Annotated in this window: 47 protein-coding genes (1 of these 47 only partly in view); 29 read left to right on the forward strand and 18 right to left on the reverse strand. The window is 44.7% G+C overall.

The features are described 5' to 3' along the window. A protein-coding gene (locus ACHKAR_RS09735; RefSeq protein ID WP_395417258.1) for a YdcF family protein crosses the window boundary here: on the forward strand, window positions 1-582 show its 3' portion. Its footprint begins 186 nt before the window's first position; 582 of the gene's 768 nt are visible here — the last part of the coding sequence; the start codon falls outside the window, past its left edge; it ends in the stop codon at window positions 580-582. A gap of 63 nt (window positions 583-645) precedes the next feature. On the opposite strand, the gene ACHKAR_RS09740 is transcribed toward ACHKAR_RS09735, so the two are convergent. After that, window positions 646-960, reverse strand: a complete 315-nt coding sequence (locus tag ACHKAR_RS09740) for a hypothetical protein (protein ID WP_395417259.1) — start codon at window positions 958-960, stop codon at window positions 646-648. A 68-nt stretch (window positions 961-1028) separates the two neighbouring features. On the opposite strand from ACHKAR_RS09740, the gene hisS reads away from it, so the two are divergent. The 4 genes from hisS to ACHKAR_RS09760 are packed head-to-tail and all read left to right on the forward strand — an operon-like array spanning window position 1029 to window position 5396. Beyond that, window positions 1029-2393, forward strand: a complete 1365-nt coding sequence (hisS, locus tag ACHKAR_RS09745) for a histidine--tRNA ligase (RefSeq protein WP_395417260.1) — start codon at window positions 1029-1031, stop codon at window positions 2391-2393. 40 nt (window positions 2394-2433) lie between these two features. Beyond that, window positions 2434-4047 carry a T9SS type B sorting domain-containing protein gene (locus ACHKAR_RS09750; RefSeq protein ID WP_395417261.1) on the forward strand — a complete coding sequence of 538 codons (1614 nt, stop codon included), beginning with the start codon at window positions 2434-2436 and terminating at the stop codon, window positions 4045-4047. A 12-nt stretch (window positions 4048-4059) separates the two neighbouring features. Beyond that, window positions 4060-4392 (forward strand): YbaB/EbfC family nucleoid-associated protein, encoded by a 333-nt coding sequence (locus tag ACHKAR_RS09755; protein WP_395417262.1) that lies wholly within the window; start codon window positions 4060-4062, stop codon window positions 4390-4392. Beyond that, entirely contained in the window at window positions 4392-5396 is a 1005-nt protein-coding gene (locus ACHKAR_RS09760) for a glycosyltransferase family 2 protein (RefSeq protein WP_395417263.1), read from the forward strand. Before ACHKAR_RS09755 ends, ACHKAR_RS09760 begins: the two co-directional genes overlap by 1 nt. On the opposite strand, the gene ACHKAR_RS09765 is transcribed toward ACHKAR_RS09760, so the two are convergent. After that, window positions 5380-5589 carry a PspC domain-containing protein gene (locus ACHKAR_RS09765; RefSeq protein WP_159579147.1) on the reverse strand — a complete coding sequence of 70 codons (210 nt, stop codon included), beginning with the start codon at window positions 5587-5589 and terminating at the stop codon, window positions 5380-5382. The genes ACHKAR_RS09760 and ACHKAR_RS09765 overlap by 17 nt on opposite strands. Window positions 5590-5739: 150 nt before the next feature. On the opposite strand from ACHKAR_RS09765, the gene ACHKAR_RS09770 reads away from it, so the two are divergent. Both ACHKAR_RS09770 and ACHKAR_RS09775 read left to right on the forward strand, forming a co-directional pair. Further along, a complete protein-coding gene (locus ACHKAR_RS09770) occupies window positions 5740-7530 on the forward strand; it encodes a hypothetical protein (protein ID WP_395417264.1) in 1791 nt (596 codons plus the stop codon). A gap of 105 nt (window positions 7531-7635) precedes the next feature. Then, a complete protein-coding gene (locus tag ACHKAR_RS09775; RefSeq protein WP_159579143.1) occupies window positions 7636-8613 on the forward strand; it encodes a pyruvate dehydrogenase complex E1 component subunit beta in 978 nt (325 codons plus the stop codon). Window positions 8614-8692: 79 nt separating this feature from the next. Here the strand turns inward: ACHKAR_RS09775 and ffh are convergent, their stop codons facing one another. After that, window positions 8693-10012 carry a signal recognition particle protein gene (gene ffh, locus ACHKAR_RS09780; RefSeq protein WP_159579141.1) on the reverse strand — a complete coding sequence of 440 codons (1320 nt, stop codon included), beginning with the start codon at window positions 10010-10012 and terminating at the stop codon, window positions 8693-8695. A gap of 123 nt (window positions 10013-10135) precedes the next feature. Here ffh and ACHKAR_RS09785 point away from each other — a divergent pair, with 123 nt between their 5' ends. Then, window positions 10136-10615: a hypothetical protein gene (locus ACHKAR_RS09785; RefSeq protein ID WP_395417265.1), complete on the forward strand. Its 480-nt coding sequence runs from the start codon at window positions 10136-10138 to the stop codon at window positions 10613-10615. 136 nt (window positions 10616-10751) lie between these two features. On the opposite strand, the gene ACHKAR_RS09790 is transcribed toward ACHKAR_RS09785, so the two are convergent. From ACHKAR_RS09790 to ACHKAR_RS09820, 7 genes are all read right to left on the reverse strand, one after another. Next, window positions 10752-10874, reverse strand: coding sequence for a hypothetical protein (locus ACHKAR_RS09790; RefSeq protein ID WP_395417266.1), 123 nt, complete (start codon window positions 10872-10874; stop codon window positions 10752-10754). Further along, entirely contained in the window at window positions 10864-11337 is a 474-nt protein-coding gene (locus tag ACHKAR_RS09795) for a pyrophosphohydrolase domain-containing protein (RefSeq protein WP_395417267.1), read from the reverse strand. The genes ACHKAR_RS09790 and ACHKAR_RS09795 overlap by 11 nt, the downstream gene beginning before the upstream one ends. Then, on the reverse strand, window positions 11337-11441 hold the full coding sequence (locus ACHKAR_RS09800; protein ID WP_395417268.1) for a MetS family NSS transporter small subunit: 105 nt from the start codon (window positions 11439-11441) through the stop codon (window positions 11337-11339). Before ACHKAR_RS09800 ends, ACHKAR_RS09795 begins: the two co-directional genes overlap by 1 nt. After that, window positions 11438-12943: a sodium-dependent transporter gene (locus ACHKAR_RS09805; protein ID WP_395417269.1), complete on the reverse strand. Its 1506-nt coding sequence runs from the start codon at window positions 12941-12943 to the stop codon at window positions 11438-11440. Before ACHKAR_RS09805 ends, ACHKAR_RS09800 begins: the two co-directional genes overlap by 4 nt. Then, on the reverse strand, window positions 12940-14916 hold the full coding sequence (locus tag ACHKAR_RS09810; protein ID WP_159579131.1) for an OPT family oligopeptide transporter: 1977 nt from the start codon (window positions 14914-14916) through the stop codon (window positions 12940-12942). The genes ACHKAR_RS09805 and ACHKAR_RS09810 overlap by 4 nt, the downstream gene beginning before the upstream one ends. Before the next feature lie 146 nt (window positions 14917-15062). After that, the gene (locus ACHKAR_RS09815) at window positions 15063-15974 is read right to left on the reverse strand and encodes a DUF4097 family beta strand repeat-containing protein (RefSeq protein WP_395417270.1); all 912 of its coding nucleotides are present in this window, start codon (window positions 15972-15974) and stop codon (window positions 15063-15065) included. Between the two features lie 50 nt (window positions 15975-16024). After that, complete coding sequence (locus tag ACHKAR_RS09820) at window positions 16025-18091, reverse strand: carboxy terminal-processing peptidase (RefSeq protein WP_395417271.1); 2067 nt, start codon at window positions 18089-18091, stop codon at window positions 16025-16027. Between the two features lie 358 nt (window positions 18092-18449). On the opposite strand from ACHKAR_RS09820, the gene can reads away from it, so the two are divergent. Next, window positions 18450-19082 (forward strand): carbonate dehydratase, encoded by a 633-nt coding sequence (gene can / locus ACHKAR_RS09825; RefSeq protein WP_395417272.1) that lies wholly within the window; start codon window positions 18450-18452, stop codon window positions 19080-19082. Between the two features lie 87 nt (window positions 19083-19169). On the opposite strand, the gene ACHKAR_RS09830 is transcribed toward can, so the two are convergent. Beyond that, window positions 19170-20132, reverse strand: coding sequence for an ROK family protein (locus tag ACHKAR_RS09830; protein ID WP_395417273.1), 963 nt, complete (start codon window positions 20130-20132; stop codon window positions 19170-19172). 173 nt (window positions 20133-20305) lie between these two features. Between ACHKAR_RS09830 and ACHKAR_RS09835 the strand changes: the two genes are divergently transcribed. From ACHKAR_RS09835 to trxA, 6 genes are all read left to right on the forward strand, one after another. Next, the gene (locus ACHKAR_RS09835; RefSeq protein ID WP_395417274.1) at window positions 20306-20560 is read left to right on the forward strand and encodes a hypothetical protein; all 255 of its coding nucleotides are present in this window, start codon (window positions 20306-20308) and stop codon (window positions 20558-20560) included. After that, entirely contained in the window at window positions 20557-20814 is a 258-nt protein-coding gene (locus ACHKAR_RS09840; RefSeq protein ID WP_395417275.1) for a hypothetical protein, read from the forward strand. Before ACHKAR_RS09835 ends, ACHKAR_RS09840 begins: the two co-directional genes overlap by 4 nt. Beyond that, window positions 20811-21197, forward strand: a complete 387-nt coding sequence (locus tag ACHKAR_RS09845; protein WP_395417276.1) for a gamma-glutamylcyclotransferase family protein — start codon at window positions 20811-20813, stop codon at window positions 21195-21197. Before ACHKAR_RS09840 ends, ACHKAR_RS09845 begins: the two co-directional genes overlap by 4 nt. An 86-nt stretch (window positions 21198-21283) precedes the next feature. Continuing rightward, window positions 21284-21709: a VOC family protein gene (locus tag ACHKAR_RS09850; protein ID WP_159579115.1), complete on the forward strand. Its 426-nt coding sequence runs from the start codon at window positions 21284-21286 to the stop codon at window positions 21707-21709. Between the two features lie 70 nt (window positions 21710-21779). After that, on the forward strand, window positions 21780-22127 hold the full coding sequence (locus tag ACHKAR_RS09855; protein ID WP_395417277.1) for a C2 domain-containing protein: 348 nt from the start codon (window positions 21780-21782) through the stop codon (window positions 22125-22127). 43 nt (window positions 22128-22170) lie between these two features. After that, a complete protein-coding gene (trxA, locus tag ACHKAR_RS09860; RefSeq protein WP_159579111.1) occupies window positions 22171-22467 on the forward strand; it encodes a thioredoxin in 297 nt (98 codons plus the stop codon). Here the strand turns inward: trxA and ACHKAR_RS09865 are convergent, their stop codons facing one another. Further along, complete coding sequence (locus ACHKAR_RS09865) at window positions 22468-24525, reverse strand: penicillin acylase family protein (protein ID WP_395417278.1); 2058 nt, start codon at window positions 24523-24525, stop codon at window positions 22468-22470. It abuts the gene before it with no gap. A gap of 21 nt (window positions 24526-24546) precedes the next feature. Between ACHKAR_RS09865 and ACHKAR_RS09870 the strand changes: the two genes are divergently transcribed. After that, window positions 24547-25320, forward strand: a complete 774-nt coding sequence (locus ACHKAR_RS09870) for a patatin-like phospholipase family protein (protein WP_395417279.1) — start codon at window positions 24547-24549, stop codon at window positions 25318-25320. 43 nt (window positions 25321-25363) lie between these two features. Continuing rightward, window positions 25364-25894, forward strand: coding sequence for an inorganic diphosphatase (locus ACHKAR_RS09875; protein ID WP_185155802.1), 531 nt, complete (start codon window positions 25364-25366; stop codon window positions 25892-25894). Here the strand turns inward: ACHKAR_RS09875 and ACHKAR_RS09880 are convergent. Next, window positions 25891-26217 carry a hypothetical protein gene (locus ACHKAR_RS09880; protein WP_395417280.1) on the reverse strand — a complete coding sequence of 109 codons (327 nt, stop codon included), beginning with the start codon at window positions 26215-26217 and terminating at the stop codon, window positions 25891-25893. The two genes, ACHKAR_RS09875 and ACHKAR_RS09880, sit on opposite strands and share 4 nt — an antisense overlap. Continuing rightward, the gene (locus ACHKAR_RS09885) at window positions 26214-26765 is read right to left on the reverse strand and encodes an RNA polymerase sigma factor (RefSeq protein ID WP_395417281.1); all 552 of its coding nucleotides are present in this window, start codon (window positions 26763-26765) and stop codon (window positions 26214-26216) included. Before ACHKAR_RS09885 ends, ACHKAR_RS09880 begins: the two co-directional genes overlap by 4 nt. A 142-nt stretch (window positions 26766-26907) precedes the next feature. Here ACHKAR_RS09885 and ACHKAR_RS09890 point away from each other — a divergent pair, with 142 nt between their 5' ends. Then, a complete protein-coding gene (locus tag ACHKAR_RS09890) occupies window positions 26908-27264 on the forward strand; it encodes a DUF6249 domain-containing protein (protein WP_395417282.1) in 357 nt (118 codons plus the stop codon). A gap of 7 nt (window positions 27265-27271) precedes the next feature. Beyond that, on the forward strand, window positions 27272-29707 hold the full coding sequence (locus ACHKAR_RS09895; RefSeq protein WP_395417283.1) for an ABC transporter permease: 2436 nt from the start codon (window positions 27272-27274) through the stop codon (window positions 29705-29707). Here the strand turns inward: ACHKAR_RS09895 and ACHKAR_RS09900 are convergent, their stop codons facing one another. After that, window positions 29708-30031: a DUF2614 family zinc ribbon-containing protein gene (locus ACHKAR_RS09900; RefSeq protein ID WP_395417284.1), complete on the reverse strand. Its 324-nt coding sequence runs from the start codon at window positions 30029-30031 to the stop codon at window positions 29708-29710. It lies immediately after the preceding gene. A gap of 55 nt (window positions 30032-30086) precedes the next feature. On the opposite strand from ACHKAR_RS09900, the gene ACHKAR_RS09905 reads away from it, so the two are divergent. From ACHKAR_RS09905 to ACHKAR_RS09915, 3 genes are all read left to right on the forward strand, one after another. Then, window positions 30087-31037, forward strand: a complete 951-nt coding sequence (locus tag ACHKAR_RS09905; protein ID WP_395417285.1) for a hypothetical protein — start codon at window positions 30087-30089, stop codon at window positions 31035-31037. A gap of 168 nt (window positions 31038-31205) precedes the next feature. After that, window positions 31206-31661: a GNAT family N-acetyltransferase gene (locus ACHKAR_RS09910; RefSeq protein ID WP_395417286.1), complete on the forward strand. Its 456-nt coding sequence runs from the start codon at window positions 31206-31208 to the stop codon at window positions 31659-31661. A gap of 120 nt (window positions 31662-31781) precedes the next feature. Further along, window positions 31782-32645 carry a protein-glutamine glutaminase family protein gene (locus ACHKAR_RS09915; protein ID WP_395417287.1) on the forward strand — a complete coding sequence of 288 codons (864 nt, stop codon included), beginning with the start codon at window positions 31782-31784 and terminating at the stop codon, window positions 32643-32645. Window positions 32646-32651: 6 nt separating this feature from the next. Here the strand turns inward: ACHKAR_RS09915 and ACHKAR_RS09920 are convergent, their stop codons facing one another. Next, window positions 32652-33647 carry a hypothetical protein gene (locus tag ACHKAR_RS09920; protein ID WP_395417288.1) on the reverse strand — a complete coding sequence of 332 codons (996 nt, stop codon included), beginning with the start codon at window positions 33645-33647 and terminating at the stop codon, window positions 32652-32654. A gap of 141 nt (window positions 33648-33788) precedes the next feature. On the opposite strand from ACHKAR_RS09920, the gene ACHKAR_RS09925 reads away from it, so the two are divergent. From ACHKAR_RS09925 to ACHKAR_RS09950, 6 genes are all read left to right on the forward strand, one after another. Next, window positions 33789-35975, forward strand: coding sequence for a B12-binding domain-containing radical SAM protein (locus ACHKAR_RS09925; protein WP_395417289.1), 2187 nt, complete (start codon window positions 33789-33791; stop codon window positions 35973-35975). Between the two features lie 235 nt (window positions 35976-36210). Next, complete coding sequence (locus tag ACHKAR_RS09930; RefSeq protein WP_395417290.1) at window positions 36211-37131, forward strand: hypothetical protein; 921 nt, start codon at window positions 36211-36213, stop codon at window positions 37129-37131. 112 nt (window positions 37132-37243) lie between these two features. Beyond that, the gene (locus tag ACHKAR_RS09935) at window positions 37244-38302 is read left to right on the forward strand and encodes a hypothetical protein (RefSeq protein ID WP_395417291.1); all 1059 of its coding nucleotides are present in this window, start codon (window positions 37244-37246) and stop codon (window positions 38300-38302) included. Window positions 38303-38510: 208 nt separating this feature from the next. Then, on the forward strand, window positions 38511-39734 hold the full coding sequence (locus ACHKAR_RS09940) for a hypothetical protein (RefSeq protein WP_395417292.1): 1224 nt from the start codon (window positions 38511-38513) through the stop codon (window positions 39732-39734). A gap of 521 nt (window positions 39735-40255) precedes the next feature. After that, window positions 40256-41002 carry a CPBP family intramembrane glutamic endopeptidase gene (locus ACHKAR_RS09945; protein WP_395417293.1) on the forward strand — a complete coding sequence of 249 codons (747 nt, stop codon included), beginning with the start codon at window positions 40256-40258 and terminating at the stop codon, window positions 41000-41002. A gap of 72 nt (window positions 41003-41074) precedes the next feature. Then, window positions 41075-41746, forward strand: a complete 672-nt coding sequence (locus tag ACHKAR_RS09950; protein ID WP_395417294.1) for a helix-turn-helix transcriptional regulator — start codon at window positions 41075-41077, stop codon at window positions 41744-41746. A 20-nt stretch (window positions 41747-41766) separates the two neighbouring features. On the opposite strand, the gene ACHKAR_RS09955 is transcribed toward ACHKAR_RS09950, so the two are convergent. Together ACHKAR_RS09955 and ACHKAR_RS09960 are read right to left on the reverse strand one after the other, a co-directional pair. Further along, window positions 41767-42978, reverse strand: coding sequence for a hypothetical protein (locus ACHKAR_RS09955; protein WP_395417295.1), 1212 nt, complete (start codon window positions 42976-42978; stop codon window positions 41767-41769). Then, a complete protein-coding gene (locus ACHKAR_RS09960) occupies window positions 42975-43457 on the reverse strand; it encodes a T9SS type A sorting domain-containing protein (protein ID WP_395417296.1) in 483 nt (160 codons plus the stop codon). The genes ACHKAR_RS09955 and ACHKAR_RS09960 overlap by 4 nt, the downstream gene beginning before the upstream one ends. Window positions 43458-43927: 470 nt before the next feature. Between ACHKAR_RS09960 and ACHKAR_RS09965 the strand changes: the two genes are divergently transcribed. Further along, window positions 43928-44524 carry a hypothetical protein gene (locus ACHKAR_RS09965; protein ID WP_395417297.1) on the forward strand — a complete coding sequence of 199 codons (597 nt, stop codon included), beginning with the start codon at window positions 43928-43930 and terminating at the stop codon, window positions 44522-44524. Window positions 44525-44657: the final 133 nt, after the last annotated feature.

Genomic DNA, 44657 nt, shown 5'->3' on the forward strand with positions numbered 1-44657 from the left:
GAGTATGCAGCCATTCCAAAAGACCAACTCCCCTATGTGGAAACGGCGGTAGTATTGGGAGGCATGCTTGAACCAGGCAAGGAACCTATAGATCAATATCATTTCAATGGAAGTGCAGACAGGATCAATGAAGCCTTGATTCTGTTTAAGGAAGGTATCGTACAAAAACTCATTCTCTCGGGAGGATCAGGTTCTCTAATGGATCAGACGCTACGCGAAGCACATTTTCTTGGTGCCTACAGCCAAACACTCATAGAAGCTCATGATGATCAGATATTTATGGAAGCAAACTCCAGAAATACCTATGAAAATGCAGTAGAAACGGCCAGAATATTAGACTCACTGGGTTTAAAAGAACAGAAAGTGCTTTTGATCACCTCCGCTTCGCATATGGCGCGGGCACTTAGGTGCTTCAAAAAGCAAGGAATCATAGCCATTCCTTTTCCGGTAGATTTCAGAGGACAGCAAGGCAATTGGAGTCCATTTTGGATACTTCCCTCCCACACGGCCCTGGAGGCCTGGAACATCCTGATCAAGGAATGGGTGGGATTATTGACTTATCGCCTGACTGGATATGCATAAAATAGCCCGTTCCGATAAAATCGGAGCGGGCTATTTTTTATGACACAGATAATTAAGGGACGATTAGTCCTCTTTCTTATCCTTAGTATCTTTTTTCTTAGCTGGGGCTTTCTTAGGCTTTGCTTCTTTTGCTTCAGCTTTAGGTGCAGCAGCTTTTTTCTCTTTTGCAGGAGCTTCAGCTTTCACTTCAGGAGCTTCCTCTTTCTTCGCTTCTGCCTTTTTTGCAGGTTTTGGAGCGGCTTCAAAGCTTTTCTTAATCTCCTCTATGTCCACATTCTTGATGGTAGGCATAGCATTAAGTTGCTTGATTTTGCTCACGCGATTTTTAGCTCTTGATTTATTTCTCTTACCCTTTCTTTCTAATCTTGTAACGGCCATTGTCTGATCATTTCTTTTTAACGAGGTGCAAATTTAGAGGATTAGTTAGTTTTGTCCAAAATAAATCTATGGCAACTTCAAAACCATCCATACCCAAAGGAACACGCGATTTCGGACCACTTCAATCAGCAAGGAGGTCCTATATTATAGAAATCATCAAGAAAAACTTTGGAAAGTACGGCTTCAATCAGATCGAAACACCTGCTATGGAGCAGCTCTCTGTGCTCACAGGCAAGTACGGAGATGAAGGTGATCAGCTATTATTTAAGATACTAAATTCGGGTGACTACCTGAAGAAAACGAGCGTAGAGGATTACACGAAAGGCAGTCCTCACATGCTCAATCAGATTTCAGAGAAAGGACTGAGGTACGATCTTACTGTACCCTTTGCCCGGTTCGTGGTGCAAAATCAGCATGACATCACTTTCCCCTTCAAGCGCTTTCAGATACAGCCTGTTTGGCGTGCCGACAGACCCCAAAAAGGCCGATACCGTGAGTTTTACCAATGTGATGCGGACATAGTAGGTTCAGACTCTCTTTGGAATGAAGCTGAACTCACCCTGCTCATCCATGATGTATACAGAGAATTGAAATACGATGGATTTGTATTGAAAATCAATCACCGAGAGCTCTTGAATGAGCTGGCGAGATATGTCGGCCTGGCAGGTCAAGAAATGCCATTTTGCATCACCATCGACAAACTGGATAAAATTGGCTCTGACAAAGTTCAGGATGAGCTCCTGGCCCTGGGTGCAAATGACACAAAGCTTCGCTCCGTTATTGATCTGTTTGAGCAAAGTGCAGATAACACCACCAAAATCGAGTTATTCAAGAAGCTGATAGGTGAAAACAAAGGCACCACTGAGTTGCTCGCATATTTTGATTACCTGACCCGCACAGGCACCAAAAATTTAAAAATAGACCTGGACCTTAGCCTGGCAAGGGGCCTCACCTATTACACCGGAATCATCTTTGAAGTGAAGGCCACGGATGTGCAGATAGGAAGCATCACCGGTGGTGGGCGGTATGATAACCTTACGGGTGTTTTTGGACTGGAGGGAATCTCCGGAGTAGGCATTTCCTTTGGTCTGGACAGGATCTATGACGTATTGGAAGAAAAGAATCTTTTCCCGGAGTCTCTGACCAAATCAGCAGATGTACTCATCGCTCACTTTGATCAGGAATGCTTCCTACACGGCATTGGGCTACTCAATCAACTCAGAAGCGCTGGCATCAGGGCAGAGATTTTTCCCGATGCGGCTAAGATCAAGAAGCAGTTTAACTATGCCGACAAAAACGCCATCCCCTACGTGCTGGTGGTGGGTACAGAGGAAATAGACAAAAAAGAATATACCTTCAAAAACATGAGGGACGGTAATCAGGAGATGCTTTCGATAGAAAGTGTGGTAGCAAGACTTGAGTCGAAAATTTAATCAGGACTCCCTCGTTAGTTTAAATATTAGTAATGACTATTTGAGAGTACTCCTATTCATACTGAACTTCATCTGCTTTGCCGGCATAGGGCAGCATACAAGTAATTTTGGAAGATTTTCTATTGCTTACCCTCAGGGGTGTGCGCCTGTTACCATTCACATCAGTGAGCATGACAACCTGGGCACGATCAGCAGACAGTATTTTTATGAAGAGGGGGCAATAGAAACCACTGATACCTTTCATACCTATACTGAACCGGGAAGATACGAAGTGGTTCAATTTCTGGGAGAGGACATCCAGCCCAAAACAGATACCCTGATATTTGAAGTACTGGAGGCCATCCCTCCGGCGCTCAGTATTTTTCAGTGTTCAGAAACCGAGATTACCGTTGGATTCTCTGACGAATACTACGACTATTACCGGGTATGGTTCTCAGAAACAGATTCGGTCACCTACGTACCTGGTGATGGGCTACCCACCTATGATTATGGTCAATCAAACGGAATGATTCAGGCAGTAGGCTATTTTAACAATGCTTTTGCCTCTTGTCCGGATATAAGCCAGTCGTTTAATCTTCAAAGTCTTCAACCCCTCAACATCAACTCCGCTGAGATTACAGAGGCATGCCTCGATGACCTCTATCTGCAGCTCTCACTTTGGCCAAGCCCAGACCCACTCACCCTCTACTCGGTAGAGTTGCAAACAAATGGAGCCACTTTTGAAACCATCCATCAGGGTAAGTTAACTACCTCCACTCCCTCTTTTCACCTGGGCACTGACCTGCAGATCGATGAATTCTGCACCCGGATTAATATATTCAACCCCTGCACTGAGACCATTTTATTTACGCAGGAAAGCTGCGATTCGGCTGGATCTACAACGAAAAACCTACTTGAGTCCTACGCCACCTATAGCGGTGATGACATTTTGATTCACATTGATTCCTCTTCTTCCAAAGAAGTTGAAATCAAAAGAAAATATGGAGATGGCGCCTTCTCATTGGTGGCCACCACCCAGGGAGACTACACCGACGATGTGCCTCCCGGCGCACGCCCCTTCCAATACCGTCTGATTCAGCAGGACAGCTGTGGTAATGCCATTGACTCCATTGTCGTAGCACCTCCACACATCAAACTCACGGACCGTAGCTACTCCGAAAACCGCATACAAATAAGTCTCAGTCCGCCCCAAAATGCTTTGGGTAGCTACACTCAATCCCTCCTGTTTTACAATGACGACAGTAGTAAGGTTCTGGAGACCAATTTCGACACTAACATTCTCTTACCCGGTGGCCTGGGGACCAGCGTTCACCTCCGGGTTAGGTACAGCTACGATAACGACCTATTTATCCTATCCAATGCTTTGACAGAAGCTTATGAAATTACGGTGTTTATCCCTTCAGGATTTACCCCAAATGGGGATGGACTCAATGACTATTTGGAGCTTTTTGGGCTCCCTACCAGTGATTTTGACATAATCATCTATGACCGGTGGGGTGCCCCCATTCATCAGTCTAATACTAATCCTGTATGGCATGGAGAAATAGGCAAACACGATGCTGATGAGGGAACTTACCTTTACCGGCTCACCTTCCGACTGGAAAACGGTGAACTTAAAACTCAAGTTGGTACTTTTACACTTTTAAGGAATTAACACATCAGTGCTATGTTAGATATGATGAAAATGATGGGCAAACTAAAGGAGGTTCAGGAAAATATGAAAGCAGCCCAGGCCGGATTGAAAAACATCACTGCATCTGCAGAATCTGGTGCCGGTATGGTAAAGGCCACTATAAATGGAAATAAAGAGGTCACAGCCCTGGAGATCGATGAGTCCATTATCTCCAAAGAAGACGCTGACATGATGAAGGATTTGATCATCGCTGCCATCAACAAGGCAATAGTGGAAGTGGACGCTGCATCGAAAGAGCATATGAAGAAAGCCACAGAAGGAATGATTCCAAACATCCCCGGATTCGACCTAAATAACATGATTTAATGTGCAAAGTTGCTGTTGTCATCCTGAACTATAACGGCCGGGATCACCTGCTCCACTTTTTACCAACGCTCATAGCGCATTCGCCTGATGCTGAAGTCATTGTAGCTGACAATTGCTCTACAGACGACTCTCTGGCAGTGCTTCAGCAGTTTCCCTCAGTTCGCACCATACTCCTGGACCAAAACTATGGTTATGCCGGGGGCTATAACGAAGCCCTCAAGCAGGTTAATGCCGATTACTACCTTTTGGTCAACTCTGATGTGGAGGTCTCTCCAAACTGGATCGCTCCACTCACTCATTACCTGGATGAAAACAAAGATTACGCAGCTGTTCAGCCGAAAATCCTCGATTTTAATCAAAAAGATTATTTCGAATACGCAGGAGCAGCAGGAGGATTTATCGATCTGCTGGGATATCCCTATTGCAGGGGGCGTGTTTTCAATACATTGGAGCAAGATACGGGTCAGTATGACTCCAACGCTGACATTTTCTGGGCAAGCGGCGCATGCTTTATGATTAGGTCTGAGGTGTTCAAACAAGCCGGCGGATTCGATGCTGATTTTTTCGCGCACATGGAAGAGATTGACCTTTGTTGGCGGGTCAAAAGTCTGGGATTGAAAATTGCTTTTGTCCCAAACAGTGTGATCTACCATGTGGGGGGAGGTACATTGAACAAAACTAGCCCCCGCAAAACCTACCTCAATTTCAGAAACGGGATCAGCCTTTTGATAAAGAATTTACCTATCCCAATGCTGTTAGTGGCGCTTCCTGTAAGGCTGATTCTTGACTGGATGGCCGCTTTTCTCTTCTGGAAGAATGAGTCCTTTTCACATTTCGCAGCGGTATTTAAAGCTCATGCAGGCGCTATGAGGGCTTTTCCCAGTCAAATCAAACTAACCATCCGATCAGGCACACGGCTGAAAAATCAGAAAAAAGCAATTCTCCCCGTTGCTTACTACGTTCTGAGAAAAAGAAACTATGAAGCGATCAATAATACCAAATAGAATTGTCCCTTCTACGCAGCATTTTGCGGAAATTCATAATAAATGCTAACGCCAAATAAAGAATAACAGGCGACCCGAAAGTCAAAAATGAAGCATAAATAAAGAACAATCTTATGCCTGATGTAGGGATTCTTAGCTTCTCCCCCAACCTTGTACAAACACCAAACGCGTATTTTTCAAAAAAATCTTGCATAAATCATATTCAATATAGCAACAAAGATAACAAAAGGCCCTTAGATTTGTTGAAATTGAGTTACTAAGAAAGTTTAAATTTCCGTATTATTGCAGTTCAATAATCGGAATTGACCATTATTACAATTGAAAATTCAAAAAAATGATCCACATGAGAAAATTTAACTTTGCTATGGCGTTTGTCGCCGGAGCAATCATTTTTTCTGGTTGTACGCTCGGCAAGATGATCAAGCTAGCTGCAAACCAGGATTTGCAGGTAACCCCTAATCCACTTGAAGTTCATGGTGGTGCGGTTCCGTTCCAGATGTCAGCGGTTTTACCTCCAAAAATGCTCCCTACAGGAAAAGTTTACACCATAAACACTATCTATCAGTACGGTGATCAGGAAATAGCTGTTGGATCTATAGAGTTCAAAGCTGAAGACTTCCCTAACAGTAGTTCTTCTACTTCTCGCAAGAGCGGTGATTTCTCTATCCCTTATCAGGATGGAATGAATCCTGGAACACTCTACGTAGAAGGTGTGGCTAAAGATCCAAGATCAGGAAAGTCAAAGACTTCTCCAAGAATGGCTGTAGCCCAAGGTTTGGTAATGACCAGTTCTTTTGCGAAGCCTGTAACTTTCAGCTCTTATGCTGACCATGGTTACAACGACAAAGAAGAGCTTGTGCCGACAAAAGTGGATTTCTTTTTCGCTCAGGGTGTAGCGACACTTAATCCTTCTTTGAGCTTTGATGGTAGCTCAAACCGTTCAAAAAGTAACGACCTTGCTGCTTTCATCGCAGAGAAAAACGTTACCAGAACTGTAACAATCACTGGTACTCACTCTCCAGAAGGTACTGAAAGAATCAACAGTGGTCTTTCTGAAAACAGAGCTAAGGCAATCGAAAGCTTCTACAGAAAGCAAATGAAGCGTTATGACTACAAAGGCATGGCGGATTCAATCAAATTCATCCTTAAGCCTGTGGTTGAAGACTGGTCTGGTTTGAAAGTGGCCTTGGTATCTTACACAGGTATCTCTGACGATCAAAAAGCAGCCATCTCAAGAATCATCAACGGAAATGGTTCTTTCGAAGAGAAAGAAAAAGAATTGCAGAAACTTCCTGCATACAAAACTCTTTTGGACAAAGTTTACCCAGGTTTGAGAACTGCTAAGACTGAAATCCTTACAGTGAAGCCTAAAAAATCCAATGCTCAAATCGCTGTATTGGCTAAGCAAATTGCCAATGGAAGCATTTCTGCTGATACCCTCACTACTTCTGAGCTATTGTTTGCGGCTACCCTCACTCCTTCTTTGGATGAGAAAGCTGCCATCTACAAAGCTGCTACCAAAAGTGGTGCATGGGAAGCACATAACAACTTGGGTGCTGTATACCTGGAGCAAGCTGCAAAAGCAGAAGGTGCTGACAAAACCAAATTGGTGCAGGATGCTATCACTCAGCTTGAAATTGCAAAAAACAAAAGCAAGTCTGCAAAAGTATCAGCTAACATGGCTGCTGCTTACGTGATGCAAGGCGAATATGCTCAGGCATTGACCTCTATAGGTGATGCTGAGGCTGCTTCTCCTTCTAATACTACAGCTAGCAACATCAAAGGAATGAAAGGTGCTATTCAAGTAATGAATGGTCAGTACGAAGAAGCTAATGCTTCATTTGCTTCTTCTGCAAAGAGCGCTACCGTAACTTTCGATTCAGGTCTTTCACAACTTCTAAGTGGAAACTACGATGGAGCGAAGAGCACATTGGGTGACATAGCTACCAACGAAAAACTTGGTGCAGAAGCTAATTACCTGATCGCTGTAGCATCAGCCAGACAAAACAACGCCGCTGACGTGGCTAGTAGTCTTAAAGCTGCAGTGTCTAAAGATCCTGCATTGAAAGACAAAGCACTTAACGATCTTGAATTCACCAATTACGCTGACGCAGTTGCTCAGGCAGTGAAGTAAGAATTCTGAAATTTATATTTGAAAGCTCTCCATTTTGGAGAGCTTTTTTTATTTATATCGAGCTAATATTTTAATTTAGCAGCTTTCTTAATCAACAATCAAATCATGCGAGAAATACAATTCAGACAAGCGCTTGGCGAAGCAATGAGTGAAGAAATGAGAAGGGACCCTAAGGTCTTCCTTATGGGTGAAGAAGTTGCAGAGTACAATGGTGCTTATAAGGTAAGCCAGGGTATGCTCGATGAGTTCGGACCAGATCGTGTGATTGATACGCCTATTGCGGAGCTTGGTTTTGCTGGAGTGGGTGTTGGGGCAGCCATGAACGGCCTCAGACCGATCATTGAATTCATGACTTTCAATTTCTCTTTGGTGGCCATTGACCAGATCATCAACGGAGCGGCGAAAATAAAGTCTATGTCCGGGGGTCAGTTTGACTCCCCTATCGTATTCAGAGGCCCAACCGGAAACGCCGGACAACTCAGCTCTCAGCACTCTCAAAACTTTGAAAACTGGTATGCCAATACTCCGGGACTGAAAGTGGTCGTGCCTTCTAACCCTTACGATGCTAAGGGCTTACTCAAAGCTTCCATCAGAGACGACAATCCTATTATCTTCATGGAATCTGAGCTGATGTACGGAGACAAAGGTGAAGTGCCGGAAGAGGAATATCTATTAAACCTTGGAGAGGCCCATACCGTGAAATCAGGAACTGACGTAACACTCGTCTCCTTTGGTAAAATGATGAAAGTGGCTATTGAAGCTGCAGATTTGATGGCCAAGGAAGGTGTGAGTGTAGAAGTCATTGACCTGAGAACGGTAAGACCCATCGATTATAAGGCAATAGTAGAATCAGTAAAGAAAACCAACAGACTGGTAATTGTGGAAGAAGCATGGCCATTGGCCTCTATTTCTGCAGACATTAGTCATCATGTGCAAAGACACGCCTTTGACTATCTGGATGCACCTATCCATCGAGTGAATAGCATGGACCTTCCTCTGCCGTATGCACCTACGCTCATCGAGGAAATACTTCCTAACGTTAAACGAACTTTGGACGCCATTAATGCGGTTTCATACAGATAATTCATAGATACCAAATAATAAAAAAGGGATCAAGTGTACACTTGATCCCTTTTTTATATCCGGCCAAAATTACCGTGACTTACGACATCAAATTGGACAAAGCCTTTGCTCCCCCCATCTTGTTCATGGTTTTCATCATTTTACGCATCTGCTCAAATTGCTTCAGCAATTGATTTACCTGATTTACTGAAGTACCACTTCCATTGGCAATTCGCTGCCTGCGGCTCCCATTGATAAGGTTTGGATTCTCACGCTCCAATGGAGTCATAGAACGTATGATGGCCTCTATAGGCTTTAATGAGTCATCATCTATATCAATGTCCTTGATGGCCTTGCCCACACCTGGCACCATGCCGAGTAGGTCCTTGATGTTACCCATCTTTTTGATCTGCTCCATCTGAGAGAGAAAATCATCAAATCCAAACTGGTTCTTCTTGATTTTCTTATTGATTCGTCGGGCTTCTTCCTCATCAAAAGTCTGTTGCGCCTTTTCCACCAGGGAGAGCACATCACCCATGCCCAGGATTCTCTTGGCCATACGGTCAGGGTGAAACAGATCGATGGCATCCATCTTCTCCCCAGTACTAATATACTTAATGGGTTTGCTGACCTCTTTCCTTACGGAAAGCGCCGCTCCACCCCTTGTATCTCCATCCAGCTTGGTGAGTACCACTCCATCAAAATCAAGTCGCTGATTGAACGCTGCTGCTGTATTCACAGCATCCTGTCCAGTCATGGCATCCACCACGAAAAGTGTCTCAGAGGGCTGTATTTCTTTCTTAATGCCTGCTATTTCATCCATCATGGCTTCATCTACCGCCAATCTACCCGCTGTATCAATGATCAATGACTTCTTGCCATGCTCCTTTGCGTATTTCACAGCATTCTTAGCAATCTTCAAAGGATTCTTCTCATCGGGCTCCGTGTACACTTCCACCCCTATTTGCTCGCCCAGCACCTTTAGCTGATCAATGGCAGCCGGTCTGTACACATCACATGCGGCCAGTAACACTGTTCTTCCCTGCTTCTTAAACTGATTAGCGAGCTTCCCACTAAAAGTGGTCTTACCTGACCCCTGTAGACCTGATATAAGAATAATATTGGGATTGCCTGTCAGGTTGATCGGCACATTGGTCTCTCCCATCAGTATGGTAAGCTCCTCCGCCACGATCTTAGTCAGCAATTGACCTGGAGATACAGCTATCAACACATCACGCCCAAGGGCCTTTTCCTTAATGGAATCGGTCACTTCCTTAGCTACCTTATAATTAACGTCAGCATCGATAAGTGCTCTTCTGATCTCCTTAACGGTAGCAGCAACATTGATCTCCGTAATATTACCCTGCCCCTTAAGCGTCTTAAAGGCTCTATCTAACTTAACACTAAGATTATCAAACATTATCTTCCAATTTTATCTAACCGCAAAGCTAATAAACATCTGTTTATCGTAACCCATAGACGCCATATTCAGTATTATACTTTACGTAGTACCTTGTAATACACAATAACAAAATATATAAACATGAAAAAGCTAAGCCTAACCATTTTCGCACTACTATTGATAGCATTCACCTACCAGGCAGAGGCTCAAAGCAAAGTAGTCGCCAAAGACCTTATCGGATCGTGGAAACTGGTCATCGATGTAGATGAAGAGTTTGAAGAAGCCAAAAGAGAAGTCGATGAAGAGGACTCATTCCTTGGGAAAATCATCCTCAATTCGGTCTCTGGCATTGTTTCTGGTATACTTGAAGAAATTGACATCTACATGGAATTTAAGCCGGGAGGTGAAGTAAAAGTAATAGTAGAGGCATTCGACGAGCGGGAGATTGAATATTCAGAATGGCAAATAGACAAAAAAGGTCGCTTGTATATTTCTGACACTGAAAACTTCTCCACAGGAGATTCTGATTACTGGTTAATGGAAAAAGGTGTTTTGATCCTGTTCGAAGACGATAACGAGCGCAGTGATAACGTCTACTTAGTGAATATGGATAGCAATTAAATACCACTTTAAGGGTATTGCCACCCTAACAAATTCTGTTTTATTTTGAAACTATTATTAGTTTTTAAAGTTTCTTGAACTAATTTTACAAAATAACTCAGGATTTGTTATGAAAAACAAAACAGCTATAAAACTTTTATCCTCCATCACTGCCTATCTGATCCTTATGTTCGGTCTCGGTTGTGACGAAAAGATCATACGTAATTTCTTTGATCTGCAGAGTAGTCTGGTTTCGACCATATCCTTTGTCATCCCTCACTTATAATTTTTTTGAGATTGGCGGGGGAATAGTTAATTGACTTCAAGGTTTTATTGTCCTCCTTACGGTAAACCAAAAACTTACCCTCCTTCTCTACAAAGTAAGCCGCTGTTCCTTTTTCATTTTGATAGTAATCTACGGTTTGCTGCGCCTCTTCCTGAGACACGCACGCCTTGCTCATATTGGAGCGCTGTACCTCATTGAATAGGGTAACAAATTTATCTCCCAAACCAAACTCCAGTACCGCTCCTGAAAGCACGTACTGAATATCACAGAGTGCATCTGCCACTTCCACGATATCCTTATCCAGGATAGCTTGTTGCAGTTCATTAAGCTCCTCCTGAATGAGAGACACCCTGAGAGCGCATCGCTCGGCGGAGGGAATCTGAGGTGTATCCAACACCGGGTGTTTAAACGTTTTATGAAATTCTGAAACCTGATTTAAAGAATCTATTTTATCCATTATTTATCTTTTTCGTTTTTTAGTGCTTTAATCAAAAAGAACACAAAGCCGCCTACCACCACTCCGACAATCAAAATCATACTCACTATCGCAGAACCACTCATACTGTTACTTTACAAAATCGGTGATACAAAAATTTATTAATCACAATCCCCATCAAAATTACCGTGCCCCACTGCGTAACGATAGAGGCGTTACTATATACATCCATCCAGTTCCAACTGCCCTGGGCATCAAACCATGGGAATGTGCTATACCCCTGTGACATCCACCAATAAATGAGAAATACACCCAGCAGGATATTGACATAGATAGCATATTTGAAATAGGCATTTGAAATGGTAAAGTCAGAATCCTTGTCGATCAGCTCTTTTTTGAATTTGACAGGATCATATAAGGCTGTGGCCACGGATATGAAGATTCCACTCACTATAAGACCAAGTCCCCATACCCAATCCTGATTGCTGAAGAAGTCCAGTGAATAGGCCGATGGTAACCCAAAGACAGTAAATGCCACCAGAAGTATCACTGCAATCATACCTTCAGATATACCAATGGTTGAGAGATTACTCTTGAGGAGCTCGAGCATAGGCAGAAACGAGCTAAAGGCAGCCAATGTAAGCGCCAAAAAGAAAATGAAAGTCATAAAGCCACCACCTGGTATGGTAGCGAACAGCTTCGGTATGATCGTAAAAGTGAGTGCCTGACTACCTGACTGCAGAAAAGCGGTAGCCTCCTGATCACTCGCAGAAAGTGCGAATACAGCAGGCAGTATGGCTATGCCAGCCAGTATAGAAGCGGTATTGTTTCCAAAGGCTCCGATGAACGTGTTCAAGGTCACGTCCTCTTTGGCACGGGTATAGGATGAAATAGTAATCATCAAACCCCAACCTGCTCCGGTAGACCATGCCGACTGTGATAGGGCCTCAATCCAGATGGTAGGATTACTGAAATTATCCCATTTGATCGCAAACATATACTCCAGGCCTTTTGTACCATTTTCCATGGTGAGTGCCGAGGCGGCTACAATCACCAGCAGCACAAACAAACTGGGAATCAGGATACGATTGGCCTTCTCCAGCCCATTCTTCACCCCTTTGCGCACCACTATCACACCCAGAACAATCACCAGTATATACAACCCGATGGTCACCATGCTGCCATTGGAAAGGGAATCCCACTGGTCCAGCAAGTAATTAGGATTGCTTGCTAATTTATCCGTAAGGGTATTTCCCATAAAGCCATCGTATAAATTGATCACCGAGATGGACAGGTATTCAATGGACCAGGCGGTCACTACTGAGTAATAGAAAGCTATCCCAAGCGTGCATATGGTAATGAAAAACCCCATCCAGGTAAGCCTTTTGCCAGCCAGCTTACCAAAAGAGCCAATTACCCCACTTTTATACTTTTTACCGATGGAAAACTCGGCCAACAGTAAAGGAATGGACCATACAAAAAGGAAAAGAATCCAGAGTAATATGAAGCTACCCCCATACTGCCCCGCCAAACGGGGGAAACGCCACAAATTACCTGCGCCAATGGCCATTCCCAGTGAAGCGAGAATGATCCCCCATCGATTGCTAAACTCCTCGCCCTTGCTCATAATTTGTCTTTGGAAGCTTTCACCACAGATCTATACAAATAGACAAGAATCAGAAACAGCAAGCCGGGTCCAAGCAGGCTCCCACCGAATGTGCCGTCACTCAGTTCCAAATCAAGACCGAAAGTAGCGATGAGTGCAATCATAATGCCCATTAGCGCCTCTCCGGTGATTAAACCAGAGGCAATCAGCAAGCCAGCATTGGAAGCCCTGTCGGCGCTCTCTGAGGATATGTTATTTCTTTTAAAACTCCTATCCAGCATCCAGGCAATCACCCCACCAACAAAAATGGAAGAGTCCAGCTCAAAGGGAAGATAAAGTCCAACAGCAACCGCCAAAACAGGCATTCTGAAGTTGGAACCAATTTTCTTAAGGTATTGATCAGCGATTATGATGAGGGCACCGATACCCCCACCCACTGAAATAATGGTCCAGGGAAGCTTACCTCCAAAAATTCCGGTAGCCACGCTCATCATCAGGGTGGCTTGTGGAGCAGCCAATGGATTAGGATGTTCGGCTGTAGGGTTTCCAATTCCCTTGGAAGCGAGTAGCAGATTCAATACCGGAGCGATCAACAGGGCCCCGGCTACCACTCCTATCATTTGCATCACCTGTTGATTTCTAGGTGTAGCACCCAACACATATCCGGCCTTAAGGTCCTGCATGTTATCTCCGGCGATGGCCGCCGCACAACATACCACAGCTCCAACCAAAATTGCTCCGGCTGCTCCCCTTGAAGGATCAGAAGAGCCCATGAGCAAAAGTAGCAGCAAAGCAGTACTTAAAATGGTGGCGATAGTGACCCCTGAAATGGGATTATTGGAACTCCCAACGAGTCCGGCCATGTAACCCGCTACAGCCGAAAACAGGAAGCCCGCAAGTACCATTATCAAGGCCATGAAAAGCGTAACAGGCACGTCCTGAATAATAGTGAGGTAAATGAAGAAAACAGGAACGATCATGATTCCAATGCCCATTAGTACCCAGGACATTGGAGTATCCAGTTCTGTTCTTAAAGTCTCTGAGACATTCTGAGCGCCTGCCTTAAAGGCCTTCACTCCAGAGGTGAAAGCTGTGGTAAGCGCACTCTTTAGGCTAATGAGCGCCCACAAACCACCCACGATCATAGCTCCCACTCCAAGGTATCTCATTTTGGCGCTCCAGAGGGCTCCACCGAGGGCTTCCGGACTAATACCATCCACGCTCACGAACTTTCCGGCCTCTACCAGCTCGGCAGCCACCTGAGCATATCCATTGAAACTCAAATAAGCAGGCATAGCCACCCACCAGGTGATGACTCCACCCAAGAACACCAATGTGGCAATATTTAATCCCACAATATAACCTACCGCCACAAGGGCCGGAGAAAGGTTCAAACTGAAATATAAATAGGCCTTTTGGTTAACGAGGGCAGCCTTCTCATACACACCGCCCCAGAGTTTGAGTGCTTCGGTACCTAATTTGAAAAGTCCGCCGATCAAACTTCCGTAAATCAAATATTTCACAGACTTGCCCCCGGTTTGGCCGGTTTTCAATACCTCAGCGGTAGCGACACCTTCAGGAAACATTAGCTTTTCTTTGACGATTAGGGCATTTCGCAAAGGAATGGTGAATAAGACACCCAAAACCCCTCCACAAATGGAAATGAGTGTGGTCTCTATATAATTAAACTCCTCCCAGTATCCCATGATGACCAGAGCCGGAATGGTGAAAATAACTCCTGCTGCCAGTGATTCCCCTGCCGATGCAGCGGTCTGCACCATGTTATTCTCCAGAATGTTTGAATTTTTAAAAGCCTTGAGAATGGCCATAGAGATCACTGCCGCGGGAATTGAAGCTGAGACGGTTAGTCCCGAGAACAATCCAAAATAAGCGTTGGCCGCTCCTAAAACGACCGACAAGAGTGCTCCGATAATAATCGACCTGAAAGTGAGCTCGTTGAGCTTGGTTTCAGGACTAATGTAAGGTTTGTGCATGTAATTTGGGTTTTGGGGTATTTTGACTGCCGACAAAAATGCCTATTTAAGTCGCAAACCCAAAAAGTACACGATATCTTTTTATCTCTTACTACCGTCGATGGAAAAAACTTTGTTACTGATCCGATAAGCCAATATGACAAAGATCAGTTTTTGTACACCTGATCGCCGCTGGTGCTTTCCCCGGTAATCGTATACTGCCCCCGGTCCATGTAAAGCCGATCTTCGGATCTGGAGCTACCTACATGCAGATCACCAGAAGTAGCCCTCAGGTCAAAGCCGAGTGATCCAATCTCATTTTCAAAAACAAAATAAATATCTCCGGAAGTAGATTTGAATCGACTGTCGCCCGTGATGCGAACATAGTCTCCGGTGATATTGCCAGACGTGGTGCCGGCCTCAATGACTCCCTCTACTCCATCGAAATCCAGGTCACCGCTTGTAGCAAAGGCCTTCACATTCCCTTTAATCTTATCGCATTCAATATTGCCAGAGGTCGCCTGTGTCTCTAAATTTCCACGGATTTCAAAATACTCCTGATCCCCGCTGGTGGACCTCATTTTTATATCCCCGGTAACATTTCTTGCTCGCAGGTCCCCCGAAGTGGCTTTTAGCCAACAATCTGAATTGATATTCTTCAGCACTATATCTCCACTCGTAGTGGAAGCCTCCAGCTCTCCCGTAAAATCCGATACGTTGATATCACCTGAAGTATTTGTGATTTTAAGCTCTATGTGCTCCGGCAGGGTAAGAGCGAGCTTGCCAAGCTCAATATTGGACCAACCTCTGTTTCGCTCCTGTTTACGTTCCACCCTAAAAACAACAGTGGTACCTGTCTGTATGCTGGCAATCAGGTAATCCCCCGATTTTCCACTCCCTTTGATGATCCCATCGAACACCAGACTAGAACCCGGGGTGACGAATACATCACAAAAAGCACCATCTATAACCACCTTTTTTACATCGGATGATTCAAAATGGTGCTCAGCCAGTGTGGTCTGGGCAAAGGAAGCAAATGAAATAATTAGACAACAAATGAGGGTAGTGGTTCTTTTCATGACTAAAGTGTTTTAATCAACAGATGTCCCTCCACTCTCAAAGGTTGCACCTAGCCTACTTTTATTTTCGAAAGCTCGGCCAGGAGTCGCAATCCCTCTTTTAAATAAGGGTCTTCGGAAAGCTTTTTGGCATTCTCATCTGTGAAAACCTCGCCCTGATCCAGCGTAGTAGACAGGTTATCTTCTATTTCTTCGTCTTCCTGCTGCAAAAGTCGGCGCTCCTCTAGGTTGAGTGACACGGCAGTCTGTTTTCTCAGTTCTTTGGCCCTTTCTATTTCCTTCACCAAATTCTGTAGGTCTTTATCCTCCTCTAAGTGGTTCTGATAGAGCGCCTCCAGTTTACTGATTAATTTGGGTGAAATCTGATTGGTCATTTTAAAATTGGAAGAAGAAATCTCATCCCATGGTAGTGCATTGGGGCGCCCACTCTCGCCGAAAATCTCATCATCATATGGAGATGGAAAAGCAATATCGGGTGCTACCCCCAGCTTCTGCGTACTGCTGCCTGTTACTCTATAAAATTTGGCAAGGGTCATTTTGAGCTGCCCCAGTTCCACATCTGATTGACGCATATAGCGTCCTATATCAATGAGATTCTGAACAGTGCCTTTACCAAACGTATTCTCACCTACTATAATACCTCTCTTGTAATCCTGAATGGCACCTGAGAAAATCTCAGAAGCCGAAGCACTGTATCGATTAGTCAAAACTGCCAAGGGCCCATCATAATACACCTTACCATTGTCTTCATCTTCCATAATATCAACACTGTTGTCCGTGTTGCGTACCTGAACTACTGGCCCCTTTGGAATGAATAAACCTGTCAGCTCAATGGCTTCCTGCAATGAGCCTCCACCATTGTATCTTAAATCAATCATCAATCCGTCAACTCCCTTTTGATTCAGGCTGTCAATCAATTTCTTGACATCACGTGTGGTACTGCGGTAATCTTTCACCCCGCTATTCATTTCTTCAAAATTCAGATAGAAACTTGGGATATTGATAACCCCCAGGCTAAACGTCTGATTTCCTTCGGTGATGGGGATGATTTCCGCTTTTGCGGCTGATTTCTCCAACTTGATTTTATCCCTGACCAGCCTGATGGTATCCGGCAGGCCATTGATGTCTTTGTCGTGCTTGATCACCTGCAGTCTCACTACTGATCCCTTAGGTCCCCTGATTTTCTGTACCACCTCATCCAGCCTCCAGCCTACTACATCCACAAACTCAGCATCATCTCCCTGTGCTACTCCAATGATTTTATCATCCTTCTGAAGCCTCTGGCTCTTGTATGCAGGGCCTCCGGGGATAATGTCGGCTATCTTGGTATAATCAAGCTGTTGGGTGAGTTGCGCACCAATTCCCTCTAACGAAAGGCTCATATCTATCTGAAAGTTCTCCTTGGCGATGGGTGAAAAATAATCCGTATGTGGGTCATAGGCACTCGTCAGAGCGTTCATATATGCCTGATACACATCTTCACTATTATACTGATACAGTGCTTTCTCTACCCGCTTGTATCTTTTGCCCAGGGCTTCCGCAATATCCTTCCACTCTTTGCCAGCCAGCTTATAACTCAATGCCTGACTTTTAATGATTTTTGCCCACACTTCATTCTGCTCTATCTTATTCTCTGGCCATGGAAGGGCCTCCCTATCTGTTTCAAAGTACTCTTTTTGATCAAAATCAGGCTCCGTTTTCAGTAATTCGTGCACATAGTCCATTCTGTCCAGTGATCGCTCACGGTAAATACTAAATACCTGATAAGCAAAATCAAGATTCCCTTCGGGCAGATCATTATCTATTCTGTATCTGTATTTTTCGAAATAATCCAGATCCCCTTTGAGAAAATAGGACTTATTCGGATCGAGTGATTCAAAGTAGTTGTCGAAAACCACAGAAGAAAGTGAATCATTCAATGTGGCCTTCCGGTAATGATATCGATTCAGTAGGTTGATAATGACGAAAGTCTCGCTGGAATGCTCCGGTTTTGGTTCCAAGACTTTTAAAGAATCGGATACCAATTGGTCCTGAGAGGAAGTTTGAACCAGATGTTCGGAACCATCAGAAAATCCAAGGCTCACTACCAACAAGAGAATCAACAGAAGATTGTTCATATATTTAAGATTTTTGAATCGATTTGACTTTCACACCTTACTCCGCAAAACGGACTTCTTCAAAAACGAAAGAATTTCTTTATGGTTCGAATCTACAGCGTGCTAAATCAATGATAATTAAGTTTTACGAAAAGTGATTACCCAAAGACACATTCCATACCAAACTCCCGAAAAATTCTGAATATTTTTCCTGTGATGATAAAAATGCTCTTCCGCTATCCTTGGACTCTAACGATTTAAATTTCGGATATAATACTGGTTACAACAATTTAACCAAATTGGTAGTTTGCTTTAAATGTAATAAATCCATTACTTTCGGGATATACTTGTTGAGTAAAAACTAAAACCTATAGAGAAGATGTCAGAGTTGTACAAAGAGCTGTTAGCCGGAAATCAAAACTGGGTAAGAAACACCTTGAAGCTGAACCCTAATTTTTTTGATAGCCTGGCCGAAGCTCAAAACCCCCAGTTTCTTTGGATTGGCTGCTCAGATAGTCGTGTACCGGCTACAGAAATCACCAACACCCTTCCTGGTTCTATTTTTGTGCACAGAAACATTGCCAATGTAGTAGTGCACACAGATTCTAATCTGCTCAGTGTGGTCAATTATGCTGTGGAGGTGCTCAAAGTAAAACACATCATTGTGTGTGGTCACTACGGGTGTGGAGGTGTGAAAGCTGCCATGAGCAATGAAGACTTTGGCTACCTCAACAACTGGCTCCTGCATATCAAAGATGTGTACCGATTGCACCAAAAAGAACTGGATGCGATTGAAGACACCCACAAGCGGTTTGATCGGTTTGTGGAAGTAAATGTACAGGAACAGGTTCATGACCTTTCGAAGGTCTCCTTCATCCAGGAAAAATGGAAAACCGGCGAATTCCCATATATCCATGGCTGGGTATATAGTCTTAAAGATGGCCTACTCAGAGATTTGGATGTAACCATCAATAGTCAGGAAACGCTGGACAAAGTATTCAGGTACGATTAAATTACTGCTTTCTTATAAAAGGATCAAAAAAAGCCCGCGGCACCGATATCGGTGCCGCGGGCTTTTGATTTTTTGAAGTAGATGACTCTACTCTTGTAAGTGGTTCCATACCAAGGCAGCCGCTCCGAGGACTGCCGCATTTTTTTTCATCATACCTGATGGAAGTAGCTTCACCTTCCCTTTGTAAAAGGGCAGTAGGTTTTCTTCCAGGTGCTTTCGGGTGGGATCAAAAATCCATTTTCCCGCCTTAGCCAGACCTCCTAGTAGAAAAAATGCCTCCGGATGTGAAAATGCCGTAAAGTTAGCCAGTTGTTCGCCGAGGATTTTACCCGTCATTTCGAAGGCAGCCTTAGCGATGGGGTCGCCATCCTCGGCCGCTTTAGTGATGATCTCTCCATGCAGCTCATTGTATGAGTAATCGCGCAACACACTATCATCCATCATATCTGAGAGCAGGTAGAAGACCGTTCGCTTGATCCCTGTGCTGGACACATAAGCTTCCAGGCCGCCCCGGATTCCCAAACCAGTAAGGCGCCCATTGTCCACTATCTTGACATGTCCAAGCTCACCTGCCTGCGAATCATACCCATAAATTAGTTGACCATTGCTCACGATCCCACTTCCCAGGCCGGTACCCAGCGTGATGACCATAAAATCCTTCATGTCAGCCGCATTGCCATAGATCATTTCTCCAATAGCCGCAGCGTTGGCATCATTGGTAATATAGATAGGCAGATCATATCGAGTCTTGAGTTCATCTGTGAAAGGTACAATTCCTTTCCATAGCAGATTGGCCGCATGCTCTATCGTCCCGCGGTAATAGTTGGCATTCGGAGCACCCACTCCTATTCCCATCACTTCGTGCTCAAAATCAATCTGGCTGCGAAGCCCCTCAATTTGGTTTTTCAACTCATCCAGGTAGTCACCAAACCCCTTATGCATAGTGGTAGAGAAATCCATGTGTGCATACAGATTACCTTCTCTGTCCACAATACCCAATTTAGTGAGTGTTCCCCCAATATCCACTCCAATCGCTACTTTCTTCAACATTATCCGAAAATGTGTGTTATAAAATTTTTTAAATCCTGATAAGTCCCAAATATATACAGATCAGGTAAAAGGATTCTCCAAAAATTAAAGAGGACAGGGATTAATTAATAAGCACAGACCAAGCAGTATATCTCATTTTTTTGTATTATTGATATAATAAAAATCACTTAGCCATGAAGAAAATATTCATGCACGGTATTTACATCGTCATCATTGCCTTCTTTGTGGTCTTCGCAAACATCAAAGCCAGTGAAGCGCAAAAATCAATTCAAACGGCAGAAGAAGCCATATCACAGGCAGAAATGGCTCAAGCAGATGCAGTGAAGCAGGCCCAAATTTCAGAGTACCTGGCAACTGAAAAGTCTAAAGCTTTATATAGCACCCAGAAGATCAAGGATGAACTGGAAGCATGTAAGGGGAAAAAATGAAAAAGTACGGAATCCACTTTATATACGTTCTCATCATTGTGGCACTGGCTGTACTTAGCCGCATCAAAACCAATGGTTTGGAAGCGGAGTGCCTCAACGCAAGAGAGAGCGCAGAACAGAACGCAATGATGGCAAAGGAAGCGCGCCAACAAGCCATAGAACAAGCCGAAGTGGCAAAAATGGAAGCCTACAGGGCGCTGGAAGCAGCAGAGCAAGCGCGCAAGATGTTAGAAGAATGTCAACAACGTAAATGACCACATACCTATTTGCATACGGATTTCTAAAGACCCGTTTTCACGGAAACAGAAAGACAGAAACACCAGAAATAAAAGCAGAATTAATCACCAATGGATTCTACCCAGGCAGGATGTTCCGCGTAAATGTGTACCCCGGGGTGGTATATGACCCTGAATGTGGCCAAAAGGTCAAAGGTGAAATTTTCAAATTGGAAAATGCTGAGGAAATGCTCCACGTGCTGGATCGCTATGAAAATGCGCTGCCTTTGGTGCTGCTGGATCCGGACTATGAGCGCCGCATGCGCACCATAGAAACCCCCTCCGGTCCTCTTGACTGCTGGGTATATGAGTACCTCAAGGCGGTCAATCCTGCCACCGAAATCAAATCGGGTGAGTTTTAGTCATACTTTTGGGTGATTTGTCTACTCACGCTTGAAAGGGATTAATATTTTGTCCTTCTTTGGGTCTCATCAAAACCAAAACGAACATGGAAAAAGAGCCCAAAGTAACCGGCATAGGTGGTATATTTTTCAAAACCTCAGACCCCAATGCCACCAAAGACTGGTACAGACAAAACCTGGGCTTGGTCACTGATCAGTATGGATCTTCCTTCGAATTTAGGAACACCAATAATCCAGATGAAATCAATTACCTCCAGTGGAGTCCCTTCACCAATGACACCACCTACTTTCAGCCTTCCCCCAAAGAGTTTATGATCAACTACAGAGTGCAGAATCTCGAAGGCCTCCTTGTCAAACTTAAAGCTGCGGGAGTCACCATTTGTGATGAGATAGAGGAGTTTGAATACGGCAAATTCGTACACATCATGGACCTGGATGGCAACAAGCTGGAGCTTTGGGAACCTGTGGATCATGTTTTCACAGAGATGCTCGATGGTAAAACCACCAAGTAATCACTGCCTTTTGATAAAAAATCATGAAATATGACTATTTTGATCGGTAGAACCGTTCTAAAAGATAGTCATGACCAAGATTCTACTCACCAAACTTCAATGCATCGTCAATGATGAAATAGACGAGGACGAAGTGTTTCTCAAGTACAGAGGCGAGAAAATATGGCCTGATTCGGGCCTCTATAAGGGCATAGATACTTCCGAAACTTTTGACGTGAATGTGACCATCGAGAATGAAAGCCCGGAGGAACCCATGGTAGTGGAGTTATGGGACTTTGATTTTCTCAGTGCCAACGACTTTCTTGGCACCTTCACCATGAAAATAGGATCAGACACCGAAGGGAGTTTCAGCACCAGCATGGCACTCAAAGAAGAAGGGAGTACCGCATCGTACATACTTTACTGGGAAATTTTATAAAAGCAGGCAACCAAATTAGTCGATTGTCTGTTTACCTGCTGATATGTCAAATTTCCACGAGTTAATCAACCGAAACACCCCCACCCTGGTAGACTTTTATGCCGACTGGTGTGGGCCGTGCAAACTTATGCCCCCCATCCTCAATGAGGTGAAATCAAACCTGGGTGGTGCAGTCAACATCATCAAGGTAGATGTAGACAAAAACAACAAAGCCGCACATAAATACGGGATACGTAGCATTCCCACGCTTATCCTTTTTAAGAATGGTAAAATCCTCTGGCGCAAAACAGGCGTGGCCCAGGTGGCTGAAATTCAGCAGGCCGTCAGGAAAATTGCCTGATCATCGAGGATGATAGATGGAGGTGGCCGTTTTCCTTACCTCCTCTATGTCCAGTGTCATTGGCTTTCGCTGCTGCTTCACAAACTTCAGCATCTGATCTGCATAGTGTGGACTATCGGGTTGGTTGCTGGCACCATATACATTGATGGTTTCTATGATGGGTAATCCTTCTTCAGGATACCGCACCAGCATGATCAATGATTCGCCCTGCGATGCGCGGACGCGACCATCCCTGTAGGGCACAGCATCCATGGCCGTGATCACATCCATGATCCCGTTCACTGGCATTTCGTACGGCCCCCTCACCAGCAATTGATAATCACCCAAGCGGATGTCCAGCCTTTTGAAATGTTTCTTCAGATAGGCATGTGTGTAAGCCACCGCTTCCCAGGCTTCGGCTTCCGATAGCGGATATGGAACCCCGGTATACTTCGATCGATACTTGTCTACTAAGTGCCGATACAGAATCATGAATTGCGCTGCTCCAAGGTTATTGAAGTGCGCCGATCGGTCCCACTCATGGAGGATCTTTATGAGCTCGGCATACTTTCGGTGCTTCATACTATCCAGCTCAAACAGGGCACTCAGATCGGCCGGATAAGCCAGCTGCTGGGGTAAAGTGTCATCATATTTTACAGCCAAGAAATCCTCCCAACTCAGTACATCATATTGATCCATCAACTCTCTGAACCGGGTGCTCCGGTTGTTCTCAAACTCCCGGTAACCCATGGTGGGATCGTAGTCCTCCGGGTTGGGGTTGTCCTCTATTGCCGTGCAACTGAATGCTGAGTTGTTGGTGTTAAAAACATAGCCCGATTCCGGATTCAAAACCTGAGGTAAATCCTCTAGTGGATGAAACTCACCAGACAGGGTTTTACTGGTATTTCCAGGCAGGGTTCTGGACCAATCGTACTGAGGATCGCGTCGCGGGATTTTGGCATTGCCGAGGTAAAAGATGTTATCATCCCGATCGGCATAGACAATGTTAAATCCCGGAATAGCCACCATCTCCAATGCCGATCTAAACGATTTCCAGTCGGTGGCTTTGTTCATCTGGTACCACTGCTCCGGCGCCCGTAAGTCATGAAGCGCACCCAGATTAAAGGCAAAAAAACCTTGCTCATTTTTCACTACTGGCCCATAAATACTCCTGAAAACGAGCTTTTTTACCTTGATTTTAATGCCAAATATTATTCTGATTGATAATTTAATCTCTTCTGAATCAAGGCTTTTCCATTCATCATCAAACCTATACTTTAATCCATTTTCAGAATCCATCTCCAACTGAAACACATCAATCTTGTCCGGATAGTTGACGGTATGCGCCCATCCCAAATTTTCATTGGTCCCATGAAAAATGGTGGCCCCTCCCGGGAATAGTCCACCCAGCGCATTCCAACCTTCATCACTCACCAGATGTGCCTCATACCAGCTGGTAGGCCCTTCCAAGGGTTGGTGTGAATTGATGTTGAGATAGACATAATCATCGGCTGTTTTCCTTCGGGCAAAAGCAAAAGCATTGGACCCTTTTCCGGAGAGGTCAGGAGCCTCCGCCACATTCCCTTTGACAAGGTTTCCAATCACCTGATCCGCCCCGGAGATCACCGCCAGAGAGAGTACATAAGCTGAGAGTACTTCCTTCACAGTGATGGGAAAAGACCCTTCCACCAGCACCTTCTCTGGATACCTCGCTGCATAGGCATTGAGCCCATCGGTATAGGCGGTAATAAGGGCTACATAGTCCGGTGACAAAGTCTCCCATTGAGTGTCCACCACTTGCCTGCATCCCAGCAGGGCCACCACATAATCGGCGGCTGCTCCCTGCTTCCCCAGGTGCAGACCGAGCATCTGTTTCCCGGCCAGCATGGTCAGCTGAATGGTCTGAAAATCATCCTCGGCATGTGCCCATGCCAACCCGTAGGCTACTCCAGGGTCCGTAGGCGCATAGATGTGAGGCACTCCATAGGCATCGCGTATGATTTCTACCTCCTCCGGCTGCACCTGCCCATTGGCAAAAAAGACACAAATGACACCAATAATTGCGCTAAAGATTTTCATATTGCATTCAGGAAATTAACTATGCCACAAGATAAAAAATATAACATTGGGTTGGTGCTGAGTGGTGGCGGTGCCCGTGGTTTTGCACATTTGGGAGCACTGCAGGCATTGCATGAAGCCAAAATCTATCCCGATGTGATCTCAGGAGTAAGCGCGGGCGCCATTGCAGGAGCCTTCTATGCCCATGGTATGGCGCCTGAAGACATTTTCGAGCTCCTCAAAGAAAAAGGGGTGCTGGAGTATTCCAAGTTTGGGTTCCCGATCAATGGACTGCTTTCGCTGGACGGGCTGGTGCGTGAGATCAAAGAAAACATCCCGTGTGAAGATGTGAGTGAGCTGTCAAAGCCCGCCTTTTTTGCGGCTACCAATCTGAACACTGGAAAAGCTGAGTACTTCAGCAAGGGAAATCTCTGCAAGGTGGTAGCTGCTTCGGCTTGCATCCCCATCCTCTTCAGCCCTATCAAAATGAATGGTTATCAATACATAGACGGGGGCACCTTTGATAACTTTCCTGTGAAGCCCATTCTGAACAAATGTGAGAAAATCATTGGGATCAATATCAGCCCTGTCAATGAAATTGAAGAGTTGAAGTCACTATCGGCCATTGCTGCCCGCGTGTTTCAACTAAGCGTGAATGCCACCGCACATAACAGCCTGAGAGAATGCGATCTACTGATAGAGCCTAAAGAACTTTTTAAGTACAGCATACTGGACAGTAGCGCTGCGAATGAGGTCTACCAAATCGGCTATGAGGCTACGAAGAAAGAATTAGAAGAGAACCCCTTGGAAGACTGAGAGCACCTGACTATTTTGTGGCCTCAATTAAAATACGATCATCATGATGAACCCGTGGCATAACGTACGAATAGGAAAAGAATCTCCTGAGGTGGTAAATGGAATCATCGAAATTCCGCAAGGCAGCCGGGCCAAGTATGAATTGGATAAGGACTCCGGGCTTCTTATTCTGGACCGGGTGATTTACTCTTCTATGTACTACCCTGCCAACTACGGTTTCATCCCGCGTACCTACTGCGATGATGGTGACCCACTGGATATCCTCGTACTTTCACAGATCGTCATAGACCCACTATGCATCGTACCTGCCAAGGTGATCGGGGTAATGCAAATGTTGGATCAGGGTGAGAAGGATGACAAGATCATTGCCGTGGCTCAGGGAGACATGAGTGTCAACCACATGAACGATATTGGTGACTTGCCACCGCACTTTGTGAAAGAACTCAGAAATTTCTTTGAAGACTACAAGAAGCTAGAGAAGAAGACGGTGGTCATCGAGGATTTTCAGGACCGGGATACGGCCGTAGACATTGTCAAAAAAGCAGTGGAAGACTACACCAAAAAGTTTGGCTAAATCAGTTGCGTTTTTTTCCTGACAAGTTTGTGATCGAGCCACTGAAAGACCATCACCATCACACCGATCAATAGTCCCCACAAACCGATCTCAGGCAGGAGTGCAAGCGAATCTTTGTCTGCAAAAATGACCAGGCATATCAGTCCGGAAAGCAGGAAGCCAGACATGACCAGGCCATAGACCCATTTCATGCTGCTGTCCATAGCTGCTTCTCTTTGATGAATTTTGGTAAGTACACGATCAGAAAAGTCCGCTGGCATGGAAACCTCCAAAGATCTTTTCAAGGCTTCTTCAAGTTTTTGATCTATTTCATCTTGTCTCATAAGTCATGTATTTCTTTCCCTATATATGGCTCCGACAGTGTTCTTAGCTTCTGCTTAGCTCTGAACAGGTAGTTTTTCACCGTGCCTTCCGGCATTTCCGTCACCTGTACAATTTCAGGATAACTAAATCCCTCCAGGTAATAAAGCGTGAGCACTGTCCGATAGTTCAAAGGCATCTGAGCAATCAATGAATGGATAAATGTAGCATAGTCTGCCGTTTCTACCGAAAGATCCTCATGCCCTACGCTGAAATGAACCATCTCCAGGTCCTGTTCTTCCACTTTACGGTTGCGCTTCCGCAAATGATTCACCGCCATCCGATAGGCAATGGTCGCTATCCATGTGGAGAGTTTAGCGTCAAACTTAAAGGCACTCAGGCTTTCGTAAACCTTCACAAACACATCCTGACAGAGCTCCTCTCTGTCCCGGTCATCATCTACCAGCCTGGTCACCATATGCACCACCAGCCGCTGATACTTATCGATCAGCCGCCTGAAAGCCCATTGGTCCCCCTTCAGGACATCTAACACCAGTGCTTTATCCTCCATTCAAGTATCATTAGACAACATCGGGCTCGCGGATGTTGCAGCCATCCTTAATTTATTTCTTTTTAAAAAAATCTACCACACCCTGCAACATTTACCTGATCATCTGCTGTCTAACCTTCCAAATCTTAAAAACAAAAAAATCATGGATCATCATTTACAATCAGTGCTCATGCCCATAGCGGTGCTCGGCACACTTTCAGTAGGTATAGTTCTGATCATCAAAACCCTCACCGAGTATTTTCTCCGAAAGAAAATGGTAGAAAAAGGCCTGGTAGGCGATGATGCCGGCGAGCTCCTGAGAAAACAGGCAGAGAATAAATATGCAGCGCTCAAATGGGGCCTGATCATTCTCTTTGGCGGACTGGGACTCATGATCATCGAGGTGATCCCATATGACACTTCCTCCCCTCTACCTTATGGTGTATTGGCCACCAGCCTTAGCCTGGGCTTCCTCATCTACTTTGGGTTGGTACAAAAAATGAACAAGGACGGTAATTAATAGCGCCATGTGGAGAAACTATTTCATCGTTAGCTGGCGAAACATCAAAAAACACAAGGCCTTCACCGCGATCAATGTGGTGGGTCTTTCGCTCAGCATGTCGGTCTGTCTGTTATTGATCTTGCTCGTCTATGATCATTACTCCTACGATACCGTTCATCCGTATGGAGACCGGACCTATAGGGTACTCACCTACCAAAAAGGAGCACGGGGTATCTTCTCCAATGGCTATGCTACCTCACCGCTCCCCATCGGGGAGACACTGAGTAGTGGATATACCATTGCTGACACTTACACCAACCTCAATCATGGGCTGCATGGCGAAATACGCTCAGCGCACAAAGTGATCAATCCTGAGTCAGAATTTGACGGACGCTCGTTGTTTGCTGATCACAACTTTTTCAAGGTATTTGGATTTGATCTCAAAAAAGGTGATCCTCTCACCGCCCTGAATGAGCCCTACTCCATGGTACTGACCTCCCAGATGGCCAATCTACTTTTTCCACAGAGAAACGCCCTGGGTGAAGAGGTGATCATGGAAGGCATGGGCCGATACAAAGTGACGGGAATACTGACCGAGGAATTACCCAAGAGTCATATCAAGTTCAACCTCCTCGGGAGCTTCTCCACCATCCCTCTACTTGTCAAAGAGAACCATATGACCAATGAGTATAAGGAATGGGAAACCACCTGGATGAATTATAACTACATCGTGCTCAATGAGAAAGCCTCCAAAGCAGAAGCCCAGGCACTGATCAACCAGATCGCATCAGAACAAATAAAACTTAAAGAAGATCACCCAGGGTATGAGTTTGAACTTCAAGGGCTCTCAGAGATCGTGCCCGGAAGGCTTCTCAGCAACGAAATCTCCTTTACCCTGCCTAAAATCGTGCTCTTGTTCTTCGGACTGCTTGGACTGGTGGTCATTATCACAGCCAGCATCAACTACGCCAACCTTTCAATCGCCAAATCGCTGACCAGAACCCGGGAGATTGGCATCAGGAAGGCCAATGGAGCTTCCAAGGCCCAGATCATCACACAGTTTCTGGTGGAATCGGTACTCATCTCCACCCTATCTCTGGTAGTGGCCATTGGTATCTACTGGTTTCTGATCGATCAGTTCAATGCTCTGTGGATCTTCAATCAGGTAGGTATCACCCTTGAAGACACCGTGTTCGCTTATGGTTTCTTTCTCCTATTCAGCCTCCTTCTCGGGATCATTTCCGGCGTAGGCCCATCGTATTTCGTCTCCAGACTAGACACCATTCGGTCTTTGAAGGGCAGCGGAGCCTTTTCCAATACCCTCAAGAGTGGTTTTTTCTCCAAAATATCTGGTAAAAAAATTCTGTTGAGTGTCCAGTTTGGTCTTTCCATAGTCATGCTGGTGAGCATCTTTCTGATCAGGGATCAGGCCAATTTCCTGACCAGGAGTAGTTTTGGGTTCGACGATGAGCACATCTACTTTGTACGGCTACAGGGACATGATCCCAAAGTGATCGAAACGGAATTTGCAAATACCCCGGGGATTGAAAACGTCACCTTCACCTCACATCACCCCGCAGTGGGTAGATCGCACGGTGCCAATATGAAACTCAATGAAGTGGATGAATTCATCACCGTCTATCACTTCTCTGTGGAGGAAAGGTATGTGAGTGTCATGGGACTTGAGCTGATCGCAGGTACGGATTTCCCCAAGGCAGCGAATCAGGAGCAGGAAAAGTTCATAGTAGTGAATGAGCTGGCCACGAAGCGTTTGGGTTTTGAATCTCCCGCTGCTGCGGTGGGTGAGCTGGTTTACATCGAAAATGACACCAGGGTGAAAATCGTCGGGGTGGTCAGGGACTACCATTGGGAACCGCTGATGAAATCAATAGAACCTCTGGCCCTCCGAATCAAACCCGGGGATTATCAGTTTGCTTACTTCAAAATCGCGGTAAATGATCCTGGCGCTTTTGGCAAGGGGATGGAGCAAAAATGGAATCAGTATGACCAGGCCAGAACCTTTCAAGGGGGATTTCTCAACGAAGAAACAGACCTTTTTTATCAGTTCTTTTATGACCTTGGTGGAATTCTCACCTTCATCTCCTTGATAGCCATAGCCATTACAGCACTGGGCTTTCTGGGTATGGTAAGTTTTCACCTGAAAACAAGAACAAAGGAGATCGGAATCAGAAAGGTATTGGGTGCCAGTTTTGGGCAGATCACCCTGGCTATGACAGGTGGTTTTATGGTGATGCTGGCGGCTACTGCCCTGGTTATGGTGCCTGTAGCGGTCTTCGCCAACGGGCTCTGGATCAACCAAATGGCTGTGCACTCTCCTATCAGCATTTTCAACGTGGGGCCCGCCATACTCATTGTGGTACTGTTATCTGGGGCTACCATCCTCTCACAGGTATGGAGAAACACCTCTGAAAATCCAGTCAATGCATTGAGGTCAGAATGATCACTTGGGGATACCCGCCTTATTGGCCATACCACATGCCGTACAGGTGAGTATCCCCATAAAGTTTTTCTCCTGGCAAGCCATGCATTCGTAATAGGTAATCTCTTTGAGGGGGTCTCCCTGCTCATCGAAAAAAGCTACCGGAGTATCACACTTCTCACAAACATAATTGCGGAGTTTCTCCAGTCGCTGATCCTTCTCACAGTGTGGGCAGCGCACAGTCACCCCTTGTTTGCGCTTATTGATAGAAGATACCCGCATCCAAAAAAACAGCGGAATCACCACAATCATCAAAGCAATCACCCAAATATTTTCAATTTCCATCGGTTTCAAGTTACTTAGAAGAATCAAATTCTCCGTTAACTAGCCGATTAACTAAATGAAATTCAGATTATCCATTGGGTTGTCCCTCCTTTGGTATGCTACATTCGCACAATCTCCGCTGCATTCCACGCTTCAAAACAGTCCCCTGGGGTATACCCTAATCACCCCTCCCGGCACGGCCAAAGGACTGATTGTTTTTATTCCGGGTTTCGCACAAACTGCCGATCAACTTCTTCAGGAAACTGAATTTGAAAAGTTGGCCTATCTGTATGGAATCACCACCATCGTGGTACCCTGCGGACGCAAGATGTATGCCGACGGCCAGGTGGTGAAGCTACTGAATGAAGCCATCATCGCTACATTGAGTGACTACAACATAGCGCCTAATAAGGTGGTGATGGGCGGATTCTCAGCGGGCGGCACCATCGCATTGAAGTACACCCAATACTGTCTGAAATACCCTGAAAGCTACCCCATCAAACCTAAAGCAGTCTTTGCAGTGGACTCGCCTGTAGACCTGAAAGAAATCTACAGCTATATGGAGCGTGAGCTGGAAAAGCAATACTCAGAGGCCGGAGTAAGTGAAGCATATGTGATCAAGGCCCTCATGGAGCGCGAACTGGGCGGAACTCCCACAGAGGTACCTGTCCGATATCAGGAACTGAGCCCCTTCACCAAAGGGGCCAAACTAGGTGGAGAAGCAGAAGTTCTCAAATCATTTCCTATCAGACTATACCACGATGCAGACATTCAATGGCAACTAAAAAACCGCAGAAGGAGTTTCTATGACATGAATATAGCTCCAGCCTCTGAGATGATCAACCAGCTGATGCTCTTGGGCAACACCCGGGCTGAGCTCATGATGACTGTGGGTAAGGGAGTGCGCAGCAATGGTGAAAGACATCCACACTCCATGTCCATCGTGGACGAACAGGAGCTGATGATCTGGATTCTGAAACATCTGGAAGTAGACACCAACCCTTCTCATAAAAAAGCGAGTAATTAAACCAAAACATTTCATCATTTCTAAAAAAAGAAAAACTCAAAATCTTCTTGCCTTTTCACTTTTATCAGGTTTACTGGCCTGAGATTTGATCACCAAACTTGTGATCACTTTATGATGAACTAAAAAATTTTTTTTTGAACCCTCAATCCAACCAAGAGTCGCCAAGTCATGACCACACTTTTTCGCACCAACGCCCAACATGCTGATTTCATAGAACTTGTCAGCCAGCTGGATGCCGACCTGGCCGTCAGAGACGGACGGGACCATGCGTTTTACCATCAGTTCAATCAAATAGATCAGATCAAATATGCCGTGGTGGCTTATCTGGATGATCAGCCATGTGGGTGTGGCGCCATCAAACAACTGGACCCGAAAACCATGGAAGTGAAGCGCATGTTTGTGAAGCCGCAACACCGTGGAAAGAAAATGGCGTTTCAGATCCTCAATGAGCTGGAGCAGTGGGCTGCCGAACTGGGCTTTGATCGCTGCGTATTGGAAACCGGCTATAAACAGCCTGAGGCCATTTCTCTCTATGAAAAAAGTGGCTACCGGATCATTCCCAACTACGGCCAATATGCCGGTGTGGCCAATAGTGTCTGCTTTGAAAAGCGGCTGAAAGAATAAGCCCTCTATGATCATCACCTCATAAAAATAAAAGGAGGATTCGGTCTCAGGAAAGCGTAGCTTTGCAGTCATCAAGTTAATCCCCATGACCACAAGTTTTACACCTTCTTTCCGTTTCGCATGATCCCTTCCACTCATGCTCCGCTCATCAGTCCTGAAGACTACGATCTCCTGCTCGGTGCCAAACCACCTACCCCAGAGCTTACTCCCATTTCTTTTGCCGAAAGGGAAGAACTTCTGGACCTTGTGATTGCTGAAAACATAGAATACCGATACATCAACGGATCATGTGAAGACCGGGCGCATTACATCTCCCTACTCCTGAAAAAACATCAGGTGACTGCTGGTAAAATCTGGAATTTCGCACCTGCCAGGTATTCCCTCTCCTCGGATGAGCTCTTCAATATGACCGACCCGTTGGGAATTTCTGAAAATACCACCTGGGGCTACCACGTAGCACCTTTCCTCACGGCCTACAATGAACAAGGGGAAATAGAAACACTGGTGATCGATCAGTCACTGAGTGCAGATGTGCTCCTGACCATAGACGAGTGGCTTGCCCTCATGAACTGTCCCCGGTCTATTTACCTGCTCACAGATGCAGACAGCTACCTGTTTTTTTCGCTCAACAACTACCTGATGCAGGACGAGTCCGCTCCTGCGGATGAGTGGCCGGCCTTTCTACCCTCTATTATCACCGGCAACTTCTGGAACCTGGCCCCTGGAGATGATTACGTACAAAAAGGACTCTCCATCAATGACCTGGCCCTGGAGATCTTTAGCATCAAAAATCAGTTGCCAGCGCACGAAGAGGCCTATCTGCATGAGCTCCTAAAAAACATTGATGATGTCATCCGGCTCACCGAAGTGGCCAAGCCTGCTGAACTGTCATCCAAGACCTATCGCAGCCTGATCAGCTACTACGACAAGCGCTATGCGCACTGGAACGACCGTGTGGCGCATACCCAGGCGTGCCTCAACTAGCTGAATTCAATCTACTGCGTAACTTTTGAAATGTCGCTCTTTGATGCGGGTTCTGTAATCTGTGATGAGCGCACTGTAGCTCCCCACTCCCAGTCCGGGTGTCACGTAGTAGTAGATCTTTCCATCGGAGGCATCTGAGATTACATGGGTGTCTATGCTCCCGCGCTCACCCGGTGTACTCACGATCTGGAGATAGGCATAGCTGGCATCCCTGGCCAAAATAGCCTCACGAATCACAGATGGATCAACCAACTGCACAGGATACGGGTATATCTCAGCGAGCTCTTCAGCAGCTACCTTCGGGTCCACGTCGTTCTGATCGATGAGGAGAATCTTATCCTTCAGCTCCGGGTTATTCGCCTCTATCTGTTTAGGCATTTTGCTCATCTTGTTTTCACTATCAGTGGCCAGGTACCTCAGGAGGTACTGGATTTGCTGTACACCATAGACCGCACCCGACAATGAAGGATAAACAGAAGGAAGAAACACACTGACCAGCGGTTTGGTATCAGAAATCTCCAGCGTGGTAATTTCCCTGGACAGCACCGTGTATTTTGAGGTGTGATTATAGGTCAGTTCTCCAGTGGAGGAAGTGCGCCACCCGGCCGGGTCGCCATCGGAGCCACTCACCAGTCCTATTCGCTCATACTCCAGGTACTGACCAAAACTGATCAGCAGGTATTGATCGGGGTTTTTCTCTATGAGTTCGAAGGCTGTGGCCTCCGGGTGAAATTCTACCTTCTCGGTCAAATCCCAAAAATTCTCCAGCGCATATCTGAGGGCAAAATTGCGCCCTGCTATTTGGTTTTGATAATCCTCCAGTGCTTTGGGATACTTCTTACTGAGCTTGGATACTATTTTGGGATCGGGCTCCTCCAGCACGAGCAGCAGTGTGGAGTTCTTAATCTTCTCGACATCTTTCTGGTCGGTATTGAGAAATTGGGCGTTGGCTGCTACGGAAAGTACATACAGCAGACATACAGACCCTAGTAATCTGGTCATAGGCGAATCATTATTTTAGGCACATCGAAGGTAGAAAAATATCCGCATCAGTCATAAGCAATTGATTGATAATGGAAGAATGCTGAGTATTTCTTACCGATCCAACTCTTTCAAGTAGTTTTGTAGGCGATCCCTACGGCCTTGAAAGACATTCTCCTCATCACTCCCCCATTCACACAGCTCAATACGCCCTATCCGGCTACTCCCTACCTCAAAGGCTTTCTCAACACGATCGGACTAGAAGCATACCAGATGGACCTGGGCATGGAGGTGATTCTGGCGCTTTTCTCTAAGGATGGCCTGCAAAATCTATTCGCCGAAGCGGAAAATGACCAGACCGACTGGTCTGAAAACGCCCTCAGGATTTTTGCTCTACAAGAAGACTACCAGCATACCATCACGGACACCATGGCTTTCCTGCAAGGGAAAAATCCATCCTTCGCCAGGCAGATCTGCTCCGGGCAGTACCTCCCCCAAGCCAGCAGGTTTGACCAGCCCGATGAGCTCGACTGGGCCTTTGGCTCCATGGGCTTTCAGGACAAAGCCAAACACCTGGCCACCCTGTACCTGGAGGACCTTTCGGACTTCATAGTAGAGTGCGTGGATGAAAACTTTGGATTTAGCCGCTATGCCGAGCGGCTGGGGCGAAGTGCCAACTCCTTTGATGAACTCTATGCGCACCTGCAGCAGCCTCCAACTTTTATAGACCAACTTACCATACAGCTCCTGAAAGAGCTACTGGAGCCGCATACGCCTCAGCTCATTTGTTTTTCCGTCCCCTTTCCGGGAAATCTGTACAGTGCTTTCAGGTGTGCGCAGTGGATCAAAAGCCATTATCCCCATACCAAAATCGCGATGGGTGGCGGCTTTCCCAATACCGAACTGAGAAGCCTCTCCGACCCACGGGTCTTCAGCTTCTTTGACTACATCACCCTGGACGATGGGGAACTGCCCATAGAGCTGATCGCTGAGCAAACGCTCCATCCTGACCGTAGTGTTTTACTGAAAAGGACCTTCCTTATGGAAAACGGGGAAGTAGTCTACCAGAACTCCTCTCCCCGGCCCGACTACAAGCAAACGGCAGTAGGCACCCCCGACTATTCTGACCTGCCACTCTCCGAGTACATCTCTGTGATAGAAATGGCCAACCCCATGCATAGCCTGTGGAGTGATGGCCGCTGGAACAAGCTCACCATGGCCCATGGGTGCTACTGGGGCAAATGCACCTTTTGTGACATCTCTCTGGACTACATCCGCCTGTACGAACCCATCGCTGCACGCACGCTGGTAGACCGTATGGAGGCCATGATCGCTCAGACAGGCGAAAAGGGATTTCATTTTGTGGATGAGGCCGCACCGCCAGCACTGATGCGCGAAGTGGCTCTGGAGATCATCCGCAGAAAACTTAGCGTCACCTGGTGGACCAACATCCGGTTTGAGAAGAGCTTTACCCGTGACCTGTGTGTGCTCCTGAAGGCCTCCGGATGCATAGCGGTATCGGGCGGACTGGAAGTAGCCTCCGACCGGCTGCTACAGCTCATAGACAAAGGCGTGACCGTGGAGCAGGTGGCCAGGGTGACCAGCCACTTCACCGATGCGGGCATGATGGTACATGCCTACCTCATGTATGGCTACCCTACCCAAACCGTGCAGGAGACCATCGACAGCCTGGAGATGGTGCGCCAGCTCTTCGAACTTGGCGTGATGCAGTCAGGCTTCTGGCATCAGTTTGCCCTCACGGCCCACAGTCCTGTAGGGCTCAACCCGGATGCCTACGGTATCCAGCCAGTGCACAACGACATCTCCTTTGCCAACAACGACATCCAGTTTAGTGATCGCACGGGCATCGACCATGGTCAGTTTAGCTTTGGGTTGAAAAAATCCCTGTACAACTACATGCACGATATCGGGTTTGAGCTGCCCCTGCAGGAGTGGTTTGATTTCAAAATCCCACGGACTTCTGTCAAAAGAGATTTTATAGAAAACTGCCTGGAGACCGACACAGAGTACCTGATCCGACCTACTGCCAGGATTCTCTGGCTGGGTGGAACACCGGCGGTCAGCTACTCCTCCCGAACCAAGAAAGGGAAAACCAAAGAAATGATGCACCTGACCATTCAGACCCGAACGGATGCCCTGCAGGTGAACCTGGAAAAACCAAAAGGACAGTGGCTGCTGGCGCAACTGGCGCAGCTCACCCCGGACCACCCTGCCCGCACCCTGGCACAGCTAAAAGCTGAGTATGATGCGGAGTTTGGAGCGTTTGAGCAGTTTTGGTACTCCAAGCCCATCGACCTCCTGCGAGACCATGGCCTGCTGGCGTTGTAAGCCAAAGGAATGAATTCCTGTTCGTGCCCAAACAAAGAAGTCGACAAAAACAGAAGAACAACTCAACACGGAAGATCGACCCCAAAGCAATCGCCACGCCCTATAGCTAACAATGGTTTGTTCAGGTAGTAAAAATTGGTAGATTTGGGATAAGGCGGCTTGCAGCTATAGGAGGTTGAGAGTCGGTTGTTTGATCAGTACTGAATATCAAAATCACCATTTTAAACAAAGGATTATGGAAAAAATATTATTCCTAATTATAGCAATCATGATTACTTATGCCTCGAAAGCACAGCATGATGAAACTATAAATGGAACAACATTTAAGACAAATGGGAATGTAGGTATTGGAACATCAAACCCAAGCGGGCAATGGGGTGAAAAACTTCATGTTTTTTCTTCCAACTCTAACAACGGAATTAAGATAGAGCGAGGCGATGGAGCTTCGGGTTCATTTTTAGCCTATCAAAATGCTGTGTATCTAGGTTCAGGGTCTAGTCATAATTTGGGATTTTTAATAGGCGGTAGTACCAAGGTACTTCTAAATACAAACGGAATTCTAGGAATTGGTACAACTACTCCATCTACCCAGTGGGGTGAAAAGCTACACGTACATTCGAATAACTCAAACACTGGCATAAAAATAGGACGTGGTGACGGGGCGTGGGGATCATTCCTTGCCTATGAAGATGGAGTTTATCTAGGATCTGGTTCAGTCCACAAACTCGGTTTTCTAATTGGTGGCCAGACAAAATTACTAATCAATCAAACAGGAGATGTAGGTATCGGAACGACCTCACCAGATGCCAAACTTGCAGTAAATGGCACGATTCATACAAAAGAGGTCAGAGTTGATTTAAATGGTTGGTCAGATTTTGTTTTTGAAAAAGATTACGAACTTCTAACCCTTGAAGAAGTCGAACAACATATAAACGAAAATGGTCATCTCCCTGAAATCCCAAGTGAGGCCGAAGTAACTGAGAATGGGATCAACTTAGGTGAAATGAACGCAAAACTGCTTCAGAAGATTGAGGAATTGACACTTCACCTTATCCAGGAGCACAAAAACACCCAAGAACTTTCTAAGAAGATAGAAAGGTTAGAAAATGAACTCACCACTCTGAAAAATGAGCAAAAGGCCAAAACAAGCGATTAATTAAAAAGGGGCTTTCATCATTGAAACTGAATACAAAACAGAAAGCCAATAGCTTCTTACCGGTATGAGTATTTGAATTGTGTAATGCTCGCCAATCAAAATCTTCCAAATTATGAAAAAAACAATTCTACTTCTAATACCCATTGCCCTTAGTCATTTCGCGCATGCTCAGTGGGTAAATGATGAAAATAATTACACCTCCGGTCAGTTGGCGATCGGATCATCAGCAACATGGGCTCCTCTTACCATTAACAGTGTTTCTGGAGCTAATGGTAACGTTGGAGTTTCATTGGCTTTCGATGGTACAATTCATCCCGAAATTGGGTATAGGTTTAAAGCAAATGGTTCAAATTACTATCAAGTATTATACAATGGTAGCCATATCATGTGGAAGCATTATGAAAGTAGTAATTATGTACCTAAAATGTCACTCTCTAATGAGGGTAATTTAGGTTTAGGAGTTGCTAGCCCATCAAGTTCACTTGACATTTTGACTAAATCGGTTAGTGGTGGTGAACATCTAATTAAATTGAAAGTATCAGATGCTACTACTGACTATTTAACAATTCAAAACAACACCGGAACGGGTGGACAATTCATTCCAGCCATAGTGGGTTTCCATGAGTCGGATAACAGACTAGCACTGAGATTAACTGCATCAACCTCCTCATCAACTGATAACGGAAGCAATGCATTAATGATTTTTGACTCTAGACAAATCAATGGGAGTTCTCATTCAGCAATATCTGCCCGACCTCTTTTTCAATGGTCCAATTTCACTGATGCAAAAATGACCATGCTTGCAAATGGGAATTTAGGTTTGGGGACTGAATCTCCTGATTCCAAACTTGCAGTAAATGGTACAATTCATACGAAGGAGGTCAGAGTTGATTTAAATGGTTGGTCAGACTTTGTCTTTGCAAATGATTATAAATTACCAACTCTGAAAGAAGTAGAAACATACATCTCAGAAAACAAACATCTTCCAGAAATCCCAAGCGAAGCGGAGGTATCTGAGAACGGGATAAATCTCGGAGAAATGAACGCCAAACTGCTTCAGAAGATTGAGGAATTGACGCTATACATGATCGATATGAATAGGCGAATGAACCAACTCGAAACTGAAAATACAGAGCTCAAAGAGAAAGTTCAACTTCTTGAAGACAAATGACATATTAAGATGAAACCAAGAAAACCTGAAATCTCTCCTGTGTCCCTAAAGCCATTAATCTGCAATAGGTAGTGGGTCTCTGGCACGTTGTGAGTCACCCCTTGCCGGTCGCGGCAGATTTCGCTATTTTGCTGCAATTAAGCCAGTGGTGAGCACACAGCGCCATACACGGGCATTACGATCAATCACTTTCTAACTAGATACTAAGATGTCAATAAAAATTACGGTCTTAATTCTAATACTATTTTTTTCATTTCAACTTTCAGCTCAGCAAGATTTGGAAATGCAAAATAAGAATATCAAAAATGTTAATAACATTACGATTAATGATCCAGGTGTTAATGAAGGAATACAATGGTTGCAATCCAGTGCAAATTGGACAATTGATGTCTCTCCTGAAACTAGAACAAATAATGACGGAAATTTAAACTTGTATGGAACTTCGGGAAACATTGTCCTTTGGAGACCGCTTAGGCTAAAAAGCGATCTTCAGGTTTTGGGTTCTGGTGATCACTACATATCAAACGGCAATCTCGGATTAGGCACTACAACTCCAACATCTAAACTTAGCATTAGGAATGTCGGAGCTTTGGATGGTGTTAAGCTTTTAGACTTTTCTGAATCGAATGGGGAATCATTCCTATTCAAAGGCAATTTCCTAGGAACTGGTGCTTCGGGTAATTCCGTATTTATCGGATCAAATGCCTCTGGATATCAATCCAATATTATGACTTGGAGAGGAGATGGAAATATTGGGGTTGGAATTACAAACCCAAATGCTAGAATGCATTTATATAAAGACGCCTCCGGTTCTCAAACACTGCTTATATTAGAGAAAAATGAAGGCGATATCAACGAAAACTCAGAGATTAATCTAGATTTCGTTTTTACGGATGATAATACAAACGGCACTCCTCAAGCTAGAATAAGCTCAGTGGCAAATACAGACGCTTCCAACGGAGGTGGTATGGAAGCAGAAGGTACTGCTGATTTAAAGTTTTGGACGGCAAGTTCGGTGAATAGCACGACGAACAACTTAGTTGAAAGAATGAGAATAACTAGTCAAGGTCATGTTGGAATTGGAACCACAAACCCAGATCCGAACTTCAAATTATCTGTCAATGGAAGTATTAGATCTAAGGAAGTGAAAGTTGAAGCTAATTGGTCAGACTTTGTCTTCTATGATAATTACGAACTTCGAACTCTTGAAGAGGTTGAAAAACACATTGCTGAAAACGGACATCTCCCTGAAATCCCAAGTGAGGCTGAAGTAACTGAAAACGGGATAAATCTAGGAGAAATGAACGCCAAACTGCTTCAGAAGATAGAAGAGATTACGCTTTACATGATAGACATAAACAAGCAGGTTCAACAATTAACGTTGGAAAATCAAGAACTGAAAGAAAAGGTTCTGAGCCTTGAAAACCAATAAAGATCATAATCGAGTAGATGAGCGATAAGCCCACCTGTGCGCCTCACTAGGCGTGTCCCTCACTTCCGCCAGACCTATGTGTCGGTCGCTGCTTTCACTTTATCCTTCGACACGGCAGTTTGCAACTGCCTGCTCAGGATGACAAACGACACGGCAGTTTACAACTGCCTGCTCAGGATGACAAGCGGCACGGCAGTCGGTAACTGTCTGCTCAGAGGACAATCAACCCTTCATAAACGTGAATTCGAGGTATAAGCCCATAAGTGGACATGGCTGGCTTTGTCACCCTGAGCTCCGTCGAAGGGTAAGACAAAGCCCCTGATCTTATGGAGATGTCTCCAACAAACCCATCTGATAATTAACAGCAAATCCCACATCTTCTGGATAACCTCCCCTATAGCCAATAATGGTTTGTTCAGGTGTTAAAAATTGGTAGATTTGGTATAAGGCGACTGCAGCGATTGGGGTTGAGATCTGGTTGTTAGCGGTTATTGAAAAAATGCAAAGAATTTAGAAACTAAATGATAGAATTTTACCGAAAATATAAGCCCGTAATCTTCTTCTATTGTTTGGCATGTTTATTTTCATGGCCTTTCTTTTTTTGGCGAGATGTTCATTCAGATAATTGGAACAGTCTACAAATTGACCCTATTATTAAAACTTGTTTTATAATGTGGGGGCCTGGTTTATCTGCGATAATTACTAGCTTAATTTTTAAGGAAAAAATAAAAAAAACAATCAGTTTTTTTGGAAGCTCTATTCTCAAAAGTTTTTTGTTCTGGAGCCTTCCAATGATTGCATTCCTAACTTTTGGAGACTATGACAATGAAGGTTTAACAATTGGTCGCATCGCTATATACTTTGGTGGAATTTTCCTTTTTACTTTAGGTGAAGAGCTAGGTTGGAGAGGCTTTTTACAAGACCAACTTAATCATTTACCAAAATGGAAGCAATATCTTATAATAGGTACATTGTGGGAATTTTGGCACTTCACTACACGAACATTGTCGGGATCAATTACTGCAAGAATTTTGAGACCACTTCTTTTTATTATACCAAACACCGTTCTTTCTTTTCTATTTGGTGAAAGTGTAAATAAATCTAAGTCGATTATAGTAGCAGTGACATTTCACGCATGGTACAACCTACTATTTGAATTTAGCAACAAAACCACCTATATAATTTTTTCTATCTCGGTACTATTTTGGGTTTTTATGCCGTTGACTTGGGATAAAAAAATAGAGTTTAAAAAGCTAATAAACCCCTAACAAAATGCATAATGCACAGCCTTCGGGGTACGCATCATACACAAATGTTATACTTAATCGCGCCTCTGTGGAATGAATTTGGAAACGGCAATCAAACAAAGAATCGAATCTATAAAGGATTTTGCCAACCTTATGCCTGGTGCTGTCATTATCCTCAATATTCAAAAGGGATTTAGCGTCGAGTTCATGTCCAAATCCGGTACTGATCTACTCGGTGTGACGCTGGCAGAATTACAGAATATGGGAGCGGATTATCATCACCGATATTTCAACATGAAAGATTCGTCCTACTATCAGGTGAAAGTGGAAGCGCTTCTGGCTCAAAATGATATGGATCAAACCTTCACATTATTTCAGCAAGTAAGGTCATCAGAAGAGGCTGAATTTCAATGGTATTTTACTTCAACTAAAATATTCATGCAGGATTTTGAGGGAAGGCCTCTCCTGGCCATTTTTCATGCTATTCAAATTGATCCCAATCATCATTTATCAAAGAAAGTAAGCCAGTTGCTGGAAGAAAGTACGTTCTTTCGGGATCACTACCCTGTATATCGAACCCTCACCAAACGAGAAAAAGAAATGCTCTTGCTGCTGGCAAAGGGAGCCACTAATAAAACGATTGCAGAAAAATTTTCCGTATCGTTAGATACTATTGACAGCCACAAAAAAAACCTAAAGAAAAAACTCGGAGTAAAAGAGAGCTCAGAGCTCATCCAATACGCCAGGGCTTTTGAATTGGAGTGAATTATGCCTTAGAATAGGATCTATCTTAGTTCTCTTACAGTCAACAAACGACTTTGATAGTCATTGTTTCCCGGCCAGTTATTTAATGGATCGCCTACAAAATTTGTTCGATATTCGACCCTAATAGTATGTGTTCCGGCACTGAGAGATATTATTGAACTAATTGAATTATTGCAGTGACTGGCATTGGAGGGTGAAGTAATAACCCGCATACCGACCTGATCCACTTCATCAACCAATAATCTGGTCGCAAAATAGGGAGTAGAATAATAACTCGGCGCAAAAGCAGAAACATTGTACGAAACAAACACATCCGCTCCATCGTCGAGATCTATTGTGATCAATAGGTCCGTCACCTGCCTCCACACATTGGGCGATCCTGAAAAAATAAATTGACTGATCCCAGAAATCCTTTGGAAGGCCAATTCTTTTTGATCCAGACTTATTGCATAAGGAGATTCTGTGGTACCCTCACCAGAAATAGAAATTTGATCACCCGCAATCAGGCTGGTTTCTGATCCATCTATGCTTAGGGCATTCAATTCACTTTGAAGCTGTGCAACATCGGCTGAGACTGACTCTACTAAAGCAGTGGTAGCCAGACCACTCAGGTCCTGATCGCCCGTATTTGTCCCTGACAGATTACCAAGATTGACCAGATCATTCGATGTTACAGAAGCAGCAGGACTCGCATTAAAATCAGGGTCGCTTTCGCTGTACTCAGTCAGATAGTCCTGCAAGTCGGTAACTTGACTCCCACTTATAGAAATACCTTCGGATTTGTCCCACTCAGCAAATACAGGATCAGCTTCAGTGAGGCCACCTCTAAGTGTTTCTGCTGTTTTAGCATACAAGGCAACCGGAACACTCAATAACTGGCTAACACCCGAAATGGAATAATTCGTCCCACCATTTAGATCTACCTCTGTTTTAATAAAATATGGCCCTGCTCCCCAGTCGATTTGAGAGAATGAAACATCCCCTCCAATTTCAATTGTGATGAGTCCACTGACGTTGGTAACCGGCTTTTGAGATTGTGTGTAAACCGACGCTCCGGTGGCTGAACCCTGCAGGATGGTTACCCTAAATGAGACCGTCTTTTCGGAAACGACATTGCCGGAAGCGTTCCTGATGACCGCTTGATAACTTAACTTATCGGCTACTTGTGCAAATAGACTTAAAGCAATACTGCATACCAACCCAACGGATAAAAAGCACCTTAATGCTTTCATAGCTTGATTATTTTGAATGTTTTGATGATTTTGCTTCCATCGGTCACCCGAAGAATGTAAATAGCCGCAGGCAATAATTGAAGATTCACTGTTGTTGATCTTTCGCGCAATTCACCCATCAAGTGGATGCGTCCGTTTATATCCAAAAGCGAATAGCTCAGGTCTTTGAGTTCAAACTGTTTGGATTCTAGTTTCAAAAAGTGGGAAGCAGGGTTTGGGAAGACGTCCAACTGAAGCCCATCAATCAATTCATCATTGACGCTCAATACCTCAACCTTCAAGGTGTAATGCACACCTTCTGTAGCTGAACCATTTGATCCTGCGATATAGGAATAGAAGGTTTGTCCAACAGAGTAACTAACTGAACCCGTATTTTCAATGAGATTTCCACCTGCTACAGCAAAAGCTTCTTGAGCCTGAACAGAGACAGTAATAGTTGTTAAACAAACAATTCTCAACAGTAACAATAGTTTCACCATCAACCCAATTTTGAATCAAAAATATTGAGTTGGTACACGATTTGAAATCACGGAATTCCGTGATTTTTCAGGTGGACTCCAAGAAAGTAAATAAGCCCCCAAAAGCGTGGGAAGGTCGCGAGTTAGTCCCTTTCCGACCTGAGTGTGAAAAACCTCCCCGGGTAAGCTCTGGAAGACTGATAATTAACAGCAAATCCCTCATTTCCCGGATAACCTACCCTATAGCCAACAATGGTTTGTTCAGGACTCAAAATCTGCTAGATTTGGTATAAGGCGGTTTGCAGCCATTAGAGGTTGTTAGTCGGTTGTTGTGGCAATTACCCGAAATAAAGATGTATGACCTAACTGAAATTGAATCAACTATACTCAGAATTAAGCAGCAATTCTTTGAACGATCATGGTCACCGTCTAACTCATTCAAAGATTCAATGAATGATCGGTTCAGCGACCTTTCATACAAATTGGATAGAATGAGACCTTCATATCTCGCTCCTGCATATCATTTCAACAACTACCTGACTCTAATTGACAAAGACAGCCAATCGAACAATTCAATTGATATGCTGAGCTACCAAATAGAAGCTCAGTCAACATTTATTTCTCTTAAAACTTCCTTAGACAGGTTGGTTGAAGTCTTTCGGTATTTCTACAAGGGTATTTCGCCCCATACCACCTTTGGCAGGTATAGAGAAAATGGGAAGGCTAGAGGATTTATGCAAATAGTAGATAAAGAGAAAGAATCAGACACCTTATTATCAAAAATTGAGAAGGAATATTGGGAATGGATAAAAGAGGCAGTTGAACCGAGAGATTTAATTAGCCACTATCAAGATTTAGGGCTTGTTTACGTAATAGAAGTTGATCCTGAGAACCCATTAACAAGTGGTATGAACTTCAAACCTGTCCATATTACTAAGGAAAGAAAACAAGGTTTGTTGGACGGCCCCCCAATTGATGAGGCTGGAGTTAGTCACACTGAACTACAATACCTTGTTGATCGTTGGTATTCATTCTTTGATATGACGATGGATGAACTAATGAAAAGAAACCCATTGCAGAAGAATTAAGCCACTAACAGACCTTTAGATTCACCCCATTGAATTATTTCAAGATTAGGACATAGCTTAATGTTCTAAAATTATGTTTAACCAGAAAGGATACTGATAGGGGAACATTAACTAACAGGCCAGGTTTTGAAAC

This window comes from Marinoscillum luteum, assembly GCF_044005705.1.
In the GTDB taxonomy this organism is placed as follows: domain Bacteria; phylum Bacteroidota; class Bacteroidia; order Cytophagales; family Cyclobacteriaceae; genus Marinoscillum; species Marinoscillum luteum.

Excerpts from the sequence above, each read along its gene's own strand:
- ACHKAR_RS09740 (WP_395417259.1), bottom strand. The coding sequence starts at position 960 with ATGGCCGTTACAAGATTAGAAAGAAAGGGTAAGAGAAATAAATCAAGA.
- hisS (WP_395417260.1), top strand. The coding sequence starts at position 1,029 with ATGGCAACTTCAAAACCATCCATACCCAAAGGAACACGCGATTTCGGA.
- ACHKAR_RS09755 (WP_395417262.1), top strand. The coding sequence starts at position 4,060 with ATGTTAGATATGATGAAAATGATGGGCAAACTAAAGGAGGTTCAGGAA.
- ACHKAR_RS09760 (WP_395417263.1), top strand. The coding sequence starts at position 4,392 with ATGTGCAAAGTTGCTGTTGTCATCCTGAACTATAACGGCCGGGATCAC.
- ACHKAR_RS09765 (WP_159579147.1), bottom strand. The coding sequence starts at position 5,589 with ATGCAAGATTTTTTTGAAAAATACGCGTTTGGTGTTTGTACAAGGTTG.
- ACHKAR_RS09770 (WP_395417264.1), top strand. The coding sequence starts at position 5,740 with ATGAGAAAATTTAACTTTGCTATGGCGTTTGTCGCCGGAGCAATCATT.
- ACHKAR_RS09775 (WP_159579143.1), top strand. The coding sequence starts at position 7,636 with ATGCGAGAAATACAATTCAGACAAGCGCTTGGCGAAGCAATGAGTGAA.
- ffh (WP_159579141.1), bottom strand. The coding sequence starts at position 10,012 with ATGTTTGATAATCTTAGTGTTAAGTTAGATAGAGCCTTTAAGACGCTT.
- ACHKAR_RS09785 (WP_395417265.1), top strand. The coding sequence starts at position 10,136 with ATGAAAAAGCTAAGCCTAACCATTTTCGCACTACTATTGATAGCATTC.
- ACHKAR_RS09795 (WP_395417267.1), bottom strand. The coding sequence starts at position 11,337 with ATGGATAAAATAGATTCTTTAAATCAGGTTTCAGAATTTCATAAAACG.
- ACHKAR_RS09800 (WP_395417268.1), bottom strand. The coding sequence starts at position 11,441 with ATGAGTGGTTCTGCGATAGTGAGTATGATTTTGATTGTCGGAGTGGTG.
- ACHKAR_RS09805 (WP_395417269.1), bottom strand. The coding sequence starts at position 12,943 with ATGAGCAAGGGCGAGGAGTTTAGCAATCGATGGGGGATCATTCTCGCT.
- ACHKAR_RS09810 (WP_159579131.1), bottom strand. The coding sequence starts at position 14,916 with ATGCACAAACCTTACATTAGTCCTGAAACCAAGCTCAACGAGCTCACT.
- ACHKAR_RS09815 (WP_395417270.1), bottom strand. The coding sequence starts at position 15,974 with ATGAAAAGAACCACTACCCTCATTTGTTGTCTAATTATTTCATTTGCT.
- ACHKAR_RS09820 (WP_395417271.1), bottom strand. The coding sequence starts at position 18,091 with ATGAACAATCTTCTGTTGATTCTCTTGTTGGTAGTGAGCCTTGGATTT.
- can (WP_395417272.1), top strand. The coding sequence starts at position 18,450 with ATGTCAGAGTTGTACAAAGAGCTGTTAGCCGGAAATCAAAACTGGGTA.
- ACHKAR_RS09830 (WP_395417273.1), bottom strand. The coding sequence starts at position 20,132 with ATGTTGAAGAAAGTAGCGATTGGAGTGGATATTGGGGGAACACTCACT.
- ACHKAR_RS09835 (WP_395417274.1), top strand. The coding sequence starts at position 20,306 with ATGAAGAAAATATTCATGCACGGTATTTACATCGTCATCATTGCCTTC.
- ACHKAR_RS09840 (WP_395417275.1), top strand. The coding sequence starts at position 20,557 with ATGAAAAAGTACGGAATCCACTTTATATACGTTCTCATCATTGTGGCA.
- ACHKAR_RS09845 (WP_395417276.1), top strand. The coding sequence starts at position 20,811 with ATGACCACATACCTATTTGCATACGGATTTCTAAAGACCCGTTTTCAC.
- ACHKAR_RS09850 (WP_159579115.1), top strand. The coding sequence starts at position 21,284 with ATGGAAAAAGAGCCCAAAGTAACCGGCATAGGTGGTATATTTTTCAAA.
- ACHKAR_RS09855 (WP_395417277.1), top strand. The coding sequence starts at position 21,780 with ATGACCAAGATTCTACTCACCAAACTTCAATGCATCGTCAATGATGAA.
- trxA (WP_159579111.1), top strand. The coding sequence starts at position 22,171 with ATGTCAAATTTCCACGAGTTAATCAACCGAAACACCCCCACCCTGGTA.
- ACHKAR_RS09865 (WP_395417278.1), bottom strand. The coding sequence starts at position 24,525 with ATGAAAATCTTTAGCGCAATTATTGGTGTCATTTGTGTCTTTTTTGCC.
- ACHKAR_RS09870 (WP_395417279.1), top strand. The coding sequence starts at position 24,547 with ATGCCACAAGATAAAAAATATAACATTGGGTTGGTGCTGAGTGGTGGC.
- ACHKAR_RS09875 (WP_185155802.1), top strand. The coding sequence starts at position 25,364 with ATGATGAACCCGTGGCATAACGTACGAATAGGAAAAGAATCTCCTGAG.
- ACHKAR_RS09880 (WP_395417280.1), bottom strand. The coding sequence starts at position 26,217 with ATGAGACAAGATGAAATAGATCAAAAACTTGAAGAAGCCTTGAAAAGA.
- ACHKAR_RS09885 (WP_395417281.1), bottom strand. The coding sequence starts at position 26,765 with ATGGAGGATAAAGCACTGGTGTTAGATGTCCTGAAGGGGGACCAATGG.
- ACHKAR_RS09890 (WP_395417282.1), top strand. The coding sequence starts at position 26,908 with ATGGATCATCATTTACAATCAGTGCTCATGCCCATAGCGGTGCTCGGC.
- ACHKAR_RS09895 (WP_395417283.1), top strand. The coding sequence starts at position 27,272 with ATGTGGAGAAACTATTTCATCGTTAGCTGGCGAAACATCAAAAAACAC.
- ACHKAR_RS09900 (WP_395417284.1), bottom strand. The coding sequence starts at position 30,031 with ATGGAAATTGAAAATATTTGGGTGATTGCTTTGATGATTGTGGTGATT.
- ACHKAR_RS09905 (WP_395417285.1), top strand. The coding sequence starts at position 30,087 with ATGAAATTCAGATTATCCATTGGGTTGTCCCTCCTTTGGTATGCTACA.
- ACHKAR_RS09910 (WP_395417286.1), top strand. The coding sequence starts at position 31,206 with ATGACCACACTTTTTCGCACCAACGCCCAACATGCTGATTTCATAGAA.
- ACHKAR_RS09915 (WP_395417287.1), top strand. The coding sequence starts at position 31,782 with ATGATCCCTTCCACTCATGCTCCGCTCATCAGTCCTGAAGACTACGAT.
- ACHKAR_RS09920 (WP_395417288.1), bottom strand. The coding sequence starts at position 33,647 with ATGACCAGATTACTAGGGTCTGTATGTCTGCTGTATGTACTTTCCGTA.
- ACHKAR_RS09930 (WP_395417290.1), top strand. The coding sequence starts at position 36,211 with ATGGAAAAAATATTATTCCTAATTATAGCAATCATGATTACTTATGCC.
- ACHKAR_RS09935 (WP_395417291.1), top strand. The coding sequence starts at position 37,244 with ATGAAAAAAACAATTCTACTTCTAATACCCATTGCCCTTAGTCATTTC.
- ACHKAR_RS09940 (WP_395417292.1), top strand. The coding sequence starts at position 38,511 with ATGTCAATAAAAATTACGGTCTTAATTCTAATACTATTTTTTTCATTT.
- ACHKAR_RS09945 (WP_395417293.1), top strand. The coding sequence starts at position 40,256 with ATGATAGAATTTTACCGAAAATATAAGCCCGTAATCTTCTTCTATTGT.
- ACHKAR_RS09950 (WP_395417294.1), top strand. The coding sequence starts at position 41,075 with ATGAATTTGGAAACGGCAATCAAACAAAGAATCGAATCTATAAAGGAT.
- ACHKAR_RS09955 (WP_395417295.1), bottom strand. The coding sequence starts at position 42,978 with ATGAAAGCATTAAGGTGCTTTTTATCCGTTGGGTTGGTATGCAGTATT.
- ACHKAR_RS09960 (WP_395417296.1), bottom strand. The coding sequence starts at position 43,457 with ATGGTGAAACTATTGTTACTGTTGAGAATTGTTTGTTTAACAACTATT.
- ACHKAR_RS09965 (WP_395417297.1), top strand. The coding sequence starts at position 43,928 with ATGAGACCTTCATATCTCGCTCCTGCATATCATTTCAACAACTACCTG.